This window comes from Ochrobactrum sp. PL_is501 (genome assembly GCF_055816895.1).
The window spans coordinates 455,092-512,762 of record NZ_JBVPGR010000036.1 but is presented as its reverse complement, the minus strand read 5'-3'; the positions used below and the strand labels follow the sequence as shown (position 1 = coordinate 512,762).

At 59.0% G+C, this 57,671-nt stretch carries 46 protein-coding genes and 1 pseudogene (1 of these 47 running past the window's edge); 22 read left to right on the top strand and 25 right to left on the bottom strand.

The features are described 5' to 3' along the window. Positions 1–84 precede the first annotated feature (84 nt). From ccmA to AC0TOF_RS15735, 5 genes are all read left to right on the top strand, one after another. Positions 85–762 carry a heme ABC exporter ATP-binding protein CcmA gene (gene ccmA, locus AC0TOF_RS15755; RefSeq protein ID WP_473768949.1) on the top strand — a complete coding sequence of 226 codons (678 nt, stop codon included), beginning with the start codon at positions 85–87 and terminating at the stop codon, positions 760–762. Then, positions 762–1,427: a heme exporter protein CcmB gene (ccmB, locus tag AC0TOF_RS15750; RefSeq protein WP_122003008.1), complete on the top strand. Its 666-nt coding sequence runs from the start codon at positions 762–764 to the stop codon at positions 1,425–1,427. The genes ccmA and ccmB overlap by 1 nt, the downstream gene beginning before the upstream one ends. 83 nt (positions 1,428–1,510) lie before the next feature. Next, the gene (locus tag AC0TOF_RS15745; protein WP_473768948.1) at positions 1,511–2,296 is read left to right on the top strand and encodes a heme ABC transporter permease; all 786 of its coding nucleotides are present in this window, start codon (positions 1,511–1,513) and stop codon (positions 2,294–2,296) included. Continuing rightward, entirely contained in the window at positions 2,293–2,463 is a 171-nt protein-coding gene (gene ccmD, locus AC0TOF_RS15740; protein WP_473768947.1) for a heme exporter protein CcmD, read from the top strand. The genes AC0TOF_RS15745 and ccmD overlap by 4 nt, the downstream gene beginning before the upstream one ends. Beyond that, the gene (locus AC0TOF_RS15735) at positions 2,460–3,059 is read left to right on the top strand and encodes a DsbE family thiol:disulfide interchange protein (RefSeq protein WP_473768946.1); all 600 of its coding nucleotides are present in this window, start codon (positions 2,460–2,462) and stop codon (positions 3,057–3,059) included. Before ccmD ends, AC0TOF_RS15735 begins: the two co-directional genes overlap by 4 nt. A gap of 476 nt (positions 3,060–3,535) precedes the next feature. On the opposite strand, the gene AC0TOF_RS15730 is transcribed toward AC0TOF_RS15735, so the two are convergent. The 5 genes from AC0TOF_RS15730 to AC0TOF_RS15710 all read right to left on the bottom strand — a co-directional run bounded on the left by AC0TOF_RS15730 (position 3,536) and on the right by AC0TOF_RS15710 (position 7,914). Continuing rightward, positions 3,536–4,489: a toll/interleukin-1 receptor domain-containing protein gene (locus AC0TOF_RS15730; protein WP_473768945.1), complete on the bottom strand. Its 954-nt coding sequence runs from the start codon at positions 4,487–4,489 to the stop codon at positions 3,536–3,538. 139 nt (positions 4,490–4,628) lie between these two features. After that, positions 4,629–6,464 (bottom strand): dihydroxy-acid dehydratase, encoded by a 1,836-nt coding sequence (ilvD, locus tag AC0TOF_RS15725; RefSeq protein ID WP_122003013.1) that lies wholly within the window; start codon positions 6,462–6,464, stop codon positions 4,629–4,631. Positions 6,465–6,708: 244 nt separating this feature from the next. Next, positions 6,709–7,149, bottom strand: a complete 441-nt coding sequence (locus AC0TOF_RS15720) for a hypothetical protein (protein ID WP_473768944.1) — start codon at positions 7,147–7,149, stop codon at positions 6,709–6,711. A 9-nt stretch (positions 7,150–7,158) separates the two neighbouring features. Next, complete coding sequence (locus AC0TOF_RS15715) at positions 7,159–7,533, bottom strand: response regulator (RefSeq protein ID WP_122003015.1); 375 nt, start codon at positions 7,531–7,533, stop codon at positions 7,159–7,161. Between the two features lie 144 nt (positions 7,534–7,677). Continuing rightward, on the bottom strand, positions 7,678–7,914 hold the full coding sequence (locus tag AC0TOF_RS15710) for an Lrp/AsnC ligand binding domain-containing protein (protein WP_122003016.1): 237 nt from the start codon (positions 7,912–7,914) through the stop codon (positions 7,678–7,680). 272 nt (positions 7,915–8,186) lie between these two features. On the opposite strand from AC0TOF_RS15710, the gene AC0TOF_RS15705 reads away from it, so the two are divergent. Continuing rightward, positions 8,187–9,335: a GGDEF domain-containing protein gene (locus AC0TOF_RS15705; protein WP_473768943.1), complete on the top strand. Its 1,149-nt coding sequence runs from the start codon at positions 8,187–8,189 to the stop codon at positions 9,333–9,335. 112 nt (positions 9,336–9,447) lie between these two features. Further along, positions 9,448–9,861 carry a DUF930 domain-containing protein gene (locus AC0TOF_RS15700; protein WP_473768942.1) on the top strand — a complete coding sequence of 138 codons (414 nt, stop codon included), beginning with the start codon at positions 9,448–9,450 and terminating at the stop codon, positions 9,859–9,861. Between the two features lie 12 nt (positions 9,862–9,873). Here AC0TOF_RS15700 and AC0TOF_RS15695 read toward each other — a convergent pair whose 3' ends face one another. After that, on the bottom strand, positions 9,874–10,257 hold the full coding sequence (locus tag AC0TOF_RS15695; RefSeq protein WP_122003017.1) for a hypothetical protein: 384 nt from the start codon (positions 10,255–10,257) through the stop codon (positions 9,874–9,876). A gap of 450 nt (positions 10,258–10,707) precedes the next feature. Between AC0TOF_RS15695 and AC0TOF_RS15690 the strand changes: the two genes are divergently transcribed. From AC0TOF_RS15690 to AC0TOF_RS15660, 7 genes and pseudogenes are all read left to right on the top strand, one after another. Beyond that, positions 10,708–11,736, top strand: a complete 1,029-nt coding sequence (locus AC0TOF_RS15690) for a sulfate ABC transporter substrate-binding protein (RefSeq protein ID WP_473768941.1) — start codon at positions 10,708–10,710, stop codon at positions 11,734–11,736. A gap of 23 nt (positions 11,737–11,759) precedes the next feature. Continuing rightward, complete coding sequence (gene cysT, locus AC0TOF_RS15685) at positions 11,760–12,626, top strand: sulfate ABC transporter permease subunit CysT (protein ID WP_473768940.1); 867 nt, start codon at positions 11,760–11,762, stop codon at positions 12,624–12,626. Continuing rightward, the gene (cysW, locus tag AC0TOF_RS15680; protein WP_122003020.1) at positions 12,610–13,494 is read left to right on the top strand and encodes a sulfate ABC transporter permease subunit CysW; all 885 of its coding nucleotides are present in this window, start codon (positions 12,610–12,612) and stop codon (positions 13,492–13,494) included. Before cysT ends, cysW begins: the two co-directional genes overlap by 17 nt. Positions 13,495–13,540: 46 nt before the next feature. Next, a complete protein-coding gene (locus AC0TOF_RS15675) occupies positions 13,541–14,593 on the top strand; it encodes a sulfate/molybdate ABC transporter ATP-binding protein (protein ID WP_473768939.1) in 1,053 nt (350 codons plus the stop codon). 407 nt (positions 14,594–15,000) lie between these two features. Continuing rightward, positions 15,001–23,667, top strand: coding sequence for a glycoside hydrolase family 94 protein (locus AC0TOF_RS15670; RefSeq protein WP_473768938.1), 8,667 nt, complete (start codon positions 15,001–15,003; stop codon positions 23,665–23,667). Between the two features lie 92 nt (positions 23,668–23,759). After that, entirely contained in the window at positions 23,760–25,064 is a 1,305-nt protein-coding gene (gene pncB / locus AC0TOF_RS15665) for a nicotinate phosphoribosyltransferase (RefSeq protein ID WP_122003129.1), read from the top strand. A gap of 35 nt (positions 25,065–25,099) precedes the next feature. Continuing rightward, a pseudogene (locus AC0TOF_RS15660) lies at positions 25,100–25,241 on the top strand (flagellar basal body P-ring protein FlgI); the annotation flags it as partial. Here AC0TOF_RS15660 and AC0TOF_RS15655 read toward each other — a convergent pair. From AC0TOF_RS15655 to AC0TOF_RS15625, 7 genes are all read right to left on the bottom strand, one after another. After that, positions 25,225–26,055: a PhzF family phenazine biosynthesis protein gene (locus AC0TOF_RS15655; RefSeq protein WP_122003023.1), complete on the bottom strand. Its 831-nt coding sequence runs from the start codon at positions 26,053–26,055 to the stop codon at positions 25,225–25,227. The pseudogene AC0TOF_RS15660 and the gene AC0TOF_RS15655 sit on opposite strands and share 17 nt — an antisense overlap. A 228-nt stretch (positions 26,056–26,283) precedes the next feature. Then, positions 26,284–27,021, bottom strand: a complete 738-nt coding sequence (locus tag AC0TOF_RS15650; protein WP_473768937.1) for a class I SAM-dependent methyltransferase — start codon at positions 27,019–27,021, stop codon at positions 26,284–26,286. A gap of 20 nt (positions 27,022–27,041) precedes the next feature. Next, positions 27,042–27,968, bottom strand: coding sequence for a carbohydrate kinase family protein (locus tag AC0TOF_RS15645; RefSeq protein ID WP_473768936.1), 927 nt, complete (start codon positions 27,966–27,968; stop codon positions 27,042–27,044). A gap of 87 nt (positions 27,969–28,055) precedes the next feature. Next, entirely contained in the window at positions 28,056–28,847 is a 792-nt protein-coding gene (locus tag AC0TOF_RS15640; protein ID WP_473768935.1) for an SDR family NAD(P)-dependent oxidoreductase, read from the bottom strand. 126 nt (positions 28,848–28,973) lie between these two features. Continuing rightward, the gene (locus AC0TOF_RS15635) at positions 28,974–31,280 is read right to left on the bottom strand and encodes a transglycosylase domain-containing protein (protein ID WP_473768934.1); all 2,307 of its coding nucleotides are present in this window, start codon (positions 31,278–31,280) and stop codon (positions 28,974–28,976) included. Positions 31,281–31,759: 479 nt separating this feature from the next. After that, complete coding sequence (locus tag AC0TOF_RS15630) at positions 31,760–32,452, bottom strand: outer membrane protein (RefSeq protein WP_473768933.1); 693 nt, start codon at positions 32,450–32,452, stop codon at positions 31,760–31,762. A 272-nt stretch (positions 32,453–32,724) separates the two neighbouring features. Further along, positions 32,725–33,417, bottom strand: coding sequence for an outer membrane protein (locus AC0TOF_RS15625; protein ID WP_473768932.1), 693 nt, complete (start codon positions 33,415–33,417; stop codon positions 32,725–32,727). A gap of 252 nt (positions 33,418–33,669) precedes the next feature. Between AC0TOF_RS15625 and AC0TOF_RS15620 the strand changes: the two genes are divergently transcribed. Then, complete coding sequence (locus AC0TOF_RS15620; protein ID WP_473768931.1) at positions 33,670–34,785, top strand: acyltransferase family protein; 1,116 nt, start codon at positions 33,670–33,672, stop codon at positions 34,783–34,785. Between the two features lie 5 nt (positions 34,786–34,790). Here AC0TOF_RS15620 and AC0TOF_RS15615 read toward each other — a convergent pair whose 3' ends face one another. Next, positions 34,791–35,408 carry a ribonuclease D gene (locus tag AC0TOF_RS15615; RefSeq protein ID WP_122003030.1) on the bottom strand — a complete coding sequence of 206 codons (618 nt, stop codon included), beginning with the start codon at positions 35,406–35,408 and terminating at the stop codon, positions 34,791–34,793. A 44-nt stretch (positions 35,409–35,452) separates the two neighbouring features. After that, positions 35,453–36,862, bottom strand: coding sequence for a dipeptidase (locus AC0TOF_RS15610; RefSeq protein WP_473768930.1), 1,410 nt, complete (start codon positions 36,860–36,862; stop codon positions 35,453–35,455). A gap of 411 nt (positions 36,863–37,273) precedes the next feature. On the opposite strand from AC0TOF_RS15610, the gene polA reads away from it, so the two are divergent. After that, positions 37,274–40,231: a DNA polymerase I gene (gene polA / locus AC0TOF_RS15605; RefSeq protein ID WP_473768929.1), complete on the top strand. Its 2,958-nt coding sequence runs from the start codon at positions 37,274–37,276 to the stop codon at positions 40,229–40,231. A gap of 313 nt (positions 40,232–40,544) precedes the next feature. Then, positions 40,545–42,488, top strand: coding sequence for a DEAD/DEAH box helicase (locus AC0TOF_RS15600; RefSeq protein ID WP_473768928.1), 1,944 nt, complete (start codon positions 40,545–40,547; stop codon positions 42,486–42,488). A 49-nt stretch (positions 42,489–42,537) separates the two neighbouring features. Here the strand turns inward: AC0TOF_RS15600 and gyrB are convergent, their stop codons facing one another. Continuing rightward, complete coding sequence (gyrB, locus tag AC0TOF_RS15595; RefSeq protein WP_122003131.1) at positions 42,538–44,979, bottom strand: DNA topoisomerase (ATP-hydrolyzing) subunit B; 2,442 nt, start codon at positions 44,977–44,979, stop codon at positions 42,538–42,540. A gap of 302 nt (positions 44,980–45,281) precedes the next feature. On the opposite strand from gyrB, the gene AC0TOF_RS15590 reads away from it, so the two are divergent. Beyond that, positions 45,282–46,658, top strand: coding sequence for a cytochrome P450 (locus AC0TOF_RS15590; RefSeq protein ID WP_473768927.1), 1,377 nt, complete (start codon positions 45,282–45,284; stop codon positions 46,656–46,658). Here the strand turns inward: AC0TOF_RS15590 and fghA are convergent, their stop codons facing one another. The 6 genes from fghA to AC0TOF_RS15560 are packed head-to-tail and all read right to left on the bottom strand — an operon-like array spanning position 46,659 to position 50,569. Next, entirely contained in the window at positions 46,659–47,495 is an 837-nt protein-coding gene (fghA, locus tag AC0TOF_RS15585; protein WP_473768926.1) for an S-formylglutathione hydrolase, read from the bottom strand. 20 nt (positions 47,496–47,515) lie between these two features. Beyond that, positions 47,516–48,172: a DUF1345 domain-containing protein gene (locus AC0TOF_RS15580; protein WP_473768925.1), complete on the bottom strand. Its 657-nt coding sequence runs from the start codon at positions 48,170–48,172 to the stop codon at positions 47,516–47,518. Next, positions 48,172–48,645 (bottom strand): GNAT family N-acetyltransferase, encoded by a 474-nt coding sequence (locus AC0TOF_RS15575; protein WP_473768924.1) that lies wholly within the window; start codon positions 48,643–48,645, stop codon positions 48,172–48,174. Before AC0TOF_RS15575 ends, AC0TOF_RS15580 begins: the two co-directional genes overlap by 1 nt. Next, positions 48,645–49,757: an S-(hydroxymethyl)glutathione dehydrogenase/class III alcohol dehydrogenase gene (locus AC0TOF_RS15570; protein WP_122003039.1), complete on the bottom strand. Its 1,113-nt coding sequence runs from the start codon at positions 49,755–49,757 to the stop codon at positions 48,645–48,647. The genes AC0TOF_RS15575 and AC0TOF_RS15570 overlap by 1 nt, the downstream gene beginning before the upstream one ends. A 34-nt stretch (positions 49,758–49,791) precedes the next feature. Further along, positions 49,792–50,079 carry a metal/formaldehyde-sensitive transcriptional repressor gene (locus AC0TOF_RS15565; protein WP_122003040.1) on the bottom strand — a complete coding sequence of 96 codons (288 nt, stop codon included), beginning with the start codon at positions 50,077–50,079 and terminating at the stop codon, positions 49,792–49,794. Between the two features lie 46 nt (positions 50,080–50,125). Next, entirely contained in the window at positions 50,126–50,569 is a 444-nt protein-coding gene (locus tag AC0TOF_RS15560) for an acetyltransferase (RefSeq protein WP_473768923.1), read from the bottom strand. A 56-nt stretch (positions 50,570–50,625) separates the two neighbouring features. Between AC0TOF_RS15560 and hrpB the strand changes: the two genes are divergently transcribed. From hrpB to regA, 3 genes are all read left to right on the top strand, one after another. After that, positions 50,626–53,082, top strand: coding sequence for an ATP-dependent helicase HrpB (hrpB, locus tag AC0TOF_RS15555; RefSeq protein WP_473768922.1), 2,457 nt, complete (start codon positions 50,626–50,628; stop codon positions 53,080–53,082). A gap of 197 nt (positions 53,083–53,279) precedes the next feature. Next, positions 53,280–54,572, top strand: a complete 1,293-nt coding sequence (locus tag AC0TOF_RS15550) for an ActS/PrrB/RegB family redox-sensitive histidine kinase (protein WP_122003043.1) — start codon at positions 53,280–53,282, stop codon at positions 54,570–54,572. Positions 54,573–54,768: 196 nt separating this feature from the next. Further along, positions 54,769–55,332: a global response regulator transcription factor RegA gene (gene regA / locus AC0TOF_RS15545; protein ID WP_122003044.1), complete on the top strand. Its 564-nt coding sequence runs from the start codon at positions 54,769–54,771 to the stop codon at positions 55,330–55,332. Positions 55,333–55,338: 6 nt separating this feature from the next. Here regA and AC0TOF_RS15540 read toward each other — a convergent pair whose 3' ends face one another. After that, positions 55,339–55,833, bottom strand: a complete 495-nt coding sequence (locus AC0TOF_RS15540) for an MmcB family DNA repair protein (RefSeq protein ID WP_473768921.1) — start codon at positions 55,831–55,833, stop codon at positions 55,339–55,341. A 237-nt stretch (positions 55,834–56,070) separates the two neighbouring features. Here AC0TOF_RS15540 and AC0TOF_RS15535 point away from each other — a divergent pair, with 237 nt between their 5' ends. Continuing rightward, positions 56,071–56,691: a L,D-transpeptidase gene (locus AC0TOF_RS15535; RefSeq protein WP_473768920.1), complete on the top strand. Its 621-nt coding sequence runs from the start codon at positions 56,071–56,073 to the stop codon at positions 56,689–56,691. A gap of 54 nt (positions 56,692–56,745) precedes the next feature. On the opposite strand, the gene AC0TOF_RS15530 is transcribed toward AC0TOF_RS15535, so the two are convergent. Both AC0TOF_RS15530 and AC0TOF_RS15525 read right to left on the bottom strand, forming a co-directional pair. Further along, positions 56,746–57,315, bottom strand: a complete 570-nt coding sequence (locus tag AC0TOF_RS15530) for a NifU family protein (protein ID WP_473768919.1) — start codon at positions 57,313–57,315, stop codon at positions 56,746–56,748. A 110-nt stretch (positions 57,316–57,425) separates the two neighbouring features. Beyond that, on the bottom strand, positions 57,426–57,671 hold the 3' portion of the coding sequence (locus AC0TOF_RS15525) for a universal stress protein (RefSeq protein ID WP_122003048.1). Its footprint extends 243 nt past the window's final position; the window shows 246 of its 489 coding nt (coding positions 244–489); the start codon falls outside the window, past its right edge — the gene reads right to left on this strand; the stop codon is at positions 57,426–57,428.

Below are 57,671 nucleotides of genomic sequence, written 5' to 3'. Positions count from 1 at the left end.
ATGTTGCGATGCCTTTGCGTAGATCTTCCGGGCTTCCGGCTCTATTGGTCTGGCGCTTATCCATTGGGGCTTAGAGGGTATAAAATGCGGCTGGAAGCCGAAAATCTGGCGGGCGAAAGGGGCGGCGAAACGATTTTCGCGGGCCTTTCTCTTGCGCTCGGTGACGGCGAGGCGCTGGTGGTGACCGGCCCCAACGGCTCCGGCAAGTCCACGCTTTTGCGAATCATCTGCGGCCTGCTCGCCCCGCAAGCGGGGAGGGTGGAACTCACCGACGATGGCGTGGCCGTGCCGGTGCGCGCTGCCTGCCACTATCTCGGCCACCAGAATGCGATGAAGCCCGCGCTCAGCGTGCGGGAAAACCTGTCCTTCTGGCAGAATTTCAACGGTGCGGCGCAGATGGAGATCGATGAAGCGCTGGAGGAGGTGGACCTTCCCGGCGTGGAGCATCTGCCGTTCGGCTATTTGTCGACGGGGCAAAAGCGCCGTGTTTCCATCGCCAAGCTTCTGGTCAGCCACCGTCCGCTCTGGATCGTCGATGAACCGACCGCCGGTCTCGACAAGGCGTCGGAAACCCGCTTTGCGGAAATCATGCGCGGCCATATGCGGGAGGGCGGCATGATCGTCGCCGCAACGCATATTCCGCTGGGCTTGGATGCAGTTTCAGGGAAAGTGGAAACCGGTTTCCCGTCCGAAACTGCATTGGAAAGAAGTATTGGCGTGCGTGCGCTCGACATGGCCGCTTATTCGCTTGAGGTTGCCTGATGCTGGCGCTTTTCCTGAGAGACTTGCGCCTCAGTTTCCGCGCCGGTGGCGGCGCGCTGATCGGCATATTGTTCTTCCTCGCGGTCATTGCCGTCATGCCCTTCGGCGTCGGGCCTGATCTCAATCTTCTGGCGCGCATCGGCCCGGCCATGCTGTGGATCGGCGCGCTGCTGGCAACGCTTCTGGGCCTCGACCGGCTGTTTCAGGCCGACCGCGAGGACGGTTCGCTCGACCTGCTGCTGATCGGCGCCGACAGTCACATGCTGGCCTTCACGGTTTTCGTGAAATGCGTGGCGCATTGGGTGGCAAGCGTGCTGCCGCTGGTGATCGCATCGCCGATGCTGGGCCTGTTCATGAACATGGATGCATCGGCAATCGGCGCGACATCGCTGACGCTTCTGGTGGGAACGCCTGCCATCGCCTTCATCGGCGCGGTGGGCGCGGCGCTTGCCGTGGCGCTGCCGCGCGGCGGGCTGCTGGTGTCGGTGATCGTTCTGCCGCTCACCATTCCGGTGCTCATTTTCGGTGTATCAGCTTCGCAAGGGGCGACGGTAGACAACGCGCCCTTTCTGGCGCCATTCCTCATTCTTGCTGCACTCACCCTGTTCTTTGCCGTCCTCGGACCGCTCGCTGCAAGCGCGGCGCTCAAAAGTTCGGCGGATTGAAAAGTTCGACCGATTGACGCAGTTGATTTCGGTCAATTGAACGGCACGGGGGGGACAGGTAAATAGAGGCCATGGAAAAAGACATGACCAAAGACGCCGTTAAAACCACGAGCTGGCTCGATCTGGCCAATCCCACGCGGTTCCTTGCCTTTGCGGGCAAGGTCTTGCCTTGGCTGGCCGTGCTTTCCGCGCTGCTGCTGGCGGCTGGCCTCTATATGGTATTCTTCCAGTCGCCGGAGGACTATCAGCAGGGCATGACGGTCCGCATCATGTATATCCATGTGCCTTTCGCATGGCTTTCCATGATGTGCTACTCGATCATGGCCGTTTCGGCGCTGGGCACGCTGGTCTGGCGGCATCCGCTGGCCGATGTGTCGATCCGCGCCGCCGCGCCGCTGGGCGCCGTCTTCACCGCGCTTGCGCTGGCCACCGGCTCGCTCTGGGGCAAGCCGATGTGGGGCACGTGGTGGGTGTGGGATGCGCGGCTGACCTCGGTCTTCGTGCTGTTCCTGATGTATCTCGGCATCATCGCGCTGTCGCGCGCCATGGATGATCCGGCAAAGAGCGCCAAGCCGGTGGCCGTGCTCACGCTGGTCGGCTTCATCAACATCCCGATCATCAAATTCTCGGTCGACTGGTGGAACACGCTGCACCAGCCAGCTTCGGTGTTCCGCATGGACGGCCCGACCATCGATGCGTCCATGCTGCGCCCGCTTTTCGTGATGGCCATCGGCTTCTCGCTTCTGTTCTTCACGCTGCACATGATGGCCATGCGCAATGAAATCTGGCGTCGCCGCGTGGCGTCGATGAAGAAACTTGCGGCACGCAGCGCAGACCGTAATCTCAAGGCACAGGAGGGCGCAGTATGAACCATCTTGGCTTCGTTCTCGCCTCCTATGGCATCACGCTTGCGGCGCTTGCCGTCACCATCGGCTGGATATTGATTGATCAGCGCATCCAGAAAAACGAATTGAAGCGGCTTGAAGCGCAGGGCGTGCGCCGCCGTTCCGCAAAATCCCCCGGTAAGACACAATGACCGAAACGACCGAAAAGCCCGTCGCGCCGAAAAAGCGCTCCACCTGGGTTGCCCTGCTGCCGCTGGCGATTTTCGTCGGGCTGGCGGCGGTGTTCGCGGTCCAGCTTCTGTCGGGCAAGGACAATACGACGATACCGTCCGCGCTGATCGGCAAGCAGGCCCCGCAGACCAACCTGCCGCCCGTCGAGGGGCTGGCGCGCGATGGCGCGCCTGTTCCGGGCCTCGACAGCGAGGATTTTAAGGGCAAGCTGACGCTGGTGAATGTCTGGGGATCGTGGTGCGTCCCCTGCCGCCAGGAACACCCGCTGCTGATGGAAATCGCCAAGGACGAGCGCATCCGCGTGGTTGGCCTCAATTACAAGGACCAGCCGGAAAATGCGCGCCGCTTCCTCGGCGATCTCGGCAATCCGTTTGCAGCAGTCGGTGCCGACCGCGCCGGACGCTCAGCCATCGAATGGGGCGTCTACGGCGTGCCGGAAACCTTCCTCGTCGATCAGACAGGCAAGATCGTCTACAAGCATGTCGGGCCGTTCACGCCGGAGTCAGTGAAGAATGACCTGATGCCGGCCATCGAAAGACGGGCTTCATCTCGGTAATTTGTTAATGCTGTCTGTATTCACTGAGTGGATTATTCTCTTCTCACTTCCGGAATTAATATAAATATTCCATCTTTTGAAAAATATTCTATCAACTGAATATTCATCTTCGTCTTTCCCTGATATTGGAATCGAAGATTCAGATCTAAAACCGCTTGCTAGTGCTGCTCGAATCTTCAGTATTTTATTTGATGCGATAATTGCGCCGAGTGGTTCACTTGTTCTGTGTAGGTCGCCGATACTCGTTTCGTCGACTTCGAATTTGATGTTCTGGACAATTAGCCCTCTATAATAATCACACTCTTTATACTTAAAGTATTTGAAGTCGTCTCCAAGAAATATAGCGTATCGCTCAGTTTCATTACCTACGATCAGTATCTTGTCGTGTGGTGTCTCAGGTCTCAAAAGTATCGAGTTAGGCTTTGCGTCGTTTAACGAGCCGACTTCAAAATCGTGAGGCGACAGCATTGCTTTCTCTACCAGTTACGTTGAATAGGTTCTATTAGATTTGCCCAGTAGAGTTCAGCAGCTCCATCAAATGTGAGCTTATTCTCTCTCTGTCTAGAAAAAATTCCCATGCTACGAAGGAACATTGAGTTTTCATCCGCTTCCACATGAAGGGATTCATTCATTGCGTTATTTTGCGTTGTTTCGCCATCTGCATAGCAAATTCCATTTCCAAAGCTATCACCAATAAATATAGTACATTTTGATCTTGCATTACCGTTCTGATAAATGCCAGCAAAGAACCGGACGCCATCGATACGCCGAAAGTGCGTCTCTATATCTGGATTTCGACTTTCCAGTTCAGCTAGAGAGTTCTCAAAAAAATGAGCAATGTATTCGAATGCTTCATATTTAAACTTATCCTTATCTCGTTCACTAAAGCTTTTTGCAACTCTTAGGTTGGATGAACGAACTTGAGAAGCTAGCGGGCGTTCCGTTGCGCCTTTGAGAGCTAGAGGGCTGTTCTCGACTGCATTTCGACGAGTAGGCCGTTTTGTTAGAATTTCTCGAATAGCTTTTGTGACTTCCAAAAAAGCGTCATCGCGATTGGGCCATTTTGTAATTGGCTTGCCGTCCGGCGGCGTAGCGTTTAGCTTACCGAAGGGACTGGTATGCCAATCGCAAGGCCGCAGAATTACCGGTATAACGACAGCGTCGCCAGCATTATGTCTTTCAAGAGCGCGAATCATTTCGCGGTCATAACAGTAATCTGAGGCGAGGAAGTCTGAGCTGATTAGCAGTAGAATAATATCGTCAGTATTAATACGGTCGTTTATCGATTGATCTATCTCTTGACCTGCGCCAATTCGACGGTCGTGCCAAGTGTCGATTACGCCCTGCCGTTTTAGTACGGCTAAATGCTTTTCAAGTTCGTCTCGCAGCGCCTCATCGACATGCGAATATGAAAAAAATACGCTCTTCACGAATCGCTCCTCACTTAAGAGGATAGCGTTCCGTTTATTGTGCCCTGTTTCAAGTGGTTTATAAAAAAACAGGTATAAATTAGTATGTATTAATTTAGAAAGAGAAGTAGTCGATAAACTACTTCTCTTTCCTATAAAATCAATCCGGCAGTTTCCGCACCGCGCCCTTGGCGGCGCTGGTTGCCATGGCGGCGTAAGCCTTCAAGGCGGTGGAAACCTTGCGCTTGCGTTCCTCGGCTGGCTTCCAGCCCTTGGCGTCCTGCTCGGCGCGGCGTTCTGCCAGCGTTGCATCGTCAACAGCCAGATGAATCTTGCGGTTCGGAATGTCGATATCGATGATATCGCCTTCGCGCACCAGACCGATCGTGCCGCCTTCGGCTGCCTCTGGCGAGACGTGGCCGATCGAAAGGCCCGATGAGCCGCCCGAGAAGCGCCCGTCAGTGACAAGCGCGCAAGCCTTGCCCAGCCCCTTCGATTTCAGATAGCTGGTCGGGTAGAGCATTTCCTGCATGCCGGGGCCGCCGCGCGGGCCTTCATAGCGGATCAGCACGATGTCGCCAGGCTTGATCTTGCCGTTCAAAATGCCGAGCACGGCCGAATCCTGACTTTCGAAGATGCGGGCAGGGCCAGAGAATTTCAGGATGGAATCATCCACGCCTGCCGTCTTCACGATGCAGCCGTCTTCCGCCAGATTGCCGTAAAGCACGGCCAGACCGCCGTCCTGGCTGAAGGCATGTTCCTTGGAGCGGATGACGCCCTTCTCGCGGTCGGTATCGACATGATCGAAACGGCGTTCCTGAGAGAAGGCAACCTGTGTCGGGATGCCGCCGGGAGCAGCCGAATAGAATTTGTGCACCATTTCGCTGTTGGTGCGCGTCACGTCCCAATGGTCGAGCGCCTTGCCCAGCGTTTCGCTGTGCACGGTCGGAACGTCGGTGGTCAGCAGGCCCGCGTGATCGAGCTGGCCGAGAATGCCCATGATGCCGCCCGCATGGTGCACGTCTTCCATATGCACATTGGCGACGGCAGGCGCGACCTTGCACAGCACCGGCACGCGGCGCGACAGGCGGTCGATATCGGCCATGGTGAAATCGATTTCCGCTTCCTGCGCGGCGGCAAGCAGATGCAGGACCGTATTGGTCGAACCGCCCATGGCGATGTCGAGCGTCATGGCGTTTTCAAAGGCCGGGAAGCTTGCAATCGAGCGCGGCAGCACGCTTTCATCGTTCTGCTCGTAATAACGCCGCGCGAGATCGACGACCAGATGACCGGCTTCCACGAAGAGGCGCTTGCGGTCGGCATGGGTGGCGAGCGTCGAACCGTTGCCCGGCAGCGACAGGCCGAGCGCTTCGGTGAGGCAGTTCATCGAATTGGCGGTGAACATGCCCGAGCACGAACCGCAGGTCGGGCAGGCGGAGCGTTCGATGGCCTTGACCTGATCGTCGGAGTAGTGATCGTCGGCGGCGGCAACCATCGCATCAACGAGGTCGAGCTTCTTGACCTGATCGTCCCAGACAACCTTGCCCGCTTCCATCGGCCCGCCAGAAACGAACACGACCGGGATATTGAGGCGGAGCGCCGCCATCAGCATGCCGGGGGTGATCTTGTCGCAGTTGGAAATGCAGACCATCGCATCGGCGCAATGCGCATTGACCATATATTCGACCGAGTCGGCGATGAGCTCGCGCGACGGCAGCGAATAGAGCATGCCGTCATGGCCCATGGCGATGCCGTCATCGACCGCGATGGTGTTGAATTCCTTTGCCACGCCGCCAGCGCTTTCGATTTCGCGCGCGACGAGCTGGCCGAGATCCTTCAGGTGCACGTGGCCGGGCACGAACTGGGTGAACGAGTTCACCACGGCAATGATCGGCTTGCCGAAATCCTCATCCTTCATGCCGGTGGCGCGCCATAGGCCGCGCGCGCCGGCCATGTTGCGACCGTGGGTGGTTGTACGCGAACGATAAGGAGGCATTTTCAAACCTTTTAGGAACTATTCTAATTCTAACCGCTATGACAGAACCGCCCCCGCTGAGCAAAGCGCAAATTGCCCCATATTGTCCCATTTTATGAGGGAGGCAGGACCATTCGCAGGCTTGCGGACAACGGAAAGGGTTCCGGCGTGCGACAGCTTTCGCAGGCACAGACAAGGCAATCTAGCACGTTGCAGTCATAATGCAAAAGATTTTGCATTGAAAACGTAACGAAATTGCTTGGCGTTACGATGAGGTGCTGGCCATGGCGGCGTCGAGCAGGGCGTTTGCGGTTTTCATCCGCTGTTCGGCGGCGGGGCGAAACTCTTCCGGCAGGCGGTCTGGATGGTTGCTGGCGGCAAAGCTGCGGCGCCGCTGCTGAAGTTCGGCACGCTTCAGGCCGGGGCGCAGGTCGAGCTCCTGACGGATCGCTTCCGGCGACTGTTTTTTCATGCGCGCTTCCATCGCCTGTCTTTCCCGGAACGGCGCGGGCTCGGGCAGGGGTTCAATATCGAACAGGCTTTGCAGATCGTCCGGCTGGCGCGATGTTGCGGGCGCATCGCCAAACCCTGCGGAAAAGACGGCGGAAGCAAATCCGAATTGCGGGCCGCGGCTGTCGCTCGCCGGGCCTTGTTCAGCCTCGACTTCCTTCAGCACGGTTGCGAAATCGGGAAATGTTGGCCGCATCCTGCCTCATCATGCCATGTGCGAAGCCAGGGCGGAGGCCAGCGCCCGCGTCAGCACGGAGGGCGGGATCGGCTTCTGGAAAACCGGCACTTCCGGGTAGCGGTCCGCCAGACGGGCGGGCAATCCGCCGCCGGTGTGGATGACCACGAAGACATCGCGGCTTTTCAGCCGGTCCAGCACCGCTTCCACATCGCCATCGGCAAGGTTCACGTCAAGAATGGCCGCGTCGACTTCGTTGCGGTTGATGATGTCTATCGCCTGCCGGACGGTGCCGACGGGACCAAGAACGGTTCCGTTGGCATCCTCGACAGTCGCGGCGACGTCAAGGGCGACGAAAACCTCGTCTTCCACCACCAGTACCCGCCGCTGTCCAAGATCGTTCATCACTGGTCTCGCTGCCTCCTTTTTGAGGTAAGCCCTTCACGCAGGAAATGCGCGAGCGCAAGCAGAGGTTCCTTTCGCCGACATGATAATGCGCGAATGGTGAATCAAATCTTTACCCGGCCTGCCGCCGGTTCGGGAGCGGTGTCAGAACGCGGTGAAGGTCAGCGTCGTCAGCGAGCGAACGATGTTGGGAATGTCGAGGACGTTCTTGGCAATGAACTTGCCGATATCCTGATCCTCGGCAATGTAGATCTTGGCCAGAAGGTCGAACTCGCCGCTGGTGGAATAAAGCTCGGAAACGATTTCGCGCTGAAAGAGTGTATCGGCAACTTCATAGGTCTTGCCGGGCGCACACTGCAATTGCAGGAAAACGGGCTTCATGTCTCTTCCTTTCGCGACGGGACCGCGTGATGCGCATGATAGCGCATATTACGGCAGCGTTTGCAGGTTACAAACACGGACCGCCCGACGAAATCAAGAGCGAAAGCACGACGGAACGCGCGATATTCGGTCCAGCATCCTCGCCCTGAGGGCGCGCCGCCCGTCCTCATATGGCTGTTTCATAGAAATGTTTTAATTTACGTAATTGTAATTTTCTTGAGAGGGCGCGATAAGGCTTCTTCCCAAAGTTGTGGCTCGCGCGCATTATTTATATGAAATTTGTTCTTCCTGCCGTTCTGCTGCTCTTCTCGCTCGCTTTTTTCACAGCGTGGCTTTCCGATCGCGGCCGCCGGTTTCTCGTGCCGTACGGCGCATGTTTCCTGCTGATTGGCATTGCCATGCTGGTCCAGCTTGGCAATGTTCCTGCGGATGAGAACCTGAACACGGTGCTTTCCGCCGCATTCTATGTGGGCGGCGCGCTGGCTGGCGGCTATGGCATCCTGCAGCGAAGCGGCTTGCGCCTTCAGCCCGCCTTCTATGCATTGAGTTTCGCGCTCATCGTCGGCGGCGTCTGGTATTATTGCTATGTCAAGCCAGATCTTCTGTCGCGGGTCTATGTGCTCAATCTGGGGATGGCGACCTTGATTCTCTCGTTCGCATGGCGAGCGCGGCGGCTGTTCCGGGGGCCGCTGGTGGACAAGTTGCTGGGGGCGATGCTGGTTCTGGTGGCGCTGCATTTCCTGCCGCGCACGTTTTTGACCGCAGGTTCGCTGCTTGGCAATGTCAATGATGACGATTTTACCCGGACCGTCTTCTGGCAATGGACGGTGTTTTCCACGGCCGTTGCGGCGGTCCTGACCGGCTTCGCCCTGCTGGGGGCAGCCGGCTATGACCGTATCACCGAGCTTTCGCGTGAACGCGACAGCGATCCGCTCACAGGGCTTCTCAACCGGCGTGGTCTGGAAATGCGCTATAACGCGCTTTCGCACACAAAAAACGGCCAGTCGGGCTGGGTCGCCGTATGCGATATCGACTACTTCAAGGCGCTGAATGATGCCTATGGCCACGCGGCAGGCGACGCTGTGCTGCAAGAATTTGCAGGAATCCTGCGCAAGCTCCTGGGCGAGCGGTCATTGATTGCCCGCACAGGCGGTGAGGAATTCGTGATCTGCGTCCATGAAATGCAGGCCGATAATGTCTTCCAGCTTCTGGAAGGAATACGCCGCAATATAGAAGGACATCCTTTCCAGTGCCTGCCGAAGGAAATCAACGTCACATGCAGCATCGGCTGTGTCCGCCTGACCGAGCAGGGCGATTTCTGGCAGACGGTCGACAAGGCTGACAAGATTCTCTACGCCGCCAAGAAAGGCGGGCGCAACCGAACCTATGTGGAAGGGCTGGTCCGCAGCGGGACGGGGTAGTAGCCTCCTGTTGGCCAGCGATAACTTTCCGGTGATAATCCAGACATCGCTGTAAAAGATGCGTATTATTGCCATCGAAAATATGAGCGGTTGAGGAGTTCCCGAAAATCCGATGAAATGCATGTCTGTTGTGTTGCCTGCGTCCGCCCTTGCCGGTTTCCTTTCCTTCGGCATGGCGGTTGTCCCGTCCTTCGCCATGAATGCCTCCGAAAAGGCCCAGCTTGAAAAGCTTGACCCGGCGACCCGCCTGGAGCAGCGATGCGACGTGGAAGCCATGGAGCGCATCACGCGGGAACAGGGCAAGTTTTCCGTCGACAAGGTTCTGGCCTACGCCTTTTCCGATCCGGTGACCAAGAAGAATTCCATCAAGGCCGATGGCGCGGCATTCCGCAGCCATGAACACTGGTACAGGCTGTCCTTTGTCTGCAAGGCCGACAAGGATCACATCAATATCGTTTCCTTCCGCTACGACATTGGCGATGAAGTGCCCCAGGACGAGTGGGACAAGCATTATCTCGTCCCCTGATCCGTTTCCGGGCTATTCCTCCGAATCGTCTGCGCGGCAGGCGGAAAGCAGCGTCACTTCCTTGGCCGTGTGATCGGCTTCGAGGTGACTCAGTACCGCCTGACCGTCATTGTCGCTCCAGCGATAGCTGTCCTGTTCGTCCACGGCGACATATTTCTTGAGATTGTCGTGCCATTGCAGCGCGATCATCTTGCCTTCGGCATCGATGACCGCAAAACCGGGCCCGCTGCCGTTGCGGATATAGGTGGCAGGCACGACGATTCCGCGTTCGCAGATATAATCGACCCGTTCGATCGGGTTTACCTCCTGAGCCTGCGCGTAGACAGAGGATGCCAGCACCAATGCCGGACCCGCAGTCACGAAAAGCGTGCCTATATAGCGTTTGCCAAATGCCATGATGAAAATCCTCTGGTCAGCCAATCATCGGGGAAGAATAGCTCTTAGACGGCGTGGTTCAAGTGGGATGGGGCAGCGCCCGAAGCGCTTGCAAACGAAAGCGAAAAAATATTCGCCGTCCCATGAAGTTTTCGTGCAACCGAAACAGGTTTCGCCCGTTGTTAGCCTGCTGGTCGTCAGACCGGCAGAGGCCCGGACCAATACTTGCCCCCCGCAACCCCAGTTCGGGCCTCACCCATTTGGGGCATCGCGCATGCTGGCCCCGTGGGTGAATGTGAGTGAATGACGCTATCGCCGGTATGTTTCGACCTGCCGGTGAAAAAATTATCCTCGAAATCTCCTTAAAACTGCGCGGATTTTTCGAAGTCGTTTCAAATAACGACCGGCTTGTGGCATCCTGTCGTCAAAGAGCTCTGATACTGTCTTGACCAATGAAACATGGAGGCGGTCATGAAGATATCGAGATTTTCGCTCACTCTGGCGGCATTGGTAGCAGCCGTTTCGCTGGCCGGAACGGTCGGGCAAAGCTTTGCCGACCAGGCGCTTCTCAACGTGTCCTATGATCCGACGCGTGAACTCTACAAGGATTACAACGCCGCCTTTGCCGCCCACTGGAAGGCGGAAACCGGCGAAACCGTCACCATTCGCGCCTCCCATGGCGGGTCGGGCAAGCAGGCTCGTTCGGTGATCGACGGCATCAAGGCCGATGTGGTCACGCTGGCGCTCGAAAGCGATATCGACGCCATTGCCGCGCTGTCGGGCAAGATCGACAAGGACTGGCGCAAGCGCCTGCCCAACAATTCCGCCCCCTATACCTCCACCATCGTTTTCCTCGTGCGCAAGGGCAATCCCAAGGGCATCAAGGATTGGGGCGATCTGGTGAAGGATGGCGTCGAGGTCATCACGCCGAACCCGAAGACGTCCGGCGGCGCGCGCTGGAACTACCTCGCCGCATGGGCCTGGGCCCATAAGCAATACGGCGGCGACGAGCAGAAGATCAAGGATTACATCGGCGAGCTGTTCCGTCATGTGCCTGTCCTCGACACTGGCGCGCGCGGCGCGACGACCACTTTCGTGCAGCGTCAGCTGGGCGATGTGCTGCTTGCCTGGGAAAACGAAGCCTATCTTTCGGTCGCGGAATTTGGCGAGGACGCCTTCGACATCGTCGTTCCGCCGCAGTCGATCCTGGCCGAGCCGCCGGTCGCGGTCGTGGACAAGAATGCCGAGGAAAACGGCACCACCAAGCTGGCGCAGGCCTATCTCGAATATCTTTATTCGCCGGAAGGACAGGCCCTTGCCGCCAAGCACTTCTACCGTCCGTCCAAGCCTGATGTTATTCCCGCCGACAAACAGCGCAAGTTTCCCGACTTGACGCTGGTGACGATCGATGATCCCATTTTCGGCGGGTGGGCCAAGGCGCAGCCCTATCATTTCGGCGATGGAGGAACCTTCGACCAGCTCTACAAGCCCGGCAAATAAATAAAGAGGGAACAAACCAGCGCATGACTTCGCTCCCTGCACGGGCCAGAGCAGGGTCGCACTTTCGAAGGCCGAGCGTCATTCCCGGTTTCGGGCTGACGTTCGGCTTCAGTGTTGCCTATCTGACCCTTCTCATACTCATTCCGCTTGCGGCATTGGTGCTGCGTTCCTCCGAAGTCGGCCTTTTCGGCTTCTGGCGTCTCATCACCGACGAGCGCACATTGAAAGCCCTTGAAACGAGCTTCGGCACCGCCTTCATCGCGGCGCTGGTCAATGTCGTCTTCGGCGTCATCCTCGCCTGGGTTCTGGTGCGCTATCGCTTTCCGGGCCGCCGCTTTGTCGATGCCATCGTCGATATTCCGTTCGCGCTGCCAACGGCGGTGGCCGGTATCGCGCTTGCCGCGATCTACGCGCCGAATGGCTGGGTCGGCAGCCTGCTGGCACCCTTGGGCATCCGGGTTGCGTTCTCGCGGGTGGGCATCGTTATCGCGCTGATCTTCATCGGCCTGCCCTTCGTGGTGCGCACGGTGCAGCCGATCATGGAGGAAATCAGCCGCGAGGTCGAAGAGGTAGCGGCAACGCTTGGCGCTTCGCGCTTCCAGACGATCTGGCGGGTGCTGCTGCCAAGCCTGCAACCGGCGATCCTTACCGGCTTCGCGCTCGCCTTCGCGCGCGGCGTCGGCGAATATGGCTCGGTCATCTTCATCGCGGGCAACACGCCCTATGTCTCGGAAATCGCGCCGCTTCTGATCGTCATCAAGCTTGAGGAATATGATTATGCCGGGGCGACAGCACTTGCCACGGTGATGCTGGCGCTTTCCTTCGCCATGCTGCTTTTCATCAATCTCATCCAGTCGTGGACACGGAGGAAATATGGTCATGGCGAATGAACCTGCCGCTTCCTCCTCCCGCGAAGGCCGAAGCGCCGTCACCGAAAGTCTGCCGACGCGCATCACGTTGATCGCTCTGGCGCTGGCTTTTCTGGCGCTTTTCCTCATCCTGCCGGTCATCGCGGTCTTCGTGGAAGCCTTCCGCAAGGGCGCGGGTGAATATCTGGCGGCGCTGGTCGAGCCGGACGCCTGGGCTGCGATAAAGCTGACCCTCCTGGTTACAGCCATTGCCGTGCCGCTCAATCTGGTGTTCGGCATTGCGGCGGCGTGGGCTATCGCCAAGTTCGAATTCAAGGGCAAGGCGTTGCTGACGACGCTGATCGACCTGCCTTTTTCCGTGTCGCCGGTCATTTCCGGCCTTGTTTTCGTGCTGCTGTTCTCAAGTCACAGCCTGCTCGGTCCGTGGCTGTCGCGGCATGGGATCGAGATATTGTTCGCCGTTCCGGGCATTGTGCTGGCAACTGTGTTCGTCACATTTCCCTTCGTTGCGCGTGAACTGATCCCGCTGATGCAGGAGCAGGGAACCGGCGACGAGGAGGCGGCGATTTCGCTCGGCGCCAATGGCTGGCAGACCTTCCGCTATGTGACGCTGCCCAACATCAAATGGGGGCTGCTCTACGGGGTTCTGCTCTGCAATGCGCGTGCAATGGGCGAATTCGGGGCCGTTTCCGTCGTCTCTGGACATATTCGCGGCCTCACCAATACGATGCCGCTGCATGTGGAAATTCTCTACAACGAATATAATTTCGTCGGCGCATTCGCGGTGGCGTCGCTCCTGGCATTTCTGGCGCTGCTGACGCTCGCCATCAAGACGGCGCTGGAATTGCGCTATGGCGATGAACTGGCCGGTAGCGGCAACGGGCACTAACATTTGAAGAAGCATGGCCGCATGGCGGCAGGGGAAAGGATTGGGAATGGAAGTTCGTGTTGCCGGTGTGCGTAAGGAGTTCGCTCGCTTCCCGGCGTTGCATAATGTCTCGCTGGATATTCGTTCCGGCGAGCTGATCGCTTTGCTCGGGCCTTCCGGCTCAGGCAAGACTACGCTTTTGCGCCTCATTGCCGGGCTGGAAACCCCGACTGAAGGCACCATCTTTTTCGGTGACGAGGACGCATCGCAGAAGAGCGTGCAGGAACGCAATGTCGGTTTCGTCTTCCAGCATTATGCGCTGTTTCGCCATATGACGGTTGCGGACAATATCGGCTTCGGCCTCAAGGTTCGCCCGAGCGCGACGCGCCCGTCGAGTGAGGCCATTCGCAGCCGCGCGCTGGAGCTGCTCGATCTCGTGCAGTTGCAGGGGCTGGAAAAGCGCTATCCGGCTCAGCTTTCCGGCGGCCAGCGCCAGCGCGTGGCGCTCGCCCGCGCCATGGCCATCGAACCGAAAGTCCTGCTTCTCGACGAACCGTTCGGCGCGCTCGATGCGCTGGTGCGCAAGGAACTGCGCCGCTGGCTGCGCGAGATCCACGACAAGACCGGCCACACCACCGTTTTCGTGACCCATGATCAGGACGAGGCGCTGGAGCTTGCCGACCGCGTGGTGGTGATGAGCCAGGGTCGTATCGAGCAGGTCGGCACACCGGACGAAGTCTATGACAATCCGAATTCCCCCGGCGTCTACGGCTTTATCGGCGAATCGAGCACGCTTCCGGTGCGGGTTGAAAAGGGTGAGGTCTGGCTGGTGGACCGCAATATCGGCCTGACCGCTGAGGGCGTGGCGGACGGGGATGCGCAGCTCTTCTTCCGTCCGCACGATGTCGAATTGCTGGACGGTTGCGGCGGCTGCATCGCTGGCACGGTGGTGGCAAGCCGCCGTTCGGGCGGCAAGCGGCGCGTCGAACTGGAAGTCGGCGGCGCACGCGAGCGGGTCGAGATCGAAATTCCAGCCGAACATCCAGCCGCGGAAAAGAGCCGCATCGCTTTTCGCCCGCGTTACTGGAAGCTTTTTCCGGCGGAGAACACCGGTTCCTGATCGTCACTTTCCGGTGAACCGAAACGCAAGGCCCGGCAGACACGCGGTGATTCCCGCGCATCTGCCGGGCTTTTCTCTATCGGCTTTCTATCGGCGAGCACGAGCCTTGCGGCGCTGAAATTTTGCAAGGCGTTACCTGCGGTAGTATTATTTTTATTTTCAATATGTTAGGGTTGCAGTGAATGGGGAATTTCATAACGCAAAATTAATGGGCGGAAAGAATTGTGCGTTGCGATTTAAACGGTTTGAATATCAGCACATTGCGCCGTCGCATTTTGGCCAAATGCGCTCGACATTCAGGGAACCGATCACGGATACTGCCGTTTCCCTGAAATGAAAATTCGGACTAATGTCAGTATCCACCCGCCGCAGATAACTCATTTCCTTCGGAAAGGCTGTTAAGGCAGATGCCGGAATTGTCTTCTTCGCTCTCCAGATCAACCTCTACCGAGAATAAATCGCCGATGCAGAAACCTTCGATGGAACCCGAATCCAGCGAACATCGTGCGTCGGTCGGGATTCCGCCCGAGCAGCCATCTCCCATCCGGGCCTTATACAAGACCGAGGAAGAACTTGGCGCGCTTGCCGCTGCCGTGGCGCGGGGTGAAGACATTCCGCTGCCGGGCTATATTGCCTTCCCGTTCGATCAGCGCCTGTCTGAAAACGGCAAGCTGATCCTGCACGCCTATCGCGCTTCCGATGCGGCGTCGCGCGCGGGCGAAACCATCACGCCAGCCGCGCAATGGCTGCTCGACAACCATTACCAGATCGACAAGAACGTGCAGCAGGCCCGCCGCGACCTGCCGCGCCGCTTCATCCGCCAATTGCCGCTCTACAAGGCTGCGACCGGGCACTATGAAGGCATGCCGCGCATTTTCGCGCTGGCCTGGCTCTATGTCGCCCATACGGACAGCAATTTTTCGCTGAAGACGCTGACGGCCATCGTCAAGGGTTTCCAGACCGTCGAGCCGCTCAAGATCGGTGAATTGTGGGCGCTGCCTTCCGCGGTGCGCTATTTCCTGATCGAGAATGCGCGGCGTCTGGCGCTGCGCGTCGACCGCGCGCGCATCATGCGCAATCTCGCCAATACCGCCGCCGACCGCATTGTGGTTGCAGCCGATGGCACTGAGCTGGATTCGGTCCTGGCGCAATATGCCGATGCCGCCCGCGACAGCACCTTCGCGACCCACCTTCTTTATCGCCTGCGCTCCGCCTCCACCGACACAACGGCTGCTGCAAGCTGGCTGGAACGGATACTGGAACAGGAAGGCAGCAACCCCGAAGACGCCATCGTCGAGGAACATGCCCGCCAGTCCACCGGCGGCGTGACGATGGGCAACGTGATCCGTTCGCTCAAGTCCATTGACGACGTGGACTGGGAAACCTGGTTCGAAACCGTCAACGAGGTCGATGCGATCCTGCGCGACCACAGCGATTTCGAGCTTCTGGATTTCCGCTCCCGCAACGCCTATCGCGTCACCATCGAAAAGCTCGCCCGCTATTCGGATATGAGCGAAATCGATATCACATGGGCGGCGCTCAAGCTGGCCGAGGACGGCCACCGCGCCGAAAAGGCCGGGCACCCTGAAGCCGAAGGCAAGGGCGCCATCGCCTATTACCTCTCCGGCGAAGGCCGCAGGGAATTGGAAAAAGTCTGCGGCTATCACGCGCCTTTCGGCGTCAAGGCGCTGCGTTTCTATCGCGGTCTTGGCCTCTGGGGCCTGTTCATTCCCACGGCGATCTTCACGATCCTGATTCTCACTCTCGTCAATTACTGCATGATCCGCGCCGGTCTTTCGACCGATCTGCGCACGCTGTTCACGCTGCTGGCGCTCTTCCCGGCGATGGATGCGTCCTATTCGCTGTTCAATGCGCTGGTGCCGTGGTTCGTGCAACCGACACGGCTCATCGGTTTTGAATATAAGGAAGGCCTGCCGGAAGAGGCGCGCACGCTGGTCGCGGTGCCGACCTTCATCACCTCGCGTGATTCCATCGACGAGCAGATCCGCAATCTCGAAGTGCACTATCTCACCAATCCGCGTGGTGAAATCTATTTCGCACTGGTCAGCGACTGGACCGATGCGAAGCACGAGATCACGCCTGCGGATATGGAAATCTACGAATATGCGCGAGAGGAAATCGCCAAGCTCAACGAGCACTATACGGGCGACGACCAGCCGCGCTTTTTCCTTCTGCATCGCCGCCGCCTGTTCAACGAGAAGCAGAATTGCTGGATGGGCTGGGAGCGCAAGCGCGGCAAGCTGCATGAGCTGAACCTGCTGTTGCGCGGCGATCAGGATACCAGCTTCTTCCCCGCCGACGAGCGCCTGCCGAAGGAAATCAAATATGTGATGACGCTGGACGCCGATACGCGTCTGACGCCGGAATCCGTCACGCATCTGGCCGGCAAGCTCAGCCATCCGCTGAACCGCCCGATCATCGACGAAAAGACCGGCAAGGTCATCCGCGGCTACGGCATTCTCCAGCCGCGCGTCACGCCTTCGCTCACCACCGGCGACGAGGCGTCGTTCCTGCAGCGCGTCTTCTCGGTCAATCGCGGTATCGATCCTTACGTCTTTGCCGTATCCGACACCTATCAGGACCTGCTCGGCGAAGGCACCTTCACCGGCAAGGGCCTTTACGACATCGATGCTTTCGAGGCCGCGCTGAAGGGCCGCGTGCCGGAAAACACGCTGCTCAGCCACGACCTTCTCGAAGGCGGCTATGCCCGCGCGGCGCTCGTCAGCGACGTCGAGGTGGTCGAGGATTATCCGACCGGCTATAATGTCGACGTGTCGCGCCACCATCGCTGGGCGCGTGGCGACTGGCAGCTTCTGCCGTGGCTTTTCTCCACCAATGCCGGTGTCAGCGCCATCACGCGCTGGAAGATGGTCGACAATCTGCGCCGCTCGCTCAATCCGATCCTGTGGCTGATTGCAGCCGTTGTCGGCTGGAGCGTGCTGCCAATCGGGCCCGCTGCCGTCTGGCAGGGCTTCCTCATCCTTTCCATGTTCGTGGCGCCCACCTTCGGGATTGTCACCAATCTCATTCCGCGTAACATGGACTATTCGCTGAAAGGCCACGCGCAGTCGGTGCTGACCGACATTGCGCTCGGCACGGCGGATGTGGCGCTGCGCACCACCTTCATCGCCCATTCGGCGTTCCTGATGGCGGACGCCATTGCGCGCACCGTCTATCGCCTGTTCGTCTCGCACCGCAATCTTCTGGAATGGCGCACGGCGGCGCAGGCGAGAACCTCGCCCGATACGCTGTTGTTCTATTTCCAGCTCATGTGGCCCGCCATGGCCATTGCGGGACTGGCGATCTTCGTCCCGCTTGCCGCTGAAAGCCACGCCGCGCTGATCGCGGCACCTTTCGCCGTCATCTGGTTTGCCTCGCCGCTGATCGCCTGGCTGGTCAGCCGGTCGGCCAAGCCGCAGGACACGCTGGAAGTGCTTTCTTCCGACAAGTCCGACCTGCGCCGCTATGCGCGCCGGACCTGGCGTTATTTTGCCGATTTCGCCAACGAGGAAAACAACCATCTGCCGCCGGACAATTTCCAGGAAGACCCGGCGCCGATTGTCGCGCAGCGCACATCGCCGACCAATATCGGTGTCTATCTCCTGTCGGTTGTTGCGGCCCGCGATTTCGGTTGGATCGGCTTCGGCGAAACGCTGGATCGCGTCGAGGCGACGGTCGCGACGCTCGAGAAGATGGAGAAATATCAGGGCCATCTCTATAACTGGTACGAGACCAACACGCTGACGCCGATGCGTCCGCTTTATGTCTCGGCGGTGGATAGCGGCAACCTTGCCGGCCATCTGGTCACGCTCTCCTCGGCCATGGAAGAATGGGCGGAAGCGCCGTCCGTCTATATGCAGGGCGACCTCGACGGCATTCTCGATGTCAACGACATCCTTGAAGAGACAATCGCGAAAATCCCGGACGACCGCCGGATTCTGCGTCCTCTGCGCCGCCGCCTGGAAGAGCGGATCGCCAATTTCCGCCGCGCCGTGCTGTCCATCAAGGACGAGCCGGAAACGGCGTCCTTCCGCACCATCAACCTGTCGCTTTTCGCGACCGACATCGTCCGGCTGATGGATGAACTCGACGGCGAGATTGAAACCCCGGCAAGCGCCGAAGCCGTGGAATGGGCGCGCATTCTGGTCGATACCTGCAAGGCGCATACGGACGATTCCATCGGCGAACACGACACGGACGCGCTGCGGGAGCGCCTGCGCGATCTCGCGACCCGTTCGCGCCAGTTGGCATTCGACATGCAGTTCGGCTTCCTGGAACGGAAAGAACGCCGCCTGCTTTCCATCGGTTTCCGCGTGCAGGAAAACGAACTGGACGAAAGCTGCTACGATCTTCTCGCATCGGAAGCGCGCCTGGCGAGCCTGTTTGCCATCGCCAAGGGCGACGTGCCGGTCGAGCATTGGTTCAAGCTTGGCCGTCTTCTGGTGCCGGTGGGCTGGAAGGGCGCTCTGCTCTCCTGGTCCGGCTCGATGTTCGAATATCTGATGCCGCCGCTGGTCATGTCCGAGCCGCTCGGTTCTCTGCTCGACCAGACCAACAAGCTTGTGGTGCAGCGCCAGATCGACTATGCGACCTCGCGCGGCCTGCCATGGGGTATTTCGGAAGCGGCGTTCAATGCGCGCGACGCGCATATGAACTACCAGTATTCGAATTTCGGCGTCCCGAACCTCGGCCTGCAGCGCGGCCTGTCGCGCAACGCCGTCATCGCGCCCTATGCGAGCCTGCTTGCCGCGCAATATCAGCCTGCCGCAGCCGTCGCCAACCTCAAGCGCCTTGCCAAGCTCGGTGCGCTTGGACGCTACGGCTTCCACGATTCGGTGGACTTCACCCCGTCGCGTGTCCGCGAAGGTGAAACCTGTGCGGTCGTGAAGAACTACTATGCCCACCATCATGGCATGTCGATCATCGCGGTCAATAACGTGATCTTCGAAGGCCGGATGCGCGAACGCTTCCACTCCGATCCGGTGATCGAGGCTGCCGAACTGCTGCTGCAGGAAAAGGCGCCGCGCGAAATCCCGATGATCTACGCCAAGACGGAAAACCCGATGCGGGTGGATTCCGGCGGTTTCGACGACGCGCCGATGCGGATCGTCGACAAGCCGTTTAAGGCGCCGCGCACCACGCATATGATGTCGAACGGGCAATATGCGCTGATGGTGACGGCCAATGGCTCGGGCTACAGCCGCTGGCACAATTGGGACATCACCCGTTTCCACGCCGATGCGTCGGAAGACCTTCAGGGTACGTTCCTGTTCCTGCGCGACATGGAAAGCGGCTACTGGTGGTCGGCAACCGGCGAGCCGGTCCGCAACCCGGAAGAGGAAACCAAGACAGTCTTCACCGAGGACAAGGCGGAGTTCTACAAGACCGCCGGTGATATCAAGACCGTCATGGAAGTGATCGTGTCGTCGGAATCCGATGGTGAGGGCCGCAGGCTCGACATCATCAACACGTCGGCCCGCGACCGCATGATCGAGGTCACTTCCTATGCGGAACTGGTGCTGACCGACAGCGACAGCGATGCCGCCCATCCGGCCTTTGCCAAGATGTTCGTGGAAACCGAAATCTCCGATAACGGTTCGACCATCTATGCCAAGCGCCGCAAGCGCGGGCCGTCCGACCCCGATATTCATGTCGCGCATTTCGTGACCGATCTTTCCGGCTCGATCCGCGAGACGGAAGTCGAAACCGACCGCCGTGCCTTTGTCGGGCGCGGCCGCAGCCTGCGCGATGCGGCTGCCTTCGATCCGGGCGCCAAGTTCACCGGCAGTCAGGGCTGCGTGCTCGACCCGATTGCTTCGGTGCGCACGCGCGTCCGCGTTCCGGCGCATAAAAAGGTGAGCCTCGTTTTCTGGACCTTCGCAGGCGGCAGCCGCGATGCGGTGGAACACGCCGTGGCGCTGCATCGCCATCCGGAAACCTTCGCCCGCGAATATTCCCTGTCGTGGACCAGTTCGCAGGTGCAGCTCTATCATATTGGCATCAAGCCGGCGGAAGCTGCCGATTACCAGAAGGTCGCCGCCTATCTGCTTTATCCGGAGCGGACATTGCGCCAGCCGCCGGAAACCATCGCCAGCGGCCTTGGCAAGCAGTCGGACCTCTGGCCGATGTCGATTTCGGGCGATTATCCGATCTTCGCGCTGCGCATCGACAACGAAGCCGATCTCGACGTGTTGCGAGGTGTGCTGCGCGCGCAGGAATACTGGCGCTCGAAGGGCCTGACCGTCGATGTCGTTGCGGTCAACGAGCGTGCTTTCTCCTATGCGCAGGATACACAGCGCGCCATCGATTGGATCGTCGAAGGGTTCCGCGCCCGTGGCGGTGGCCAGCCGCACATCTTCGCGGTGCGCCGCGACCAGATGAGCGACGAAAGCTACAACACGCTGCTGGCTTCGGCGCGTATCGTCATGCACGCACAGAACGGCTCGCTGGCCGAGCAGTTGCGCCGCAGCGAGGAAATCATTGTCGATCTGGCTGCGCGCGACGCCAAGACCGCGATTGGCGGTCAGGCTTCGGCACAGATGTCCGCTCAGGGACTGGGCGCTGCCGGTCTCGCGCCTGTCGCCATCGAGCGTGGGACGGAAGAACGCCGTCCTGTGGTCAAGCCTGCGGTGAACCGTCCGGCTCCGTCCGGTGACGATCTCCGCTTCTGGAACGGCTATGGCGGCTTTGCCGAGGATGGCTCTTATGTGGTGCGCATCAACAATCGCACCACCACGCCGCATCCGTGGATCAATGTGATTGCCAATCCGAATTTCGGCTTCCATGTCTCGGCGGAAGGTTCGGCCTTCACCTGGGCAGGCAACAGCCGCGATTATCAGCTCACCCCATGGGCGAACGATCCGGTCACGAACCGTCCGGGCGAGGCGATCTATATCCTCGACCGTGAAACGGGCCGCACCTTTGCGCCAACCGCAAGCGTGTTGCGCGACGAGGCGGTGACTTACGAAGCGCGCCATGGCCACGGCTATTCGAGCTTCGGGGCACAGCATGGCGAACTGGCGCTAGACCTGACCCACATCGTGGATACGGACAAGCCGGTGCGTCTCTCGCGCCTGACCATCACCAACAAGGGGCGCTCCAAGCGCAAGCTGCGCGTCTATGGTTATGTGGAATGGGTGCTGGGCAATGCCCGCGCCAAGAACGTGCCTTTCATCGTGCCGTCGCAGGACGAGGAACTGGGTGCGCTCTTTGCAGGCAATCCGTATCATCCCGACAAGTCCGGGCAGATCGCCTTCTTTACGGCAACCGAGAAGCCACAATCCGTCACCGCCGACCGCAGCGAGTTCATCGGTACCACCGGTTCGGTGGACAGGCCCGAGGTCGTGCTGGCTGGCAAGGCGCTTTCGGGCACGGTCGAAGCAGGCCGCGACCCTTGTGCGGCGCTTGCCCTCGATATTGAAGTCGGCCCCGGCGAAGCACGTGAGGTCGTCTTCCTGCTCGGCAATGCCGCGGACCAGAAGCAGGCAAAGACGCTGATCGCCGAGACCCGCAAGGTTTCGTTCAGCGACAGGCTTGCCGCTGCAAGGCAACAGTGGGAAGGCCTGTTCGACCGCGTTCAGGTGAAAACACCCGATCCGGCTTTCGACCTTCTGGTCAATGGTTGGCTGCCTTATCAGGCGATTGCCTGCCGTATCTGGGCGCGTGCCGCCTTCTATCAGGCAAGCGGTGCGTTCGGCTTCCGCGACCAGTTGCAGGACACGCTGTCGCTGCTGCTCATCGATCCGACGCTTGCCCGCGCGCAGATCCTCAATGCCGCATCGCGCCAGTTCCCGGAAGGCGATGTCCAGCATTGGTGGTTGCCTGCCACGGGCGCAGGCGTCCGCACGCTGATCTCGGACGATGTCGTCTGGCTCGGCTATGGTACGTCGCTCTATGTCGAGACGACGGGCGACCGCGCCATCCTCGACGAAAAGCTGCCGTTCCTCGAAGGACGCAAGCTTGAGGAGGGTGAACACGACGCCTTCTATGAGCCCGAAATCTCAAAGGACACGGCAAGCCTCTACGAGCATTGCGCCCTGGCGCTTGATCTCGCGGTGACGCGGACCGGCAAGCACGGCCTGCCGCTGATCCTTGGCGGCGACTGGAACGACGGCATGAATCTGGTCGGCGTGAAGGGCGAGGGCGAGAGCGTGTGGCTCGGCTGGTTCCTCGCCTATACGCTCGGCAGATTCATTCCGATTGCCGAAGCGCGCAAGGACAAGAAACGCGTCGACATCTGGAAAGCCCATCTGGAAAGCCTGACGGCGGCGCTCGACCGCGACGGCTGGGACGGTGAATGGTATCGCCGCGGCTTCTACGACAACGGCGCGCCGCTTGGCTCGAAGGACAGCGACGAGTGCCAGATCGATGCAATCGCCCAGTCATGGAGTGTGCTGTCGGGCGTTGCCGATCCGAAGCGCGCCGAGCAGGCCATGGCCTCGCTCGAAAAGTACCTGCTGGATGAGGAGGGCGAATTGCTGCGCCTCTTCACGCCGCCTTTCGACAGAACCGTGCAGGAGCCGGGTTACATCAAGGGCTATCCGCCCGGCGTCCGCGAGAATGGCGGACAGTATACCCACGGTGCGACCTGGGCCATTCTGGCGCTCGCCCGCATGGGCAAGACGGCGGAAGCATGGAAGCTGTTCTCGCTCATCAGCCCGGTCAGCCATGGCCGCAACCCGGATATCTACCGCGTCGAGCCTTATGTGATTGCAGCCGACATCTATTCCGTCGAGCCGCGTCGCGGACAGGGCGGCTGGACCTGGTACACCGGCTCGGCCGGCTGGTTCTATCGCGTGGCGACGGAAGGCATCCTCGGCGTCACCAAGCGCGGTGACCGCCTGCATCTTGATCCGGCCTTGCCGCCGGAATGGGACGGCTATGAAGCGGAACTCCGCTTCGGCGAAGCCCTCTACCGCGTCAAGGTCGTGGCCGGTGGGAAGGATAAGGTGATCAAGCTCAATGGCCGCAAGGTCGGCAAGCCGGAAGAGGGTGTGCCCATCAAGCCGGACGGCGAACACGAAATCATCGTGGAGCTTCCCAAACAGAAGTGAACCGATTAGAAAGGCGGGTGAAAACCCGCCTTTCTTTTTGCTGCCAAGCATTTGGTTTGGTTGAAGCATATGATCATGCAATGGAGGCCGTCATGGCCAAGACTGATATTGCGCGCCGCGTCTATAATCACGCATGGAAGCTCGATCCCATCGTTCGCAGCCTTCTGGATACGGACTTCTACAAGCTCCTGATGCTGCAGATGATCTGGGGCCTTTACCCCAAGGTGGACGCAACCTTCTCGCTCATCAACCGCACGACTTCCGTGCGCCTTGCCGATGAAATCGATGAGGGCGAATTGCGCGCGCAGCTCGACCATGCCCGCACGTTGCGCTTCTCCAAGAAGGAAATGATCTGGCTGGCGGGTAACAGTTTTTATGGCCGCAAGCAGATTTTCCAGCCCGAGTTCCTGAACTGGCTGCATGATTTCCAGCTGCCGGAATATGAACTGCGCCGCAAGGACGGCCAGTATGAGCTGCATTTCCATGGCGCCTGGTCGCACACGACCATGTGGGAAATTCCAGCCCTTGCCATCATCAACGAACTGCGTTCGCGCGCGGCGATGAAAAACCTTGGGCCGTTCTCGCTCGACGTGCTTTATGCCCGCGCCAAGGCGAAGATGTGGAGCAAGGTCGAACGCCTGCGCCAGCTTCCAGGCTTGAAGATTTCGGACTTCGGCACCCGTCGCCGTCATTCCTTCCTGTGGCAGCGCTGGTGCGTCGAAGCTTTGAAGGAAGGCATCGGCGATGCGTTCACCGGCACCAGCAACGTGCTGCTTGCCATGGATACGGACCTTGAAGCGCTCGGCACCAATGCGCACGAGTTGCCGATGGTGCTGGCAGCACTCGCCAAGAATGACGATGAACTGCGCTCGGCGCCGTATCGGGTGTTGCAGGACTGGAACCGCTACTATGGCGGCAATCTCCTGATCGTGCTGCCCGATGCCTTCGGCACGGCCGCGTTCCTGCGCAACGCGCCGGACTGGGTTGCCGACTGGACCGGCTTCCGCCCCGACAGCGCCCCGCCCATCGAAGGCGGCGAGCGCATCATCGAATGGTGGAAGTCACGCGGCAAGGACCCGCGCGAAAAGCTGCTGATTTTTTCCGACGCGCTCGACGTGGATACGATCGAGGAGACCTATCGTCACTTCGAGGGGCGGGTGCGCATGAGCTTCGGCTGGGGCACCAATCTCACCAATGATTTTGCAGGTTGCGCCCCGAAGGAAATCGAGGGGCTGAATGCCATCTCGCTGGTCTGCAAGGTGATCGATGCCAACGGCCATCCGGCGGTCAAGCTTTCCGACAATCCGCAAAAGGCGACCGGCGATCCCAAGGAAGTGGCGCGCTATCTCAAATTCTTCGGAAATGAGGAGCGGGTGGAGCAACTCGTCAAAGTCTGAGTGTCTGTTCTAAAAGTCGCCATGCCGGTCTGCAAATGGCGATTTGCTGCGTTCCGGTGCTCATGTACCCAAAAGTACATTGCGCTCCGGTACTCGAAAATCACCATTTTCGCCACGGCCTGCCGCTTTTTGATTCAGACACTGACGAGCCGTATCCCGGTCATTCCATCAGCCGCGCTGTGCCGGAAACGCGAATGGAACCGCCGCGCTCATTGCCGATCTGGGCGCGCAGGTGCGACGGGCTGCCCATATCCTCTCCCTGAAACACTTCGATCTCGCCGCCATGCGGCCAGCCGCTGTCGCGCAGATAAGCAGCAAAGGCAGCGGTCGCGGCACCCGTCGCCGGATCTTCATAAACGCCGCCCGATGCAAACGGGTTGCGGCTGTGGAAGCGCTTTGGCGTCTCGGAATAGATGAGCAGGATCGTCGTCCAGCCCTGCCGGTTCATCAGCGTGCGCCCGCGCGCCATGTCGTAGTGCATTGAGGCGAGCTTCTCGCGTGAGCGAAGCGGCAGCACGATATGGTCCGCCCCGGCGTGGATCAGCGCAGGTGCAAGACCGGGCGCCAGATCGTCCTTTTCGAAACTGAACAGCGCCAAAGCCTGCTCCACTTCCGCGTCGTTGGCCGCACGCTGGCGGGTTGGCGGCGATTGCAGGCTCGCCGCAAACAGCTCGCCTTCCTTGCGGCCATCGACGCTGATATCGCCATTGTTGAGCTTGAGCGCGAAGCGCCCGTCGCCCTCTCGCATGGCCAATGCAGCGCCGAGAGCAATGGTGGCATGACCGCAGAACGGAACTTCCATTTCGGGCGCAAAATAACGAACGCGCCAGCTGTCGCCTTCCGGCGCGGCAAAGGCGGTTTCGGAAAAGCCGACATCCTTGGCGATTTTCTGCATGTCTTGCGGGGAGGGCAGGTGATCGGCGATCAACACTCCAGCGGGATTGCCACCCTGATTGCCTTGCGAAAAGGCAGCAATGCGCAACACGTCCATGGTTTCTCCTCGCCAGTCTGATTCGTGTCCCGCCCACCCCTATAAAGAGCGTGAAATGTGACGGGTCAAGCCGTCTGTCGGCTAGTGTGGCGAATTCGAAATTCGCATCACTTAGGAGCAGCGCCGTGAACGAATTTCGGATTCAAAGCCACACTAGTAACATATTGAATCTAGTGTGGTTTACGGATTTGAAGTTCCTCAACGCGGATGCCTCGCAAATGATAGGAACTACAAATCCACCACACTAGCGGAAACTATCAACAGCATGGGCCGCTCCATTTCCTCCGACAGCCCCGGCCATGTCTCGATCTGCTCCGCTGAGGGGCGCCATTCCTCCAGTTGGTGAATGGAAAACCCGGCGTCGATCAGCGCATTGACCGTGGTGCTGAGACGGCGATGATATTTGATGACGCCCTCGGCCAGCCAGTCGGTTCGCCGCTCGCCCTCCACGGCATAATGATCGACAGGCCAGCGCTTCTGGCCCTGCTTGTCCTCGATCCAGCCCGGCGCAAATGGCGCCATGAAGATCGGATGCTCGATCGTGAATACGAAACGGCCTTCCGAACGCAAGCCCGCATGGATCGTTTTCAAAAGACGCGGGAAATCGCGGATATAGTGAAAGGCGAGCGAACTATAGACGAGATCGAAGCTCGCTTCCGGAAGCTCCAGCTCCTCCATATCTGCCTGAATATAGCGAACAGCATCGTCCTTGGTGTCGCGGCGCGCGCGTTCGAGCATGTTTTCCGAAAGATCATAGCCGATGACGGAGGCGGCGCCCTGCTCGCGGGCAAAGCGGCAAAACCAGCCGAAACCGCAGCCGAGATCGGCAATGTCGCGGCCTTTCAGGTCGGGCAGAAGCGAACGGACAAAAGGCCATTCCGGCGCGCCTTCCAATCCATGGACCGAGCGCGGCAGCTGGCTGTAAGCGGTGAAGAAATCGTCGCGGTCATAAATATTCTGAGCCATGGTCTCGCTCGTTCCGTGCGTCAATCCTTCATCTCGTGCGCCCATGGCGGGTTTGCCCCTGCGCGCGAGACGGTTACGGCAGCAGCCCGGACCCCCAGCGCGACAGCGGAGTGAATCTGGTCTTCGGTAAGGTCTGCAAGCGCATCCTTGTCGAGCAGGCCCTGATTGTGAAGGCTGGCAAGGATGCCCGCATTGACCGTGTCGCCCGCGCCAACGGTGTCGACCACATCCACTTTCACGCCCGGCACGTGCACGGTGGCCTTGGCTGTATAGGCATCGGCCCCATGCGCCCCCTTGGTGATGACCACCAGTTTAGGCCCAAGCTTCAGCCATTCGGCGGCGATCTCGTCGTGGCTGCCCTTTTCACCGAACCAGGCAAGGTCTTCGTCGGAAAGTTTCACGATATCGGCAAGCGCGATCATGCGCTTCATGCGCTTGAGATGCTTTTCACGGTCGGTGATGAAGCTTGCGCGGATATTCGGGTCGAGGAACATGACGCGCCTCGGTGCCTCGCGCGTCATCAGCGCTTCATAGACACTGCCGCACGGTTCGGAAATCAGGCTGATGCAGCCGAAAAGCATGGCATCGACGGCATCATCGACATAGGGCATGTCGCTTTCGGTGAGCATGCGGCCTGCGGTATTTTCATCGTAGAAGGCATAACGTGCCTGTCCGTCAACCAGACGCACGAAAGCCAGCGTGGTGGGACGATCCGAGATGGCGGCGAAGGAATAATCGACATTGGATCGCGCCAGATTATCGCGCAGCACCTCACCGAAGAAATCCGACGAAATGCCGGAAAAGAAACCGGTCGGAACGTCGAGACGCCCAAGCGCGATGGCCGTATTGAAGACCGAGCCGCCCGCGAAGGGCTGGAAGGCGGTTTCGCCCGCTGCGGTTTCGCGTGGCAGCATGTCGATCAGGGATTCACCGCAGCATAGGATCATGAAGACACAACTCAGTTGTTAAATCGATTGAAACAAACATAAACACAAAAGCGCGGAGAATTTCAATCTCCGCACCTTGTTTGGATGTCAGACGTGCTGGCCGCCATTGATATGAATTTCCGAGCCGGTCACATAGGATGAAGCTTCGGAGCAAAGGAAGTAGATGGTTTCCGCAACTTCCGATGTCTTGCCGAGGCGGCGCATGGGAAGCTGTTCCACCAGCTTGTCGGTGCCCGGCGAAAGGATCGCCGTATCGATTTCGCCCGGTGCGATGGCATTGACGCGGATGCCATAGGGGCCGAAGTCGGACGCCATTTCGCGGGTCAGCGCGGCCAATGCGGCCTTTGACGTTGCATAGGCGGTTCCGGCGAAGGGGTGCACGCGGCTGCCCGCAATCGAGGTCACATTGACGACCGAGCCCTGTGCTGCTTCCAGCTCCTTGAACAGGCCGCGCGCCAGCATGATCGGCGCCATGAAGTTGACCTGGAACACGTCGCGCCAGACGGCCATCGGCGTTTCGATGGAGTTCATGCGGCGTCCGCCCTCAGCCTTGGGCGAGATGCCTGCATTGTTGACCAGTGCATGAAGCTTGCTGCCATCAGCCTCGAGACGGCGGCGGATTTCGGCAATTGCCTTGCCGACATCTTCCTGATCGGCCAGATCGACCTTGATGTGATCTTCCGGGCCGGCGGGCCACGGGCAATTGTCGGAAAAATCCTGTCGCGAGCAGGTGATGACGCGCCACCCGGCACGCGAAAAACGCTTGACTGTCGCGTGGCCGATGCCACGGCTGGCCCCGGTCAGGACCAGTGTTTTGCGCTCGGCATCCGTCTTGGGAGTATCGGAACCGGCAACGGCTGTTTTGGTGACTTGGGACATGGAAACCTCGCTCTCCAATCTTGAATAGACCAAGCCGCTCAAGAATTCGAGAAGAATTAGCAAGCTTGCATTGAGGCGGCTTCACTTGATCGCGAGGAAGGCCGCCGGCAGGCGGCCATCGGTTATCTACTGCGAATTGCCCATGATGATATCGAGCAATGTCGTGGATTTTCCCGACTGCTGCGGTTGTCCTACGTCGCCGGGCGGCATCGGGCGATAATTATCATTGGCATTGGCGGGGTATGTGGCCGCGCCGGGCTGTTCGGCAAGCGGATAGCCAGCCTGGCTTGATTGCTGGATGCCGCTGCGAACCGGAGAATCCGGCGCAGGCGGCCAATAGCCGTCATCGCCATTGCCCGCTATCGGCTGGTTGCCATAGGAATCCTGCGGCATCATGTTTGGATCGTAAGGCGCGTTCGGATCGATGCCGTCACTGCCGCCGGGAACAACGTTCTGGATATCGTAATGGCCCGGAAGCTCTGCGATGGGCACGCCCTTGTGTGCTTCCTTCATGAAGCTTTTCCAGGCTGCGACGGGAAGCGTCGCGCCGAATACGCGCTTCATCCCCTTGCCGTCATCATTGCCGAACCATACGCCGGTGGTGAGATTGGCCGTATAGCCGACAAACCACGCATCACGGAAATTCTGACTGGTGCCGGTCTTGCCTGCGGCGGGCCAGCCAAAGGCGGCGCGCTTTGCGGTCCCGTCCTCCACGGTGCGCCGCAGCATCGCATTCATCATGCCGACATTGCGCTCGTCGATGACGCGCGGGCCAACGCCGTCTTCCTTCTGGTAAAGAACCTTGCCGTGCGCGTCCGTTACCTTGGTGATGAAATAGACCGGCGCACGATAGCCGCCATTGGCAAAGGGCACATAGGCATCGGTCAGTTCCAGCAATGTCACTTCCGATGTGCCAAGGGCCAGCGAGGCATTGGCTTCGAGCTTCGACTGAACGCCGAGCCGATGCGCGGTGTCGATCACCGTTTGCGGGCCGACTTCCATCACGAGCTGCGCGGCAACCGAGTTCAGCGAATGGGAAAGCGCGGTCGCGAGCGTGACCTGCCCCATATATTTGCCGTTATCGTTGCTGGGCGTCCATTGGCCGATGCGGACCGGGGCGTCATTGCGCACCGAGTCCGGCGTCCTGCCCTGTTCAAGCGCCGTCAGATAGACGAAGGGCTTGAAGGAGGATGCGGGCTGGCGGCGGGCATCGGTGACACGGTCGAACTGGCTCGTGGCGTAATCCACACCGCCGACCATGGCGCGAACCGCGCCGGTGCTGTCGATGGAAACAAGCGCGCCCTGGCTGGCATTCATCTTTTTGCCGTTCTGGGAAATCTGGTCCTTGATCGCTTCTTCGCCAGCGCGTTGCAGATTGAGGTCGATCGTGGTCTGAACGGTGATGTCGTCTTTCGTTTCGCCGATCAGTTCGGGAAGCTCGGCCACCACCTTGTCGGCGACATAGTTTTCCGAGCCTTGCCAGTAGGACGACGCGCGCGTCATCGGCTCGCTCTCGGCGATGGCCATCTGGCTGTCATCGATCATGCCTTCCTCACGCATCGCGCCCAGCACCAGCTTGGCGCGCGCGGCGGCGGCTTCGGGGTCACGGGCAGGCGACAGGCGCGAGGGCGCCTTCAGAAGACCGGCAAGCGTTGCCGCTTCCATCAGGTTCACGTCCTTGGCCGACTTGGCGAAATAGCGCCGCGACGCCGCATCGACACCGAAAGCGCCGGAACCGAGATAGACCCGGTTCAGATACATTTCCAGAATCTGGTCCTTGGTATATTTATGCTCAAGCCACAGCGCGAGCATGACTTCCTGCACCTTGCGCTCCAGCGTGCGGTCGGGAGAAAGAAACAGATTCTTGGCGAGCTGCTGAGTGAGTGTCGATCCGCCCTGGACCGCGCGGCCCGAAACGACATTGGTTACAACCGCGCGGGCCAGACCAATGGGGTCGATGCCGAAATGCGAGTAGAAGCGCCGGTCCTCGATTGCGATGACGGCCTTCGGGATAAAGGGCGACATTTCATGCAGTCCCACGGCCTCGCCGCCGGTGGTGCCGCGATTGGCGATCAGGTTTCCGTTGACGTCGACGATGCGCACATTGGGCGGTCGGTCGGGAATGGCCCAGTCGGTCGTCGGCGGCATCTTGGCGGCGAAATAGACCAGCATGCCGGCAAAGGCGATGCCGCCCCAAAGTCCGAGCACCAGGCACCAGTAGATCGAACGGCGCAGGAAGCCGAAAAAGCCGCGCGGCTTTCTTTTGCCGCGTCGCGAAGAACGTGGTTCAGCTTCGTCTGGTCGCCTGCGTCGGCGCTGCTGTGCGCGTGCCATGCGGTCCTCCTCATCGACACGAAAAACCTCGTCATCTTTTTTCTCTTCGCCACCGAAGGAAGGTTCGATGCGCCGGTTTTTGTCGTCACGCGATGCCATGTCAGTCTGGATCCGCCCACCCGCTCGCCGGTCCAATCGTGATGCGGACCGGTCAATTTCAATGTTGTTGAGTGCTTTACGGGATTTTGCGCCGAAAAAGCAAACAAGGGCCTAATCCGGTGCAGGGTAAATGCGGCAGTTTGAAGGGGTGTAGGCTGTAGTGACGAATTAACTTGTGGTTTGACGCGAGGCATTTTGCTTCTGAATGTGTCGAAACTCCCTTGTGGAGTTCAACTCCACGGCGGTCGTTTCTCCTGTTCAGCAACAAAATGCCTCGCGCCAAACCGTAAGTTGGAGCGCATTCCGAAAAGTGTGAAACGGTTTTCGGGAAAAATGCGCGGTAAAATAAGTAGTTAGAGCGCCGATCTGATCCTATCAGATCGAAACGCGCTCTAATTCGTCACTACAGCCTAAATCAGCCATGCACAAAAAAGGCCCCACCCGAGTGGAGCCTTTCCTGTTTGTAAGCTCTGTTTTGCTTAGAACTTGTAGGCGATGCCGAGGCGGATATCGTTGGTCTTGTAGGAGCCTCGGGTGCTGATATCGCCAAAATCGAAGTCATTGTTACCGAAATCGGTGTAGCGGTATTCAAGGCGCAGCAGGATATTGTCGGTCGCCGCATAATCGATGCCCGCACCTGCGGTCCAGCCGGTCAGCGTCTTGCTATCGCTGTAGCTATAGTTGTCGCCGATGGCCACGGAGTTCTTGACGCTGCCGAACGCCACGCCACCTGCGATGTAAGGCATGAAACGGTCAATCGCGTAACCGGCACGCGCGCGCACCGCGCCCGACCATTCCAGTTTCGATTCAAGCGAGGTCTGAATAGGGCGGCCGCCGACGCTGAAATAGTCGTGTGTTTCCTTCAGGCCGTTATAGTCGAAATTGCCGTCGATACCGAGGATGACATTATTGCCGATGTCGAAATTGTACCCGGCATAGACGCCGCCGAGGAAGCCGTTCGGCTTGAATTCGGAATAGCTGTCGAAGTCGCCATCCAGCTTGCCGCGACCCCAGCCCCAGCCGATTTCGCCACCAATATAGGCGCCGCCCCACGAAAAGACCGGCGCTGCGAACGGAGCAGGTTCCTGCGACATGATCGCGTCCGCTGCAAAGGCACTGCTGCTAGCGGCAATTGCGATAAGGGATGCGCTAAGAATGACTTTAAGATTCATGGAAGGGCCCTTTGAAATATATGTCAGTGAATATCCACTAAGGATATAAGTCCGTTTGCCGTCGATGTATGTAGTAAAATGGCAACATAAAATAATTACTGATGGTTTCGGAGTAATTGAGTATTTTATATTTATCAAATACTAATATTACTTATTTATGAAAAACAATTATACGCTAATATTCTTATGGGTATTGTTCAAACTTTGTCATGGCACCCAAACAAAAAAAGGCCCCGCATGCGGGGCCTTTTCGAAATTCGGTTCAATCCGAATTAGAACTTGTATGCAACGCCGAGACGAACTTCGTTGGTCTTGAAGTCCTGATTGATGTTCAGTCCGCCGAAGTCGATGTCCTTGTCACCGTAGTCGGTGTAGCGGTATTCGAGGCGAACGATCAGGTTGTCGGTTGCCGCGTAGTCGACGCCGGCGCCAGCGGTCCAGCCGGTAAGCGTCTTGCTTTCGGAGAAGCTGCCGACACCATCAATGCTGCCGCTGTTCTTGACGCTGCCAAAGGCCACGCCGCCAGCAAGGTAAGGCATGAAGCGGTCAACCGCATAGCCGACGCGGGCACGAACGGCACCGGACCAGCGAAGCTTGGTTTCGAAGTCGCCTGCTGGAGCGCCAGCCGCGTCGAAAACGTCAACGCCCTTGGAAACGTCGTTATAGGTCACATCACCGTCGATACCGAGAACGATATTGTTGCCGAGATCGAAGTTATAACCGGCATAAACGCCGCCGAGGAAGCCGTCTGGCTTGATGTCGCCAAAGCTGTAGATATCGCCGTCGAAGTTCGACTTGCCCCAACCGTAGCCGATCTGGCCACCGATGTAAGCGCCGGTCCAGGTGAAGGACGGAGCAACTACAACAGGGGCTGGTTCCTGTTCGATGACGGCGTCGGCAGCCTTTGCGCCCGTAGCGGCCACAAGGGCGACAGTCGATGCAAGAAGAAGGGCCTTGAGCTTCATGATAAATCTCCTGAAGGAAAGTCTCAGAACCAATATTTGTCCCTAATATAAGCGATTACTGCCAAAAGTCTGTAGCAAACGGGACACATCAAGCGGAATGTGACGGAAGCAATACACGTTCCTGTGATTGCCTTGTGATGAGTCTTGATATGATCGAGGCGCAATATGGCGCAGGTTCACGCAAGTCCTTCGGTATGTGAATATGCCGCCGTTCGGGTTATAGAGAGCGGGAAAACTTGCCGGGGGCCGCAAATGCATCATATCCAGGGTTTGAATGGGCGGGTCGACTGGGTCGATATTGCCAAGGGTATCTGCATCATCTTCGTGGTGATGCTGCACTCGACGCTCGGTGTCGAGAAGGCAGCCGGCGCGCAAGGCTGGATGCACTATGTGGTCGCCTTCGCCAAGCCGTTCCGCATGCCGGATTTCTTCATGATTTCAGGCCTTTTCCTCAGTGTTGTCATCGACAGGCCCTGGCGGCGCTACCTTGACCGCAAGGTCGTGCACTTTCTCTATTTCTATATTCTGTGGCTGACGATCCAGTTCGCCTTCAAGGCGCCCGGCATCGCCAGCGAGGCGGGACTGTCGGGTGTGGTGAACGCCTATCTGCTGGCATTCATCGAGCCGTTCGGGACGCTCTGGTTCATCTATATCCTGCCCGTCTTCTTCATCGCGACGCGGCTTTTGAAGCGCGTGCCGATGGGCGTCACCTTTACCGCGCTGGCATTTCTCGAAATTCTGCCGGTCCATACCGGCTGGGTCATGGTGGACGAATTCTGTTCGCGCTTCGTCTATTTCTATGCGGGCTATGCCTTTGCGCCCGCCATTTTCCGGGCCGCAGACTGGCTGCGCCAGCGCCCGCTCATCGGCATTGTCGGTCTGCTCGCCTGGGGTTTTGTGGAATATGAGCTTGTCTTCATGCCGGTGCCGGAAAGTCTCGCCGGGCTGATATCGCCCGCAAGCGATCTTCTGAACGGTCGCGGTGCTGTCAGCGACCTGCCGGTGGTTTCCCTGCTGCTCGGAGTGGTGGGTGCGCTGGCAATCATTTCGGTTTCCTCGCTTCTCAGCCTCCTGCCAGCGGCAAACTGGCTGCATCGAGGCTTGAGCTGGCTCGGCGCGCATTCGATTGTCGTCTATCTGGCTTTTTTCCTGCCGATGGCCATTGCCCGCACCGTGCTGCTGAAACTCGGTATCGGCGATATTGGCACCGTCTCGCTTCTGACGACGGCAAGCGGCGTCATTGGGCCGATCATTCTTTATGGTCTTATCCAGTGGAGCGGTTACGGCAAATTCCTGTTTCGCCGTCCCGACTGGGCCTATATCGACGGCCAACCGCAAAAGAAAACGGCGGCTGCCGCCGCCGTCTGATTTCATCACGAATGCGCGAAAATATCGTCTTCCGGCCAGCCCATCAGGTCGAGTTCCGAGCGCGTCGGCAGGAACTTGAAGCAGGCTTCGGCCTGTTTCGTGCGACCGTCGCGCTCAAGCCGCTGCTCAAGCACGGCTTTCAGGCGATGGAGGTAGAGGACGTCCGACGCGGCATATTCGAGCTGCGCCTGAGATAGTATTTCTGCTGCCCAGTCGGAAGACTGCTGCTGTTTGGAGATCGAAACCTCCAGAAGTTCGCTGCAGAGCTCTTTCAGGCCGTGGCGATCCGTATAGGTGCGGGTGAGTTTCGAGGCGATCTTGGTGCAGAAAACCGGCTGCGGCATGGTGCCGAAAGCCTGTGCCAGCACCGCCAGATCGAAGCGCCCGAAATGGAAGATCTTGGTGATCGAACGATCCTTCAAAAGCTTCACCAGATTGGGCGCCTTCTTTTGTCCGGCCTCGATCTGGATCACGTCCGCCGTGCCGTCGCCGGGCGAAATCTGCACCACGCAAAGCCGGTCGCGATGCGGGTTCAGGCCCAGCGTCTCGGTGTCGATGGCGACTGCGTCCACCTGATAATGATCGAGGTTCGGCAGATCGTTTTTATGAAAACGGATTGTCATGCAGTTGTCCTTACTTCGCGGCGATAGCCGCCATGATTCTTGCCCTACTTGGAGGCGATAGCCGCCATAATCCTTGCCCATGAGCGCTGTCCCTTGTGGAAGGAGTTCAGCTCATATTTCTCGTTGGGCGAATGGATGCGGTCATCTTCAAGGCCGAAGCCGACCAGCAGCGATTCCATGCCGAGGAACTTGTCGAAATCGCCGACAATCGGGATCGAGCCGCCCATGGCGATCAGCACGGCTGGCTTGGGCCATTCGTCGGAAAGCGCGTCCTTGGCCTTGGAAACAAGCGGGGAATCATAGGGCAGCTGAATGGCGGGCGAGCCGCCATGCGGATGGAATTCGACCGAGCAATCGGCTGGCACACGCTCTTTCACGAAGGCGCGGAAGGCTTCGCGAATCTTGACGGGGTCTTGGTTGTGCACGAGGCGGAACGAGACCTTGGCCGAAGCCTGTGCCGCGATGACGGTCTTGAAGCCTTCGCCGGTATAGCCCCCGGTGATGCCGTTGACTTCCGCCGTCGGGCGCGCCCAGGTGAGTTCGAGCACGCTGCGGCCTTTTTCGCCGGATGGAATGGAAAGGCCGATGGGGCCGAGGAAATTCTCTGCCGTGCGGCCCAGTCCTTCCCACGACTTCAGAATCTGCGTCGGGGTTTCCTCCACGCCTTCATAGAAGTTCGGCACGGTGATGCGTCCGGTTTCGTCATGCAGGTCGGCCAGAATTTTGGTCAGGATATGGATCGGATTCGCCGCGGCGCCGCCGAAGAAACCGGAATGCAGATCGCGGTCGGCTGCCTTGATGACGATTTCCTCACCGACGAGACCGCGCAAGCCGACGCTGATGGCGGGTGTTTCCATGTCCCACATGGACGTGTCGCAGACGAGCGCCACATCGGCCTTGAGTTCTTCCTTGTTGGCATCAAGGAAAGGCTTGAGCGAGGGCGAACCGGATTCCTCCTCACCTTCGAACAGCAACGTCACCTTGACTGGCAGATTGCCATTCACGGCCTTGTAGGCGCGGCAGGCTTCCACAAAGGTCATGAGCTGGCCCTTGTCGTCGGACGTGCCCCGCCCGGTCAGGATCTTGCGGCCGTTTCCCACATCCTTGATCGCGGGATCGAACGGATCGTTTTCCCACAGATTGAGCGGATCGACCGGCTGCACGTCATAATGCCCGTAGAACAGAACATGCGGCGCATCGGGTGTGGCGCCTTCGTGATGAGCAACCACCATCGGGTGGCCGGGCGTGTCGCGCACGCTTGCATCGAAGCCGATTGTCTTCAGGTCTTCGACAAGCCATTCGGCAGCCTTGCGGCAATCAGCCTTGAAAGCCGGATCGGTTGAAATCGACTTGATCCGCAGGAGATCGAACAGGCGATCGAGGCTCTTGTCGAGATTGTTGTCGAGATGGGTGAGGACTTTGTCGAGCGATGGCGTAGACGATTGCTGGGACATGAAAACTTCCTGACGAGTCGTAACGTAAACTGGCGGCACACTACAACCAGCGTCGGCAAGAAGAAACCCAATTCGAGGGGAAGACGCTCTCCGAAAAATGAATTGGCCGTTACGGTGAGGGGGTTACCGTAACGGCCATATCACTACACTCAAAGCGGCAGCCCGGAGAGGGGAAATGAGGCTGCCGCTAACATCCGGTATCCAACGGGGGACGGGTCAGAAAACCGGCGACCGACGAACTGTCGATGACCTGGATTTGGCCTTTCAACTGTGGCTATTCAAGGGCACGGAAGATTACAAATCTGTAACAAACCCGTTATCGCGACGTGATGGATTTCTTTCACGTGGACGGTTGTTTCTCCTGACAAGGGAGCGGTTTCCTTTATCGCGGCTTTCCTCTAATTCTACCTTATGAAAAAAGGCGATCATCTCTTTCTCGTTGACGGCTCGGGTTATATTTTCCGCGCCTATCATGCCCTGCCACCGCTGACCCGCAAGACGGACGGTCTGCCGGTCGGCGCCGTCTCGGGCTTCTGCAACATGCTGTGGAAGCTCCTGAAGGATGCGCGCAACACGGATGTCGGTGTGGTGCCGACCCATTTTGCGGTCATTTTCGACTATTCGTCGAAGACCTTCCGCAACGAGCTTTATCCCGATTACAAGGCCAACCGTACCGCGCCGCCGGACGACCTGATCCCGCAGTTCGGCCTTATCCGCCAGGCAACGCGCGCCTTCAACCTGCCCTGCATCGAGAAGGAGGGTTTCGAGGCCGACGACTTGATCGCGACCTATGCCCGCATCGCGGCGGAAGCCGGCGGCGATGTTACAATCATTTCGTCCGACAAGGACCTCATGCAGCTCGTGACGCCGAGCGTGTCGATGTATGACAGCATGAAGGACAAGCAGATTTCGATCCCCGAAGTGATCGAAAAATGGGGCGTTCCGCCGGAAAAGATGATCGACCTGCAGTCGCTGACCGGCGACAGCACCGACAATGTGCCGGGCATTCCCGGTATTGGGCCGAAGACGGCGGCGCAATTGCTGGAGGAATTCGGCGATCTCGACACGCTTCTGGCCCGCGCCTCCGAAATCAAGCAGAACAAGCGCCGCGAGAATATTCTGGCCTTTGCCGACCAGACAAAGATCGCGCGTGAGCTTGTGACGCTGAAGAACGACGTGCCGCTGGACGTTGATCTGGATGGGCTTGTGCTGGAGCCGCAGAACGGGCCGAAGCTGATCGGTTTCCTCAAGGCTATGGAATTTACCTCGCTCACTCGCCGCGTGGCCGAGGCGACCGACACGGACCCTTCAGCCGTCGAGCCTTGCCATGTCGAAACAAGCTGGGGCGCTGACGCATCCACCGCCGATCTTCACGGGCCGGACATGGATGTTCCACCCAAGGCGGATGGCGAAGTGACGGTCGTTGCCGTGACGGCAACGGTCACCGTTTCCACGACAGAAGCCGGGTACAGGCCGATAGCGCTTGCCGAAAAACGTGCCGAAGCGGCGCGCGCGCAAAAGATCGATACGAGCGCCTATACCTGCATTCGCGATATCGCGACATTGAAGCTCTGGCTTGCTGAAGCGATGGAAACCGGCCTCCTGGCCTTTGACACGGAAACCACTTCGGTCGATCCGATGCAGGCGGAACTGGTCGGGTTTTCGCTGGCGCTGGCACCGGGCAGGGCCGCTTACATTCCGCTCCAGCACAAATCCGGTGCGGGTGATCTTCTGGGCGGCGGCATGGTCGAGGGGCAGATTCCGCTGGGCGAAGCGCTGGCTGCCTTGAAGGTGGTGCTTGAAGACGCTTCGGTTCTCAAGATCGCGCAGAACATGAAATATGACTGGCTGGTCATGCGACGCTACGGGATCAACACCGTGTCGTTCGACGATACGATGCTGATCTCCTATGTACTGGATGCAGGCACCGGCAGCCACGGCATGGACCCGCTGTCCGAACGCTGGCTTGGTCACACGCCGATTGCCTATAAGGACGTGGCGGGCAGCGGCAAGAGCGCCGTAACGTTCGATATGGTCGATATCGACCGGGCGACGGCCTATGCGGCGGAAGATGCCGATGTCACACTGCGTCTCTGGCAGGTGCTTAAGCCGCGCCTTGCGGCGGAAGGGCTGATGTCGGTCTATGAACGTCTGGAGCGTCCGCTGATCGATGTGCTGGCGCGCATGGAAGAGCGCGGCATTTCCGTCGACCGGCAGGTGCTTTCGCGGCTTTCCGGCGATCTGGCGCAGGCTGCCGCTGCCTATGAAGACGAAATTTACGAGCTTGCGGGCGAGAAATTCACCATTGGTTCGCCGAAGCAGCTTGGCGACATTCTTTTCGGCAAGATGGGGCTGCCGGGCGCGTCCAAGACCAAGACCGGCCAGTGGTCGACCTCCGCGCAGGTGCTGGAAGACCTTGCCGCCGAAGGCCATCCGCTGCCGCGCAAGATCGTGGACTGGCGCCAGCTCACCAAGCTCAAATCCACCTATACGGATGCGCTGCCGGGTTTCATCAACCCCGAAACGAAGCGCGTTCATACATGCTATGCGATGGCGTCCACATCGACGGGGCGCCTCTCGTCATCGGACCCGAATTTGCAGAATATTCCGGTGCGCACCGCCGAGGGCCGCAAGATCAGGACCGCCTTCATCGCCGAACCCGGCAACAAGCTGATCTCGGCCGACTACAGCCAGATCGAGCTGCGGGTTCTCGCGCATGTTGCTGATATTCCGCAATTGAAACAGGCATTTGCCGACGGCATCGATATTCACGCCATGACGGCGTCGGAAATGTTCGGCGTGCCGGTGGAGGGCATGCCGTCGGAAGTGCGCCGCCGCGCCAAGGCGATCAATTTCGGCATCATCTACGGCATTTCCGCTTTCGGTCTGGCGAACCAGCTTTCCATCCCGCGTGAGGAAGCCGGGCAATATATCCGCACCTATTTCGAGCGCTTTCCCGGCATCAAGGACTATATGGAGGCGACCAAAGCTTTCGCGCGCGAGCATGGCTATGTGGAAACCATTTTTGGCCGTCGCGCCCATTATCCTGATATCAGGGCATCCAATCCGCAGATACGCGCCTTCAACGAACGCGCCGCCATCAATGCGCCCATTCAGGGTTCGGCTGCCGATATCATCCGTCGCGCCATGATCCGCATGGAGGATGCGCTGAAGTCGGAAAATCTCGCCGCGCGCATGCTGCTGCAAGTGCACGACGAACTGATCTTCGAAGTGCCTGATATGGAAGTCGAAAAGACAATTCCGGTCGTGCGTCATGTGATGGAAAATGCGGCAATGCCTGCCGTCTCGCTTGCCGTGCCGCTGCATGTCGATGCGCGTGCAGCGCATAACTGGGATGAGGCTCACTAGGTGAAAATGGTGTGAGGCCATCCATTCGGATACGAGGAGAAAAAGCGAAGGAAATGTGGTTCATTTTCGAGCTTTTTCGACGAGATAGCCGGGTGGATGGACCACATCCTCTGGACACCGAAATGACTGGCGATCTGCTGCGTCGAACCGCTTGACCGGGGGAACTAAAGCCTTAAACGGTTGACGTGGTAGGCCCAACCCTATAGGGAAGCATCAATTCTGTTGCTTCGGTGGTCGTCAGGGGAGTCGTGGACAAGTGGGTCCGCGACCAATGGGTATACGACTTGAGAAGCTTTTTTCGTGAAAGTGGTTCATGTCTTTGCCCGAAACCATCGCTCCGGCTCTGTCCGGAGCATTAGCCGCTCGCGGTTATAATACGCTCACCGCCGTCCAGAATGCTGTTCTGGCTCCCGAAACGCTCGATGCCGACCTTCTCGTTTCCGCACAGACCGGATCGGGCAAGACGGTCGCGTTCGGCCTCGCCATGGCCAACACCATCCTCGAAGATGAGCTGCGTTTTGGCGATGCGGCTGCTCCGCTTGCCATGATCATCGCCCCGACGCGCGAACTGGCGCTTCAGGTTCGTCGCGAGCTGGAATGGCTCTATGCCGATACCGGCGCGCGCATCGCATCCTGCGTTGGCGGCATGGATATCCGCACCGAACGCCGTGCGCTCGAACGTGGCGCCCATATCGTTGTCGGCACGCCCGGACGCCTGCGCGACCATATCACCCGCGATGCCCTCGACATGTCGGAACTGCGTGCCGTCGTGCTTGATGAAGCCGACGAAATGCTCGACATGGGCTTTCGCGAGGACCTCGAATTCATTCTCGGCGAAGCACCGGAAGACCGTCGCACGCTGATGTTCTCGGCAACCGTGCCGAAGCCGATTGCCCAGCTTGCCAAGCGCTTCCAGAACGATGCGCTGCGCATCACCGTCCAGAGCGAAACCAGCCAGCACGCCGACATCGATTATGTGGCCATGCCGGTGCCGCCGCATGAGCGCGACCACGCGATCATCAATACGCTGCTCTATTACGATAGCCAGAACTCGATCATTTTCTGCTCGACCCGTGAAGCGGTGAAGCACATGGCGAGCCGGCTTTCCAATCGCGGTTTTGCCGTGGTGGCCCTGTCAGGCGAACTCAGCCAGGCCGAACGCAATAACGCGCTTCAGGCAATGCGTGATGGCCGCGCCCGCGTCTGCGTCGCGACCGACGTTGCCGCGCGCGGTATCGACCTGCCCAATCTCGATCTGGTTATTCACGCCGATCTGCCGAACAACCCGGAAACAATGCTGCACCGCTCAGGCCGTACTGGCCGCGCCGGTCGCAAGGGCACCTGTGTTCTGGTCGTGCCGTTCTCGCGCCGCCGCACCGCCGAGCGTCTTTTGCATATGGCAAAGCTCGATGCGCAGACGGTTCCCGCACCAAACATCGCCGCTGTTCAGGGCAAGACCAATGAGCGCATCCTGAATGCCGAAGTCTTCAACCAGCCTGTTGAAGAAGAATATCAGGATCTCCTCAAGGCGCTGACCGAGCGTTATACGCCGGAACAGATTGCGAGTGCTTTCCTCAACCGCGAAGTGGCTTCCTATCCGGCAGCGGAAGAAGTTTCCGACGCGCCTGTGCATCCGGTTGGCGGCAAGAAGCCCAAAGATCGTTTTGAACGGGGGGATCGGTTTGAAAAAGGCGAACGTTCAGATCGTTTCGACCGTGGCGACCGTCGTGATCGTGGTGAACCGAGCGAGCGTTTTGATCGCAATGCATCGTTTGACGGCGTGTGGTTCTCGGTCTCCGCTGGCCGCAAGCATCGCGCCGATCCAAAATGGCTGCTCCCGCTCATCTGCAAGGCAGGTGATGTTTCGAAGCGCGATGTCGGTTCGATCAAGATTTTCGACAACGAAACCCGTTTCGAAATCACAGCCTCGAAGGCTGACGAGTTCCGCCGTTCGGTCGAGGAGCGCGGCACGGGCGAAAAGGGTCTCGTGATCCGTACTGCCGTTGCAGGTGCAGGCGGCGACGCTGCTCCGCGCGAAGGCCGGGGTGGTTTCAAGCCGCGTGGCGACAAGTTCAAGGAAGGCGGCTTCCGCGACGGCTACAAGAGCGATGGCTATAAGGGCGACCGCTCCAAGGGCGATAAGTGGGACAAGCCGCGCGATTTCTCCCGCGGAGACGACTTCAAGAAAGACGGCTTCAAAAAGGGCGGTAAAAAGCCTGAAGGCGGCGGTTACGCCAAGAAGCGTCGCGGCGAATAAACTTACTGCATAGAATAATGACAAGCCCCGGATTTCCGGGGCTTTTTTATCAAACGTCCAGATTGGCGACGCTCAGCGCGTTTTCCTGGATGAACTCGCGGCGCGGTTCCACCTCGTCGCCCATGAGGCGCGAGAACAGGGAATCCGCGTCAGTTGCATCCGTCACCTTGACCTGCAGCAGCGAACGCACATTCGGATCGAGCGTGGTTTCCCAAAGCTGTTCGGCGTTCATTTCGCCCAGGCCTTTGTAGCGCTGCAAGGTCAGGCCCTTGCGGCCAGTCGCGAAGATTGCATCGAGCAGGCCCATCGGACCGGAAAGCGTCTCCACCTTGTCCTTGCGGCGCAGCACCGGCGGTTCAGCAAAGACTTCCGACAGGCGTGCCGCCACGCGGTCGATCTGGCGGGCATCGGCAGAGCCGAGCAGCGCCATGTCGAGAAATGCAATATCCTTCACGCCACGTACCATGCGCTCGAAACGATAGCCGCCGTCTTCCGTCACATGGGCCGTCCAGCCACGCTCGGTTTCTTCCGAGATCATGTCGAGACGCTTTGCAACAGTATCGGCGGAAGCTTGCGCGGTTGCATTGTCTTTCGAGGCATCCGGGTTAAGCAGCCCGGCAATGGCAGCCTGTTCCACCACGCGGCGATCATAGCGTGTATGAAGACCGGCCAGAAGCTGGCGCATGGTGCGTGCATCTTCCACCACCGAACGCAGGTCCGGCCCGGCGCGAACTTCGCCGCTTGCCATTTCCAGCGTCGCTTCTTCAAGACCTGTCTCGATGAGGAAGTCCTCGAAAGCAGCCTCATTCTTGATATATTGCGAGGACTTGCCGCGCGACACCTTATAGAGCGGCGGCTGCGCAATATAGATATGGCCGCGCTCGATCAGTTCCGGCATCTGGCGGAAGAAGAAGGTCAGCAGCAATGTGCGAATGTGCGCGCCGTCGACGTCCGCGTCGGTCATGATGATGATCTTGTGATAGCGCAGCTTGTCCGGATTGAAGCCGTGCGTCTCATCCTTGCCGATCGACGTGCCAAGCGCGGTGATCAGCGTGCCGACCTGATCGGACGAGATCATGCGGTCGAAACGCACGCGTTCAACATTGAGGATCTTGCCGCGCAGCGGCAGGATGGCCTGGTTCTGGCGCGAACGGCCGCTCTTGGCGGAGCCGCCTGCGGAGTCACCCTCGACGATGAAGATTTCGGACTTGGCTGGGTCGCGTTCCTGACAATCGGCAAGCTTGCCGGGCAGGGACGTCACGCTCAGATTGCTCTTGCGCGTGATATCGCGGGCCTTGCGGGCTGCTTCACGGGCTGCGGCTGCCTGAATGACCTTCTCGACCACGGCCTTGCCGCCTGCCGGATGTTCTTCCAGCCATGTCGAAAGCGCCTCGTTGACGAGGCTTTCCACCACGGGACGCACTTCCGAGGAAACCAGCTTGTCCTTGGTCTGCGACGAGAATTTCGGATCGGGAACCTTGACCGAAAGAACGGCGGTCAGGCCTTCACGGCAGTCATCGCCGGTGAGCGTCACCTTTTCCTTCTTGGTCATGCCCGAAGCATCGGCATAGCCCGTCACCTGACGTGTCAGCGCGCCACGGAAACCGGCCAGATGCGTGCCGCCGTCGCGCTGCGGGATGTTGTTGGTGAAGCACAGCACCTTTTCGTGGTAGGAATCGTTCCACCACATGGCGACTTCCACCGTCATGCCGTCTTTTTCATTGCGGATATAGATCGGCTCTTCCAGAAGCGACTTCTTGCTCTGGTCGATATATTTCACGAATTCGATCAGGCCGCCGTCATAGTGCAGCTCATGCTCCTTGACGTCGGCATGGCGGCGGTCGGCAAGCTTGATGCGAACGCCGGAATTGAGGAAGGCAAGCTCACGCAGACGGCGCTCCAGCGTATCGAAATCGAACTCGACCATGGAGAAGGTCTCAGGCGAAGGCAGGAAGCTCACTTCCGTCCCGGTTTCATCGCCTGCATCGCCGGTCACCACGAGCGGAGCATCGGCAACGCCATGGGTGAAGCTCATTTCATGAATCTTGCCAGCGCGGCGGATCTTCAGCCTTAGCCAGATCGACAGCGCATTCACCACCGACACGCCGACGCCGTGCAGACCGCCGGAAACCTTGTAGGAATTCTGGTCGAACTTGCCGCCAGCGTGGAGCTGGGTCATGATGACTTCGGCAGCCGAAACGCCTTCTTCCTTATGGATATCGGTCGGAATACCGCGACCATTGTCGGTCACGGTGCAGGACCCGTCCGGGTTGAGGGTGACGGTGACAAGCGTGGCATGTCCTGCCAGCGCTTCATCGATCGCATTGTCCACGACCTCGTAGACCATATGATGCAGGCCGGAGCCGTCATCCGTGTCACCGATATACATGCCGGGCCGCTTGCGAACGGCGTCCAGACCTTTCAGAACACGAATGGAATCCGCGCCATATTCGGCGGGGGCTTCGGAATTCATCTCGGGCATCTCGCTCATGAAAATCTTTCGAAAAACGCGCTGCGAATGCAGCTTCAAAGATATGTCGAATCACGCGACAAACATGGCTTTAATATAGGTGCTAACGACCATTTTTCCAAATTTTGGCGGTAAATTTGCCGGGGATTCCGGCAGTCTGTCCATATCAGGGTGATCCCGGCGCCATGCGGCTTCTGGAACCGCCACAATTGACGCTTATATCCGGTTTGGCGGGGGCGTTCGTGACCTGTTTGGAGCATGATCCAATCAGATTGAAACGCGCTCTGTGACGAAAGGAACGCTTGATGGAAACTGCGAACGTCATGAGCGAAAGACCGGGTCCATTCGTGCCGCCTGCACCGCGACCGCGCGAAAAGCCGGTGGGGCGTTTCGAGATGATGCGGGTCGTCTACAGGAACCCGCTCGAGCTTTGGGGCGAGCCTTCCTATAACGAGCGCTGGATTTCCGTCAGCTGGTTCGGCATGAAAACCATCATCGCCAACGATCCGGGGCTGATCCGCCATGTGCTGGTCGACAATGCCGCCAATTATCCGATGTCCGCCATTCGCCAGCGCGTGTTGCGTCCGCTATTGCGTGACGGTCTGCTGACGGCTGAGGGGCAGGTGTGGAAGCGGTCGCGAAAGGCCATGGCTCCGGTTTTCACGCCGCGTCATATCGGCGGTTTTGCCGAGACCATGCGCGACCGGTCGCTTCGCTTCACCGAGCGATACAAGACGCCCGGCACGATTACCGATGTCGCCCATGACATGACGCTCCTGACCTACGATATTCTCGCCGAAACTTTGTTTTCGGGCGAGATCGCGGGCGATCCAAACGATTTTGCCCATCAGATTGACAGGCTGTTCGAAACGATGGGGCGGGTCGATCCGTTCGATCTTCTGGGGCTGCCTGACTGGCTTCCGCGCTTCACGCGCTTGCGTGGACAGCAATCGCTGGGTTTCTTCCGCGAGCTGGTTTCAAACACCATAGCGCTCCGCAAAGCCCGCATGGACAGGGGCGAAGACGTGCCGAGCGACTTCCTTACCCTGCTTTTGCGCGCCGAAGGGCCGGACGGCCTGAGCCGCTCCGAGATCGAGGACAACATCATCACCTTCATCGGCGCAGGGCATGAGACAACCGCCCGCGCTCTTGGCTGGACGCTCTATCTGCTCGCCAAGGCGCCGCGCGAGCGCGAACGTATTGAAACAGAAATCGACAGCTTTTTTGCACGGGGCGGACGCGATCTGCCGCCGCAGGACTGGCTGGCGTCGCTATCTTTCACGCGGGCGGCCTTCGAGGAGGCGATGCGGCTTTATCCGCCAGCACCGTCGATCAATCGCGAGGCTGCCACCGACGATACATATGACGATCTGAAAATCCCCAAGGGCGCTACCGTGCTGGTCATGCCGTGGGTCATTCATCGCCATAGGCTCTACTGGGATCAGCCGGATGCTTTCGTGCCGGAACGCTTCTGGCCCGAAAACCGGGACAAGCTCGACCGCTTTCAATATCTGCCCTTCGGTGCGGGACCGCGCGTCTGCATAGGCGCAAGCTTTGCCTTGCAGGAGGCGGTCATTGCGCTGGCAACCTTGCTGGATGGCCACCGTTTCGAGGCCCTCGAAACAACGAATCCCTGGCCCGTGCAGAAACTTACCACCCAGCCGAAAGGCGGTCTGCCGATGAAGGTTCTGAAGCGTTGATCAGCGCTTCAGACGCTCCGCATGCCAGCGCAGATGATCGCCCATGAAGGTCGAAATGAAGAAATAGGAATGGTCATAGCCGTCGCGCATATTGAGCGTGAGCGGAATGCCGGCCTTCTTGCATGCCTCTTCCAGCAGCCAGGGCCGGAGACCATCATCGAGAAAACCGTCGGCGGTGCCCTGATCCACCAGAAACTCCGGGAACCGGTAGCCGTCCTCGATCAGAAGGGTAGCATCATAGGCACGCCATGCCCGCTCTTCCGGTCCGAGGTATTTTTCGAGAGCCGGTCTGGACCATCCCGCCGTTGATGGCTGAACGATGGGAGCGAAAGCCGAGGCTGACTTGAAGCGGTCCGGGTTTTTGAGCGCTATCGTCAGCGCGCCGTGCCCGCCCATGGAATGGCCGGTTATAGCCTGACGCGACATGTCGAGCGGAAAGTTTTCCGCCACCAGATCGGTCAGCTCTTCCGTGATGTAGCTATACATCCGATAGTTCCTGGCAAAGGGTTCCTGCGTCGCATCGACATAGAACCCGGCACCCTTGCCGAACTGCCAGTTGTCCGGTTCATCAGGAATGTCGTCCCCGCGTGGGCTGGTATCGGGGCAAATGACGGCAATTCCCAATTCTGCAGCCATTTGCCGATACTCGCCCTTGTCCATCACGTTCTGATGCGTGCAGGTGAGACCGGAGAGATACCACAATACAGGGACCGGACCGTTCGCGGTCTGTGGCGGCAGGAAGACGGCAAAGGTCATGTCGCACTGGTTTGTCGCGCTCTTGTGGCGATAAACGCCTTGCGTTCCATCAAAACATTTTGCAGTCGAAATGGTTTCCATCAAGAAATTCCCGGTTTGATTCAGCTTCCGAGCGCCACCGCGACATTGACGGAAGCGGCGACCAGCACGGTGTTGAAGAAGAAGGACACGATGCTATGCAGCAGCGTGATCTTGCGCATGGCAGGCGTCGTGATGCTGGTGTCGGACGTCTGCGCCGTCATGCCGATGACATAGGCAAAATAGGCGAAATCCCATCCGGAAGGTTCCGGTGTGCCGGGAAACTCGAAGCCGCCGCGGTGGCGGCTGGCATGGCTGCTGTCGTTGCCAGCAGGTTGGCCCGGTTGCCAATAGACATGGGCATAATGCAGCGCCGTCATCATGTGAATGGTGAACCAGCCAAGCGGCACCGATGCCAGCGTCACCACCAGGGCAAAGGCATCGGCCTGCGGTTGCCGGTTGATGAGGATGAACAGGGAAGCCACCGCCACCAGGACGGTGGCGAAGGTCACAAGGAAGATAATCCAGACCGGCTCATCGGCGCTGGCAGCGTGCTTCTTCAAATGCGCAGCCGTAAGCTTTGGCAGCGCAAAGAGCGTCAGCGCGAGATAGAACACGAAGAAGCAGTTGGCTCCGATGACGGGTGCGAGTTCCCGGTCAACCAGCCAGGCAATGATATATGCTGCCACGCCGCCAAAGGCGCCAAGATAGAAGGACATATGGCGGCGCAGCAAAAACATCAGGCAACCGTTTCCTTTGGTTCCAATCGCATGTCGACATGCGGAATGCCGTCCTCAAGATACTCGTCAGAAATCGCCATGAAGCCAAACAAGCCATAGAATTTCTGCAGATGGCTTTGTCCGCCGAGTTCGATCGCCATGCCCGGAAAACGCGCCTGAGCAAATTCGATGGCCTCTTTCATCAGCCGCTGGCCGAGCTTGTAGCCGCGATAATCCGGCGCCACGACGACACGTCCGATCTTGACCGGCTTTCCACCCTGTTCCGGTGGAAGAACTCGCAGGCTCGCTGCAAGTTCCTCACCATCGAGAATGCGCAGGTGAAACGCCTCGAAATCCTTGCCGTCGATCTCCGGATAAGGACATTTCTGTTCGACAACGAAGACGTCCACGCGCAGTTTCAGCATCGCATAAAGTGCGCGCGGGGTCAGGGCGTCAATTTCATCCCACTGGGAAACGAGAAGCTTTTCAGCCATCAGTAAACAATCACCGAACGGATGGACTTGCCTTCATGCATGAGGTCGAAGGCAGTGTTGATTTCATCAAGCGGCATGGTGTGGGTGATAAGATCATCGATATTGATCTTGCCTTCCATGTACCAGTCCACGATCTTCGGCACGTCGGTGCGACCGCGCGCGCCACCAAAGGCGGTGCCTTTCCAGACGCGTCCTGTAACCAGCTGGAACGGACGCGTGGCGATTTCCTTGCCCGCTTCCGCAACGCCAATGATGATTGATTCACCCCAGCCGCGGTGGCAGCATTCCAGCGCCTGCCGCATGACATCGGTATTGCCGGTGGCATCGAAGGAATAGTCCGCGCCGCCGTCGGTCAGATCCTGAATGGCCTGCACCACCTTGTCATTGCCGATCTCGCGCGGGTTGATGAAGTCGGTCATGCCGAACTTTTTCGCCATTTCGACCTTGGCTGGATTGATGTCCACGCCGATGATCTTGTCCGCGCCCACCATGCGGGCACCCTGAATGACATTGAGGCCGATGCCGCCGAGACCGAACACCACGACATTGGAGCCCGGACGAACCTTTGCGGTATAGATCACCGCGCCGATGCCGGTGGTGACGCCACAGCCGATATAGCAGATCTTGTCGAAAGGGGCGTCTTCGCGCACTTTCGCCACCGCGATTTCCGGCAGAACCGTGAAGTTGGAGAAGGTCGAGCAGCCCATATAGTGGAAGACTTCGCCGCCATCGCAGGAAAAGCGCGTGGTGCGGTCGGGCATCAGGCCCTGGCCTTGCGTGGCGCGGATCGAGGTGCACAGGTTCGAGCGCTGCGACAGGCAGGTTTTGCACTGGCGGCATTCCGGCGTGTAGAGCGGAATGACATGGTCGCCCGGCTTGACGGAGGTCACGCCTGCGCCCACTTCGCGCACGATGCCGGCCCCTTCATGGCCGAGGATGGCCGGGAACTTGCCTTCGGAATCGAGGCCCGACAGCGTATAGGCATCGGTATGGCAAACGCCCGTCGCCATGATTTCGACCAGCACTTCGCCAGCCTTCGGGCCGCCGATCTCGACGGTTTCGATGGTGAGCGGCTTTTTTGCCTCCCAGGCAACGGCTGCGCGTGACTTCATGGCGATGTTTTCCTTCCAGTTGTGTGTTGCACGCCTATTTCAGATAGGTGCGCAAAATCCGCATGATTTCGTCAATTTGCGTATCGGAGTCCGCCTTGGCTTCCTGACCGCCTCCGGTTTCCTGTGCAAACGTCTCGCGAAAATGACTTTCCAGCACTTCCGCCATCAGCCCGTTCGCCGCGCCTCGCAACGCCGCGATCTGCTGCAGCAGTGCCGCGCATTCCGTGCCAGCCTCCACCGCGCGCTCCAGCGCTTCGGCCTGACCGCGAATGCGGCGCAGGCGCGTCAGGGCGCGCTTCTTGTCTTCCGGCGAATGTGGCATGGAATCTCCCGATTTCAATGAAATCTATATACTCCGGGGGAGTACGTCAATCGCCGAACATCAGCCGCAGGTGCAGAAGTGGATAGGCGCGTCCCTGGTCGTCTGTTTCCGAACGTCCGGTTTCGACAAATCCCATATGCCGGTAAAAGCCGACGCCTTGCAGGTTCTGCTCGTTCACATCGACGGTCAGAGGACTGCCGGCAGCTTTTGCATGGGCTATCATCAGCTTGCCGATGCCTTTGCCGCGCTGGTCGGGGGCGATGAACAGGCTGTCGATATGATGATCGCTCATGCCCATGAAGCCGACCGGCTTGCCAGCGTCTTCAATAAGCCAGACCTCGACATTGGGCAGATATTGCTCGGCCACCAGCTTTTCGATTTCCAGAAAATCGTCGCGGCTGAGGAAGTCATGCGTGGCGAGAACGCTGGCGCGCCAGATTTCGGTCAGAGCGGGCGCATCTGCCTTGCTCGATTTTCGAATATGGATCATGTGGGTTTCCTGTGTGATAAGCACCAAAGCGAAGGCCTTATCTGACGGAAACTACTTTGACGAGCCTGCCTGATCTTCCTGTGACACGAATTTTGCCTCAGCTGGACGAGGCATTGGCGCATCATGCAAGCGCAGTCCTCGTCGCGCCGCCCGGTGCAGGCAAGACGACACTGGTGCCTATACACATGCTGGATGCCGCTTGGCGCGAGGACGGCATGATCGTGCTGCTTGAGCCACGCCGTCTGGCGGCACGCGCTGCCGCCCGCCGCATGGCGCAGCTTCTGGGCGAGGAGCCGGGCGAAACCGTCGGCTACCGGATGCGCCTAGAAAGCAAGGTATCGGGCAAAACCAAAATCCTTGTCGTCACGGAGGGCGTTTTTGCGCGCATGATCCTTGATGATCCAGATTTGAAGGGCGTTGCCGCAGTTCTGTTTGATGAGTTTCACGAACGCAGTCTCGATGCGGATTTTGGTCTGGCGCTGGCGCTTGATGTACAGGCTGCATTGCGCGACGATCTCAAGATTCTTGTCATGTCGGCAACGCTTGATGGCGCGCGTGTGGCATCGCTTCTCGGTGACGCGCCGGTGATCGAGAGCGAGGGACGCGCTTTTCCTGTCGATATCCGCTATCGCGACCGCAAGGCCGATGAACGGATCGAAGATGCAATGGCGCGGGCGATCCGCGACGCACTGGCGGACGAAACGGGCAGCATTCTGGCTTTCCTGCCAGGGCAGGGCGAGATTGAACGCACAGCGCGGCTTCTGGAAGGCCGTCTGCCGCCCGATGTGCTGCTCGCCCCGCTTTATGGCGCAATGGAAGGCCGCGATCAGGATGCGGCGATCAAGCCCGCACCGGCTGGGTATCGCAAGGTTGTTCTGGCGACCTCGATTGCCGAAACCTCCATCACGATAGACGGCGTGCGCGTGGTCATCGATAGCGGCCTTGCCCGCCTGCCGAAATATGAACCCGCTACAGGCCTGACCCGCCTCGAAACCGTGCGTACTTCGCGCGCGAGTGCCGATCAGCGCGCGGGCCGTGCCGGTCGTACAGAGCCGGGCATTGCTATCCGCCTCTGGCATCAGGGGCAAACGGCATCGCTTCCCGCTTTCTCGCCCCCCGAAATTCTGGAAGCCGATCTTTCCGGCCTTGTGCTTGATGCGGCTGCCTGGGGCGTGACTGATCCAGCAACCTTGTCGCTGCTCGACAAGCCGCCATTGCCTGCGCTCAAAGAGGCCAAGGCACTGCTTCGCCGACTTGGTGCGCTTGATGATGCCGGACGCTTGACCGCAGATGGTGAGGCTATGCGCTCACTCGCCCTGCCTGCACGCCTTGCGCATATGGTGGCGGAAGCGGGTAAACGCGGCGAGGCGCTGCGGGCGGCAGAGCTTGCTGTTCTTTTGACCGAGCGCGGCCTTGGCGGCAATGAAACCGACCTCGATACGCGCATGGCGCGGTTCCGCAATGATCGTTCTGATCGCGCCCAGCGTGCCAAAGGCTTGGCGAAACGGTTGGCTGCAAATGTGTCCAACAAAGGCGAACCAGCCGGTTCAAGCGTTGGCCGCATGCTCATTGACGCCTATCCAGACCGTGTCGCCAAAGCGCGTGGGGCAACGGGACAATTCCTGCTCGCCAATGGACGCGGAGGCGAGGTCGATCCTGCCATCAGTTTGAGCCGCGCATCGTGGCTGGTGGTTGCCGATATGACGGGCAAGGCAGGACGGGCGCGTGTTCTTTCTGCTGCGGAAGTCAGCGAAACAGAAATCCGCGCTGCCTTGGGCGGCAAAATCGAGAGTGGACGACAAGTTGTCTACGATCCGGAAAAGAATGCCTTGCGGGCGCGCGAAGCCGTGCGCATTGGCGCTATCGCTCTCTCTGAAAAGCCGCTCGCCGCTCCTTCCGGAAGCGCTGCCGACGAAGGTGTGATTGCCGCCGTGCGTGAACATGGGCTTTCCATCCTGCCGTGGAGCAAGGAGGCGGACACCCTGCGCCGACGGCTTGGCTGGCTTCATCGCGGTCTGGGCGACCCGTGGCCGTCGATGGCTGACGAAACGCTTATGGAAAGGCTTGAAGACTGGCTGTTGCCCTTCCTGACGGGGGAAGCCCAACTCGACCGCATTCCAGCGCATGCGCTGAAAAACGGTCTGATAAGCCTCGTACCCTTCGACCTCCAGCGCAGTGTCGACCAGCTTGCGCCGACACATTTCGAAGTGCCCACCGGATCGAATATTCCGATCCGATACGATGCCGACGAGCCGGTGATCGCGGTGCGCGTGCAGGAACTGTTCGGCCTTGGCGCGCATCCTTCCATCGCCAATGGCAAGGTGCCGCTTTTGCTGGAGCTTCTCTCTCCGGCTCACCGTCCCATCCAGATAACTCGCGATCTTCCGGGCTTCTGGAAAGGCTCCTGGGCCGATGTGCGTTCCGATATGCGTGGCCGTTATCCGAAACATGTCTGGCCGGAAGACCCGGCCAATGCGCAAGCAACGCGCCGCGCCAAGCCGCGTGGTACCTAGGTGTTTGATCCCAGCATGTCATGTCTTGGTTTTCGTTTGAAGATTTCGGACTTTGTGTTGCTGGGTTGCAGGATGGCCTCGCACCATTTCCATCAAATTAGTAGGTCCTGACCCTATTCCCGCCCTGCGACCGGATAACGCAGTTTCGCTTGCTTTCTGGTCCGGGCTTGCCTCATAAGGGCCTGACGAGGGACCTCATGCACGCAGAATTCGAGAATCGCGCTTCCAATCTTTCGCGCCGCCCGCGCCTGACCACGTTGATACGGGTGCGCTGGCTGGCCATTGCCGGACAGACGGCGGCGGTCATGTTCGTGGCGCTCTATCTGCAATTCCCTTTTGCCGTCGGCATCTGTTTTGCGCTGATCGCCTGTTCGGCCTGGCTCAATCTCTATCTGGCTTTTCGCTTTCCGACCAACCACCGGCTAAATCCTGCCGCCGCAAGTCTGGTGCTGGCTTTCGACATTCTGCAACTGGCAGGGCTTCTCTATCTGACCGGCGGGCTGCAAAACCCGTTCATCGTCTTGATGATCGTGCCCGTCATCATCTCGGCGACGTCGCTTTCGGCGCGACATACACTGGTGCTTGCCCTGCTGGTGGTTGCTTGTACTTCCGTGCTAACCATCCGGCACGAGCCGCTGCCCTGGTATCCGGGCGAAACACTGGACCTGCCGTTCCTGTTCGTGATCGGCATCTGGTGCGCCATCATTTCGGCGCTCGGCTTCACCGGCGTGTACGCCTATCGCATCGCCGAGGAAGCGCGGCAGCTTGGTGACGCATTGAGTGCGGCCGAACTTATTCTCCAGCGCGAACAGCATTTGTCGGCGCTGGACGGGCTTGCTGCGGCCGCAGCGCATGAACTGGGCACGCCACTGGCGACGATTGCGCTGGTGGTGAAGGAAATGCAGCGCGCCCGCACCACCGATCCGGGCCTTGCCGAAGACATTGCCCTGCTTCACTCCCAGACCCAGCGCTGCCGTGAAATTCTTCAGCGGCTGACCAGCCTATCGTCCGAAGGCGAAGAACATATGTCGCGCCTGCCGCTTTCCTCGTTGATCGAAGAAGTGATCGCGCCGCACCGCAACTTCGGCATCACCATCGACGTGCAAAAAACGGAAGGTCCGAAACCGGAACCCGTCACCCGGCGCAATCCGGGCCTGCTTTATGGGCTCGGTAATCTGGTGGAAAATGCTGTCGATTTTGCCCGCGACACGGTCAATGTCACCTGGGGCTGGACCGAAGGTCATGTGAGTGTGACTATTCAGGACGATGGCGACGGTTTCAAACCGGAAATCCTCGACCGCATCGGCGAGCCCTATATGACGAGCCGCGACAATACCCGAAATGGCGGCGGCCTCGGCCTTGGCCTGTTCATCGCCAAAACCTTGCTGGAGCGCTCGGGCGCGCATATCACCTTCCGCAATCGCAACAATCCGGGGCAGGGCGCGGAGGTAAAGGTGGTCTGGCCGCGTTCCGCATTTACGTCCGCCTGAAGCGGGCTTGCGGCGCCAACGCTATTTTCCCATCAAATCTTCGTGGTCATTTTTTAAAAAGCGATGCAAATACAATTGGTTACAATGTTCTTACAAATGGCCTGATGTTGAAATTGCTTCAACAATTCAGTGGCTATTTGACTTTTTGACGCAGGGGTATCAATAAGGAAAGAAAAATACAGGCAGGAAGCACCCGATGGACGACTTGAAGCAGGAAGACACCGAAGCCATAGGCAACGATCCGACCCTCCTTCTGGTTGATGACGACAAGCCCTTCTTGCAGCGCCTTGCCCGCGCCATGGAGAGCCGGGGTTTTCAGGTCACGACTGCGGAATCGGTTGAAGAAGGCATTGCCGCCGCCAAGGTGGCCGCGCCGGCCTATGCAGTCGTGGATATGCGGCTCGGCGATGGCAACGGTCTCGACGTCATCGAGGCTATTCGTTCGCGCCGTGCCGATACACGCGCCATCGTCCTCACCGGATACGGCAATATCGCTACCGCTGTGAATGCCGTTAAGCTGGGCGCCATCGACTATCTGTCGAAGCCCGCCGATGCGGATGAAGTCTTTGCGGCATTGACCCGCCGTCCGGGTGAAAAGGTTGCGCCGCCGGAAAATCCGATGTCTGCCGACCGGGTACGCTGGGAACATATCCAGCGCGTCTACGAAATGTGCGAACGCAACGTTTCCGAGACCGCACGCCGGCTCAACATGCATCGCCGCACATTGCAGCGCATTCTGGCAAAGCGCGCCCCGCGCTAAATCAGGTCAGTTCATTTCGGTCTCGGGCATATCGAGACCGGCAAGTTCGGCAATTGTCAGGCGCGCGGCGCCTGCGCGTGCAAAGCGCAACATCAGTGCTTTTCGGGTAGCGCCGGGCAATTTATGTTCCGGCGCATCGCGCAGAATTTCCGCTCCATATCCGTCCGACAGGATGAAGCCGCATTCTTGCGGAAATATTTCGCTCGGCACCGCCGGATGGGTGGCGAAGAACAGCCGGTCGCAATAAGCGCGATATTCAGGCCACTTGCGGTCCGCCTTCCAGTCCTCGATCGACGACTTGATTTCCACAATCCAGATTTCACCCTTGCGGCTGACCGCGATCAGGTCGGCGCGCCTGCCGGACGCCAGCGAAAGCTCGGGCAATGTCGCAAGCCCCATTTCCAGAAAAAGACGCTGCACGCCGCGCCGAACCAGCATGGCGTTCTCCGACTGCCGACCGTCGGAAAGTGGATGGGACTGATTGGGAATCACAATGGGCATGGGCGCATTTTGTGCCGGGGTTTCCATCGAAACAATCGGAAATAAGGGATTGCCTGCACGAAGGCCGGACCAGCATGGCAAAACATGGCCAAAAAATGTCAATTTCAAGGAATTTTCAATTTACGGTTAACGCACGGTTAACAATACTGCCTCATCTTCAGCAGGAACTGAGCGATTCGCTTCTATCTCCGACCGATCGCGGTCCCATTGACGGAATGAACCAATCTGGGGGAATGCATGAATTCTCGCGTCTTCAACTTGACGACTGCTCTTTTTCTGGCAGGTGCATTGGCAGGCTGCTCGACCGTAGGCGGCACTTTCTATACCGCTTCCTATTCTTCTGTCACTGACGCTGGCTATGTCGTCCCGGCCATCCCAAACGAAAAGATACCGGCGCAATATCGCCGTCAGATCGTTAAATATCCGACGGATGAAAAGCCGGGCACCATCATCGTCGATACGCGGGAAAGGTTCCTTTATTTCGTCATGCCGGAAGGCAAGGCCATGCGTTACGGCATTGGTGTGGGTCGAGAAGGTTTCGGCTGGTCCGGTACGGCGCGCGTCGCCATGAAGCGGGAATGGCCGACCTGGACGCCACCTTCGGCCATGATCAAGCGCCAGCCGGAGCTGGCAAAATACCGCAATGGCATGGACCCGGGCTTGCGCAATCCGCTCGGCGCGCGCGCCTTGTATCTCTTCAACAAAGGTGGTGACACAGGCTATCGTCTGCACGGCACGCCGGAATGGTGGTCCATCGGCAAGGCAATGTCTTCCGGCTGCATCCGCCTCATGAACCAGGACATCATGGATCTTTATGATCGCACCGAACAGGGCGCCAAGGTGATCGTGAAGCAATAAAAGATACGAAAAAGGCCGCTTCGAGCGGCCTTTTCCATGACTATCAAATAGAAATCAGATTTGTTCGACCTGCTGCACTTCCGGCACGAAATGGCGCAGAAGATTCTGGATACCGTGCTTCAGCGTTGCCGTCGATGATGGGCAGCCGGAGCACGCGCCCTTCATGTTCAGGAATACGGTGCCATTTTCAAAACCACGGAACGTGATATCGCCCCCATCCTGCGCCACTGCCGGGCGAACACGGGTTTCGATCAGTTCCTTGATGATTTCGACGGTTTCGGCGTCGGCTTCATCGAAAAATTCTTCTTCGCCATGGGCGGCGGCATCGGCATTGCTGTTGCCGGCCATTGCAGGCGCGCCGGACATGAAATGTTCCATGATCGTGCCAAGGATAGCAGGCTTCAGATGCTGCCATTCGCCATCGTCCTTGGTGACGGTGATGAAGTCGTAACCGAAGAAAACACCTGTTACGCCCGGAACCGAAAAGAGCTTGGCCGCAAGCGGCGAGGTGTTGCCAGCGGTGGAGGCATCGCGGAAATCGGCGGTGCCTTCCGGCATGACCACCTTGCCGGGAAGAAACTTCAGGGTCGCCGGGTTGGGCGTGGTTTCAGTCTGGATGAACATGCCGGTTGTCCCGCTTTCAGATTTTGGAACGATTTTCGTAAGCACAGATCCGCATGGACGCAAGCGCTGTCCCGATCTCGCGCGTATCAGTTGTCATCAATATAGGGTGATTACGTCACCGCATCAATGTCGTCGTCGCTCATACCCGCCGGAATGACCGTCACCGGGATCGGGAACTGCGCCCGACCGGCCAGCGATTGCACGAGGGGGCCGGGGCCTTCCTTGCCTGAACCGGCCGCCAGAACAAGAATGGCGATGTCCTGATCTTCCTCGATGAGGCAAATGAGTTCTTCGGCGGTTTCGCCTTCGCGGATGCTGATTTCAGGCTCGATCCCGTGATCGGCACGCACGGTCGC

What these genes read in the sequence shown, in the direction of transcription:
- ccmA (WP_473768949.1), top strand. Translation starts at nt 85, where the DNA reads ATGCGGCTGGAAGCCGAAAATCTGGCGGGCGAAAGGGGCGGCGAAACG.
- ccmB (WP_122003008.1), top strand. Translation starts at nt 762, where the DNA reads ATGCTGGCGCTTTTCCTGAGAGACTTGCGCCTCAGTTTCCGCGCCGGT.
- AC0TOF_RS15745 (WP_473768948.1), top strand. Translation starts at nt 1,511, where the DNA reads ATGACCAAAGACGCCGTTAAAACCACGAGCTGGCTCGATCTGGCCAAT.
- ccmD (WP_473768947.1), top strand. Translation starts at nt 2,293, where the DNA reads ATGAACCATCTTGGCTTCGTTCTCGCCTCCTATGGCATCACGCTTGCG.
- AC0TOF_RS15735 (WP_473768946.1), top strand. Translation starts at nt 2,460, where the DNA reads ATGACCGAAACGACCGAAAAGCCCGTCGCGCCGAAAAAGCGCTCCACC.
- ilvD (WP_122003013.1), bottom strand. Translation starts at nt 6,464, where the DNA reads ATGCCTCCTTATCGTTCGCGTACAACCACCCACGGTCGCAACATGGCC.
- AC0TOF_RS15720 (WP_473768944.1), bottom strand. Translation starts at nt 7,149, where the DNA reads ATGCGGCCAACATTTCCCGATTTCGCAACCGTGCTGAAGGAAGTCGAG.
- AC0TOF_RS15715 (WP_122003015.1), bottom strand. Translation starts at nt 7,533, where the DNA reads ATGAACGATCTTGGACAGCGGCGGGTACTGGTGGTGGAAGACGAGGTT.
- AC0TOF_RS15710 (WP_122003016.1), bottom strand. Translation starts at nt 7,914, where the DNA reads ATGAAGCCCGTTTTCCTGCAATTGCAGTGTGCGCCCGGCAAGACCTAT.
- AC0TOF_RS15705 (WP_473768943.1), top strand. Translation starts at nt 8,187, where the DNA reads ATGAAATTTGTTCTTCCTGCCGTTCTGCTGCTCTTCTCGCTCGCTTTT.
- AC0TOF_RS15700 (WP_473768942.1), top strand. Translation starts at nt 9,448, where the DNA reads ATGAAATGCATGTCTGTTGTGTTGCCTGCGTCCGCCCTTGCCGGTTTC.
- AC0TOF_RS15695 (WP_122003017.1), bottom strand. Translation starts at nt 10,257, where the DNA reads ATGGCATTTGGCAAACGCTATATAGGCACGCTTTTCGTGACTGCGGGT.
- AC0TOF_RS15690 (WP_473768941.1), top strand. Translation starts at nt 10,708, where the DNA reads ATGAAGATATCGAGATTTTCGCTCACTCTGGCGGCATTGGTAGCAGCC.
- cysT (WP_473768940.1), top strand. Translation starts at nt 11,760, where the DNA reads ATGACTTCGCTCCCTGCACGGGCCAGAGCAGGGTCGCACTTTCGAAGG.
- cysW (WP_122003020.1), top strand. Translation starts at nt 12,610, where the DNA reads ATGGTCATGGCGAATGAACCTGCCGCTTCCTCCTCCCGCGAAGGCCGA.
- AC0TOF_RS15675 (WP_473768939.1), top strand. Translation starts at nt 13,541, where the DNA reads ATGGAAGTTCGTGTTGCCGGTGTGCGTAAGGAGTTCGCTCGCTTCCCG.
- AC0TOF_RS15670 (WP_473768938.1), top strand. Translation starts at nt 15,001, where the DNA reads ATGCCGGAATTGTCTTCTTCGCTCTCCAGATCAACCTCTACCGAGAAT.
- pncB (WP_122003129.1), top strand. Translation starts at nt 23,760, where the DNA reads ATGGCCAAGACTGATATTGCGCGCCGCGTCTATAATCACGCATGGAAG.
- AC0TOF_RS15655 (WP_122003023.1), bottom strand. Translation starts at nt 26,055, where the DNA reads ATGGACGTGTTGCGCATTGCTGCCTTTTCGCAAGGCAATCAGGGTGGC.
- AC0TOF_RS15650 (WP_473768937.1), bottom strand. Translation starts at nt 27,021, where the DNA reads ATGGCTCAGAATATTTATGACCGCGACGATTTCTTCACCGCTTACAGC.
- AC0TOF_RS15645 (WP_473768936.1), bottom strand. Translation starts at nt 27,968, where the DNA reads ATGATCCTATGCTGCGGTGAATCCCTGATCGACATGCTGCCACGCGAA.
- AC0TOF_RS15640 (WP_473768935.1), bottom strand. Translation starts at nt 28,847, where the DNA reads ATGTCCCAAGTCACCAAAACAGCCGTTGCCGGTTCCGATACTCCCAAG.
- AC0TOF_RS15635 (WP_473768934.1), bottom strand. Translation starts at nt 31,280, where the DNA reads ATGGCATCGCGTGACGACAAAAACCGGCGCATCGAACCTTCCTTCGGT.
- AC0TOF_RS15630 (WP_473768933.1), bottom strand. Translation starts at nt 32,452, where the DNA reads ATGAATCTTAAAGTCATTCTTAGCGCATCCCTTATCGCAATTGCCGCT.
- AC0TOF_RS15625 (WP_473768932.1), bottom strand. Translation starts at nt 33,417, where the DNA reads ATGAAGCTCAAGGCCCTTCTTCTTGCATCGACTGTCGCCCTTGTGGCC.
- AC0TOF_RS15620 (WP_473768931.1), top strand. Translation starts at nt 33,670, where the DNA reads ATGCATCATATCCAGGGTTTGAATGGGCGGGTCGACTGGGTCGATATT.
- AC0TOF_RS15615 (WP_122003030.1), bottom strand. Translation starts at nt 35,408, where the DNA reads ATGACAATCCGTTTTCATAAAAACGATCTGCCGAACCTCGATCATTAT.
- AC0TOF_RS15610 (WP_473768930.1), bottom strand. Translation starts at nt 36,862, where the DNA reads ATGTCCCAGCAATCGTCTACGCCATCGCTCGACAAAGTCCTCACCCAT.
- polA (WP_473768929.1), top strand. Translation starts at nt 37,274, where the DNA reads ATGAAAAAAGGCGATCATCTCTTTCTCGTTGACGGCTCGGGTTATATT.
- AC0TOF_RS15600 (WP_473768928.1), top strand. Translation starts at nt 40,545, where the DNA reads ATGTCTTTGCCCGAAACCATCGCTCCGGCTCTGTCCGGAGCATTAGCC.
- gyrB (WP_122003131.1), bottom strand. Translation starts at nt 44,979, where the DNA reads ATGAGCGAGATGCCCGAGATGAATTCCGAAGCCCCCGCCGAATATGGC.
- AC0TOF_RS15590 (WP_473768927.1), top strand. Translation starts at nt 45,282, where the DNA reads ATGAGCGAAAGACCGGGTCCATTCGTGCCGCCTGCACCGCGACCGCGC.
- fghA (WP_473768926.1), bottom strand. Translation starts at nt 47,495, where the DNA reads ATGGAAACCATTTCGACTGCAAAATGTTTTGATGGAACGCAAGGCGTT.
- AC0TOF_RS15580 (WP_473768925.1), bottom strand. Translation starts at nt 48,172, where the DNA reads ATGTTTTTGCTGCGCCGCCATATGTCCTTCTATCTTGGCGCCTTTGGC.
- AC0TOF_RS15575 (WP_473768924.1), bottom strand. Translation starts at nt 48,645, where the DNA reads ATGGCTGAAAAGCTTCTCGTTTCCCAGTGGGATGAAATTGACGCCCTG.
- AC0TOF_RS15570 (WP_122003039.1), bottom strand. Translation starts at nt 49,757, where the DNA reads ATGAAGTCACGCGCAGCCGTTGCCTGGGAGGCAAAAAAGCCGCTCACC.
- AC0TOF_RS15565 (WP_122003040.1), bottom strand. Translation starts at nt 50,079, where the DNA reads ATGCCACATTCGCCGGAAGACAAGAAGCGCGCCCTGACGCGCCTGCGC.
- AC0TOF_RS15560 (WP_473768923.1), bottom strand. Translation starts at nt 50,569, where the DNA reads ATGATCCATATTCGAAAATCGAGCAAGGCAGATGCGCCCGCTCTGACC.
- AC0TOF_RS15550 (WP_122003043.1), top strand. Translation starts at nt 53,280, where the DNA reads ATGCACGCAGAATTCGAGAATCGCGCTTCCAATCTTTCGCGCCGCCCG.
- regA (WP_122003044.1), top strand. Translation starts at nt 54,769, where the DNA reads ATGGACGACTTGAAGCAGGAAGACACCGAAGCCATAGGCAACGATCCG.
- AC0TOF_RS15540 (WP_473768921.1), bottom strand. Translation starts at nt 55,833, where the DNA reads ATGCCCATTGTGATTCCCAATCAGTCCCATCCACTTTCCGACGGTCGG.
- AC0TOF_RS15535 (WP_473768920.1), top strand. Translation starts at nt 56,071, where the DNA reads ATGAATTCTCGCGTCTTCAACTTGACGACTGCTCTTTTTCTGGCAGGT.
- AC0TOF_RS15530 (WP_473768919.1), bottom strand. Translation starts at nt 57,315, where the DNA reads ATGTTCATCCAGACTGAAACCACGCCCAACCCGGCGACCCTGAAGTTT.